This window comes from Mesorhizobium sp. M1169, from assembly GCF_040318345.1.
Lineage (GTDB): Bacteria > Pseudomonadota > Alphaproteobacteria > Rhizobiales > Rhizobiaceae > Mesorhizobium.
In genome coordinates this window covers 1-57,671 of the sequence record NZ_JAMYME010000003.1, presented here as the reverse complement: position 1 = coordinate 57,671, position 57,671 = coordinate 1, and the positions used below count along the sequence as shown (strand labels likewise).

Here is a 57,671-nt window from a genome sequence, read left to right as displayed (position 1 = left end):
GCCGGGAGAGGGAAGGGCGAGGGCTGTGAAAGCGGCCGTGGCTGATTTCTACTGTTCAGCAAATGTGCGGAAAACCCGCCAAGAATACAGCCGGTTGTCTTCGCCATGCGTCGCTCCTGTAACAGGTCGACCATAGGCGCGGCCGGCTATTTGTCAAACCTTTGACCGCAAGCGCTTACCTGCGGGCGGCCCAGTATTCTGGACCGAGGCAAACGCTCACTCACGCGTCCCAGGCGCCTCAGCCTCGGCGCAAATGAGCTTGATGTCGGCTCCCGCCGCCCAGGCGCCGATATCCTCCCGCCGCAGTGCCGCCGCCATCATGTCCGGAAACAGATCCGGGGTGCAGGCGAAGACCGGAATGCCAAGTGCCGCGAGCCGCGCTTCTCCCCGCCCCGACGCAGTATAGATAGCGGTTTGTGAAGAATTATTATAGCTCTGGCATGGTGAAGATTGGCATGCCTTGGCCCTGTTTTGATGGACCAGGACGTGCCTCAGACGCAAATAGTATCGACTGTTATTCGGCGGACAGAACGGGCTTTGGTAGCCGGCGGCCTTGGCGGAAGCGTTCAGGCTCTGCCCTTCAGGAACTCGATCACCATTGCCGCGGTCCAGGTGAAGCGATTGCCGCCGAGCGGCTCGCCGTTGAGGGGATCGTAATATTCGGCAAAACCGCTCTCGGCGATCAGCTCGAGACTGGATTGCGTGATGCGTTGTGCGATTTGGCTGTGGCCGGCGACGGCAAGGCCGTCGGCGATCATGTAGTTGACCACCAGCCAGACCGGGCCGCGCCAGTAGCGCTTTGGGTCGAAGCGCCCATCCTCAGGATCATGCGACGGGACGATGTAACGCGCTTTGCCGGCGATGCGCTCGATCGCTGCAGCGATGGTCGCTGCCCGGCTTTCCGGGATGGCCGAAAATACCGACAGAATGCCGCCGACCGACGCGCTGTCAACATGCTTTCCGGCCACTCGGTCGAAACAAATGTACTGGCCATGCGCGTCGCTCCACAGCCGTTCCATTGCCGAAAGCCCCTTTTCGGCACGGGCGCGATTGGCTTCTGCGATTTCGGTTTCGCCAAGTGCCTCGGCGAGATCGGCAAGGTCGGCGGCGGAACGGATCAGGATGGCGTTGAAGCCGGGATCGACGACCTGGAATGGCGAGGCATCGTGCAGCCGGGCATTATCCCAGCCAAGCCCGCGGAAATGCTGCAACAGCCAGACATAGCGGTCATACTGTGCCTTGGTTGGACGATGCGCCGGATCGGCGTGCAGGATGTCGCGGCGGGTGTAGGGCTCGACGCCTTCGGTCGGCACGCGCTCGAACGCCTCGTCCCAGTCGATCGAGTTGTCGCGGCCGGACTCCCATGGGTGGATTATGGCGACCAGCCCTTCGCCGTCCGGGTCGCGATTTTCGTAGAACCAGCGGTGCCAGGCGTCGATTTTCGGCAACAGCGCGCGGGCGCGCTCGGCCGCCAGGGTCTTGTCCTTGGCCTGGTCGAACAAGCGGCGCACGGCAAAGCCGGCGACCGCCGGCTGGGTGATGCCGGAGGTGGCAGTCGGGCGATTGGTTCGCCAGACCTCCGGCCCGGGGAAATAGCCGTCGCTCCAGACATGGAAGACGATGTGCGGCACCATGCCGTCTGGCCATTGGTGGGCGAACAGCGTGTCGATCTCGGTCCAGGCGCGCGCCTCGTCATAGTGGGCAAGGCCGAGCGCGGTCAGGCAGGAATCCCAGTTCCACTGAAACGGGTAGAGGCCCTTGGTCGGTATGGTGTAGGTGCCTTGGTCATTTTCCCTGAGCACCTCGACGGCGCGGGCGATGGTTTCGTCGACAGCAAGAGATATCATCGGGGCGTTCGTACTTTCAGAATCGAAGGGGATCAAAGGGCGTTGGTGGTTTCGGGATCGAACCAGCGGATGCGATCGGGTTTGGGCGAAAGCCGCAAGTGATCGCCGACGGCGACCGTGGCATTCGATTCGAGGATGGCGCGGAACAGGCCGCCCTCGACGTCGCAGGTGACCAGCGTGTGCGGTCCGAGCGGCTCGACAACGCGCACGGTGGCGTTAATACCTTCGTTGCCGGCGTCCACATCCTCGGGGCGAATGGCGAATTCTATCGTCTGCTTGTCCGATTTGGGGCCGGGCAGCGTCAGCCCGGCGACGGTCCAACTGCCGTCGGCCGTCTTCGTCGCCGGGATGAAATTCATCGGCGGGTTGCCGATGAAGGAGCCGACGAAGCGGGCCGCCGGATTGCGGTAGACCTCTACCGGCGGGGCGGCCTGGACGATACGGCCCTGATGCATGACGGCGATGCGGTCGGCAAGGCTCATCGCCTCGACCTGGTCGTGGGTAACGTAGATGGTGGTGGTCTTGGACGCCGCGAGCACACCTTTGAGCTCGGCGCGCATTTCGAGCCGCAGCAGCGCGTCTAGGTTGGACAGCGGCTCGTCCATCAAGATCACGTCAGGCTCCATCGCCAGGGCCCGGGCCACAGCCACGCGTTGGCGCTGACCGCCGGAAAGCTGGCCCGAATAGCGCTTCAAAAGCTGTTCGATATGCATGAGCTCGGCGGTGCGGTTGACGCGCCCGTCGACCTCCTGCTGCGGCAGCTTCTTCATGCGCAGGCCGAAGGCGATATTCTCGAATACCGTCAGGTGCGGAAACACGGCGTAATTCTGGAACACCATAGCGATGCCGCGTTCGCGCGGCGGCAGATGGTCGACGCGGCGCCCCCCGATCCAGACTTCGCCCTGGCTTGGCGTTTCCAGGCCGGCGACGATCCTCAGCAGCGTGGTCTTGCCGCAACCTGAGGCGCCGAGCAGCACCATGAATTCCTGGTCGGCGATGGTCAGGTCAATCGAATGCAGCGCGGTGAAGCCGCCGAAACGTTTTGCCACCTGCTTGATGACGATCTCAGCCATCGGCGTTCTCTTTTGTGCGCGTCATCGATTGGCGATCCCCCACATGGCGAACAAATATTTGCGGACGGCAAAAATGAAGATCAGTGCCGGGATAACCAAGGCAGCACCGCCGGTGAATTTGAGGTAGAGCGGCGATTCGCCAAGGCTCTGCAGCAGGAAGGCGGTCAGCGTCCGGTTCTCGATGGTGAGCACGGCGGCGGCAAACACCTCGTTCCAGGAGATGGTGAAGGCAAACACCGCGGACGCCGCGATGCCCGGCAGCGCCAGCGGCAGAATGACTTTTCGGAATGCCTGCAATCTCGTGCAGCCGAGCGTCCAGGCCGCCTCCTCCAGCTCGACGGGAATGCCGGAGAACAGCGAGAAGGTGATCAGCACCGCAAACGGCAGCGCCAGCGTGGTGTGGACCAGCGCCAGCCCGATCGCGGTGTCGTCGAGGCCGGTGCGGATGAACATCACCGCCAGGGGCAGAGCCAGCAGCGGCAGCGGGAAGGCGCGGGTCATCAGCACGAGGAAACGGAACGTTTCCTTGCCTGGGAAATCGAAGCGCGACAGTGCGTAGCCCGCGGGTGCGCCGAAGCCGATCGAGAGGAGCATCGTCAGCGTGGCGACGAGAACGGAGTTCCACAGCGCCTTGGCGACGCCGGCGAAATTGATGAAGAAAGAAAGGCTGCCGAAATCGAATGACGGGAAGAAGCGCTTGGGGAAGGCGGTCACCTCTTCCGGCGACGACAGCGCGTTGACGATCAGCAGATAGATCGGCAGCAGCACCCAGACGCAAAGCAGGATGACCGTTGCGACCAGCAGCCAGTTGCCGGCTTTGCGGGCCGCAGGCGCGGCGATCGACAGCTCCGCGACGGTGCTCATATCCGCGCCTCCTTCGGCACACGCAGCACACGCAGGAAGAACAGTGTGAAACCGATCGAGATGGCGAGGATGAACAGCGCCATGGCGGCGGCGACATTGTGGTCCTGCAGCGTGAACTGCCAATTGTAGGTCTCGCCCATCAGCACCGGCAGATTGGTGCCGCCGAGTGCTGCAACCACGGCAAAGACCTCAAAGGCAAGGATGACGCGCAGGATGATCGCCGTCTGCAGGCTTGGGCGCAGCAGAGGCAGCGTGATCTTGATGAAGCGCTTCCACGGGCTAGCGCCAAAAACCTCCGCCGCCTCGTAGTATTCCCGGGGGATCAGCCCCATGCCGGCGACCAGAATGACCATCATGATGGCGGTCGCGCGCCAGATCTCGGCCAGCGCCACGGCGATGAAGATCGTCAGCTTGCTCTGGTAGCCGAGGAACATGACCGGGCTGTCGATGACGCCGAGATTGGAGAGCAAGGTGTTCAGGAAGCCGGACTGGTCGAAGATGGCGAGCCAGATCAGCCCGGCGGCCAGATCGGAGATGCCGAGCGGAATGGCGAAGATATAAAGCGCGGCGCTGCGTCCCGTTTCGAGCCGCGACACCGCGGTTGCCATCAGCAGTGCCATGACCAACTGAATCGGCACGACGACGACGCTCAGCAGTAGCGTATTGCGGACAGTGACCGGAAACTTCCAGCTGCCCGCCATGGTGCGGAAATTGTCGAGCGTAAAGCCGCCGTCGCGGGTGAATGCCTCGAAGGCGACCAACACGAACGGGTAGAGGAAGAAGACGCAGAGGAACAGCGTCGCCGGTGTCAGCAGCAGATAGGGCAGGGCCTTGCTGTGCATGGAGCGCTCTCTATTCGAAGCTTCAAAAGGGGTGGGCGCCCGGCGCGCTGGAAATCCGGACGCCCGGGAGGATTCTTAATCGACCGGGCAGGCGCCTTGCGAGGGCTTGTCGGGCGCCCAGCACGGCGCCTTCGCCTGTTCGATGATCGCTTTCAGCGCCGTCGCCTGTTCGTCGAGCACGCCGTGCACATCCTCGCCGCCGAGCACGATGCGCTCGAAGCTGTCGGTGTAGATCTGATTGAACTTGCCGCCGAGGCCGCCAAGTCCCATCGGCAGCAGCGCCGGCAACGCATCGGGAGCTCCGGTCATGGTGGCGATCACTGGGCTGAAGGCCTTCACCGAGGCCGGCATGTCGTCGGGCAGCTTGACGTCGACGATGGGGAAGAAGTTTGTCGCCTTCAGCGTCGCGATCTGGGTTTCCGGTTTCAGCATATAGGCGACCAGCGCCTTGGCCTTGTCCATGTCGGGCGAGGTCTTCGGGATAGCGACGCCGGCCACCACCGGCATGTAGCCGCGGCCTGCCGGGCCAGCCGGCGCCGGGAAGGCGACGAAGTCATCGGGTTTCTGGTTGAAGGCGTCGGCGAGGCGCGCCACGTGATCGAATGCCACCCAGACTTCGCCGGTCAGCAGCGGCTCCTGCATGAAGGCATAGTTGGTCGAATTCGGGTTGGTGTATTGCCACAATTCCTTGAACTTGTTCCACGCCGTTTCGGCCTCCGCCGAGCGGAACTTCGTCACCATCGAGCCGGTATACGATGGAAGGAGAAAACCCTCGAAGAAACGGTGCTTCAGCCCTTTCGGGCCGGCCGGAAAACCGAATTTGGGCGAACCGGTCTTTTCAGCGATGTTTTTCGCCCACTCGATCAGTTGGTCATAAGTGATGGTGTTGAGATCGGTGCCGGCCGGCAGATATTGCAGCGCCTGTTTGTTGGCCGCCATCAGAAAGGTGGCCTGCATCCATGGCAGGTACTTCTGCTCGCCGGTGCCGAGCATGCCGAGCTTCTTGTAGGTCTCGTTGACCTTGACGCCACCGAGATCGACGCCAGAGAGATCGACGAGGTTCGCGCCGACGGTGGAGAAGTCTCCGTGCAGGCCGCCGAGCACGCCTATGGTGCCGGCGCCGGCCTGCAGTTCGGCCTGAAGGCGGGTGAGCCAGGGCCCGTCCTCGGCGACCTGATAGTCGACCTGGCCGTCAAACCCCTTCAGCACTTCGCTGCGCATCTTCTGTGTCTCTTCCACTGGTCGCGCCTGTGTCGACCAGAACAACACCTGCTGGGCTTGTGCTGCGCCGGCAGCAAGCGACAACGCCAGCACCGCACCTGCCAATGTCCTCAACGCATTCATCGTCGTCTTCCTCCCTGGTTGTGCGCCGCTAAGGCGTCAGTTCCGTCCTGTGGGTGCCGGGCCATGGCTTGCCCGCAAGACAAGTGTCGGCCGGACCAGCCGCGTCAGTGGCGCGTCCGGCCTGTCGCCGATGACGGTCAGCAGCATCTCGCCGATCTCGCGCGCGCACTGGCGGATCGAGGCGTCGAAAGTGGTCAGCCCCGGCGGCGCATAGGCGGAGGCGGCTATGTTGTCGAAGCCGATCACCGAAAGGTCGCGAGGAATGGCAAGTCCGGCGCGCCCCGCCTCTTCCATCACAGTCAGCGCCAGCTCGTCGAACAGTGCGACAATCGCCGTCGGCCGCTCGGTGGCGTGCAGAAGCCGGTTGATTGCCTGGATGCGGGCACCGCGATCGAAACGCGGCGCCGTCGCCACATCGAGACTGACGGACGGATCGCCCCGGCGGGCGATCGCGGCGGCGAGCCCGTCCTGCCTGAGATGGCGAAATGTCATCGGCTCCGAAATCGTCACCAGGCCGAAATGGCGGTGTCCGAGATCGTAGAGCATGTCGAAGGCCTCGCCGAAAGCATGCGCGCCATCGGTATCGAGCCAATGGTAGGCAAAGTCGCCGTCGAGCAGCCGGCCGTGCGCGACGAACGGGAAATTGCGCTGGCGCAGATAGGCAAGGCGCTCGTCGACCTCGGCGATGCGGGTGACGACGACCCCGTCGGCGCGGCCCGATTCGACGACATGGCGAAGCACGGAAAGTTCCGACTGGCCCTGCGCCGCTGCGGCCAGGATCAGGTCGGAGCCGTGCGAAACCAGCCCTTCGCCGAGCCCTGTGACGAATTCACCGAGGAAGGAGTCGACCAGATTGGGGCCGCGGATCGGAAGCACCATGCCGACAAAGCCGCTGCGGCCGGAGACCAGCGTGCGGGCTGCGGTGTTCGGCACATAGCCGGCCTGATGCGCAGCCTCGGCGACACGTTGGCGCGTTTTCAAGGCGATCTGCTCGTGGCCGGCAAGGGCGCGCGAAACGGTCGTGATCGACAGGCCGAGCTGCGCAGCAAGTTCCTTGAGGGTGGTAACGCGGGCCGGCATCGTTTCTCCCGAACGAAGTTTGAAACGTTTGTAATGCGTCCAATCCAAATTGCAAACGTTTTAAATGCGCATGGTCGGTGTTGTTTCTTGCCCGTTGGTTAGCGCGGCCCAATTCGGCCCCGGCCGGCAAGCTCCTGGCCGGAGATTTAAACGCAGCGGTTGCTTGACTCGGGCGACGCCTTGTGAAAAATTTTGCAGCAACTGATAAAAATATCAAAGGGCGGAAATGGTTGGTTTTGGCAACGGCCTGCTGCGCGACGATGAGACCGGCATGGCCGCCCGTGCCGCTTGGCTTCACTATGCCGGCGGCCTGACCCAGTCGGAGGTCGCCAAGCGGCTCGGCCTGACCAGTCTCAAGGCGCATCGCCTGATCACCAAGGCCAATCAGGAAGGCCTGGTCAAAGTCTACATCGACGGCGAAGTCTCAGAATGCGTGGAGCTTGAGGATGAGTTGTCCGGCCGGTACGGCCTCGACTACTGCGAGGTGGTTCCGGACTTCGATGCCGAAGACCTGCCGCTCAAGGCGCTCGGCATTGCTGGCGCGCAGTTTCTCAAGCGCGAGATCGAACGCGGCGAGGAGGCGCTGATCGGCGTCGGCCACGGCCGCACGCTTGCCGCCTGCGTCGAATATCTGCCGCGCATATCGGCGGGCAGGATCCGTTTCGTCTCGCTGCTTGGCGGCCTGACGCGCAAGTTCTCGGCCAATCCGCATGACGTCATCCACCGCGTCGCCGAGCGGACTGGTGCGGAGGCCTATGTGATGCCCGTACCGATGTTCGCCAACACGGTCGAGGATCGAACCGTGTTGCTCGGGCAGAAAGGCGTCAGCGATGTCTTCGACCTCGCCAAGTCCGCCGACTTGCTCATCGCCGGCATCGGCACCGCCGAACGTGAGGCCTCGCTTGTCGCCACCGGTATGATCGAGAAGGGCGAGATGGAGGAGATCCGCCGCAACGGCGGTGTCGGCGAATTGCTCGGCCATTTCTTCGACGATGCCGGAAAGGCCGTTGCGACGACGCTTTCCGACCGGGCGCTGGCACTGGCGCGCGAAGACATCAGCAACCGCAGGATTGTCGCCGTCGCCGGCGGCAAGGTGAAGGTTCGCGCCATCAAGTCAGTGCTGGAGGGCCGTTATCTCAAAGGCTTGATAACCGACGAGCGGACGGCGCGATCGCTCGTGGAACAGACGCCGGTCGGGTAGCCGGCAACCATTTCGTTGAAACTACCCTGTGGAGGAGAAGAGAAATGCATGAGAAAGAGAAAGACCTCATCGACGCATTCCTGCGTGGACAAGTCGACCGCCGTGGGCTGATCAAGGGCCTCGGTGCAATGGGCCTTGCCGCCAGCACCGCCGGCACACTGCTCAATTTCGGGCAGACCCGCGCCCTGGCGGCTGATTTCGACTGGCAGGCGCATAAGGGCAAGACCATCAAGCTGCTGCTCAACAAGCATCCTTACGCCGATGCGATGATTGCCAACCTCGACAATTTCAAGAAGCTGACCGGCATGGAAGTCGTCTATGACGTGTTCCCCGAAGACGTCTATTTCGACAAGGTTACCGCCGCGCTGTCGGCCAGCTCGCCCGAATACGATGCCTTCATGACCGGCGCCTACATGACCTGGACCTACGGTCCGGCCGGCTGGATCACCGACCTCAACGAATGGATCAAGGATCCGGCCAAGACCAACCCGAAATATGCCTGGGACGACTTTCTGCCGGGCGTCAAGAACTCCTGCGCCTGGAACGGCCAGCCGGGCGGCGCCCTCGGTTCGGCGGACGCCAAGCAATGGTGCATTCCGTGGGGCTTCGAGCAGAACAACATCACCTACAACAAGGGCATGTTCGACAAGGTCGGCGTCAGCGTTCCCGGCAATATGGATGAGATGGTCGCTACGGCGGCGAAGCTCACCAAGGACGTCGGTGGCGGCGTCTACGGCATCGGCGTGCGCGGCTCGCGCTCTTGGGCGACGATCCACCCGGGATTCCTGTCGGCTTACGCCAATTTCGACCAGAAGGACCTGAACGTCTCGGCTGACGGCAAGCTGTCGGCCGCGATGAGCACCGCCGAATCCAAGGCTTTCCACAAGCAGTGGGTCCAGATGATCCAGGAGAGCGGCCCGAAGGACTGGTCGACCTACACCTGGTACCAGGTCGGCACCGATCTCGGTGCAGGTGCTTCGGCGATGATTTACGACGCCGACATCCTTGGCTACTTCATGAATGGCGGCGACAACAAGATGGCCGGCAAGCTCGCCTTTTCGGCATTCAAGGCCAATCCTGCCGCCAAGGCGCCGACGCCCAATATCTGGATCTGGTCGCTGTCGATGTCCAACTTCTCCAAGGACAAGGACGCCACCTGGTACTTCATGCAATGGGCATCCGGACCCGAGCATGCATTGTTCGGTGCGACCAAGATGGACTTCGTCAATCCGGTTCGTCAGTCGGTCTGGAACGACGAGATGTTCCGCGAGAAGCTGAACAAGAGCTATCCGGGTTATGTCGAGATGTTCGACGTCTCGGCGCCGGGCGCCAGCATCAAGTTCACCCCGCAGCCGCTGTTCTTTGATCTCACCACCGAATGGGCGGCGACGCTGCAGAAGATGGTGGCCAAGGAAGTGCCGGTCGACGAGGGCCTCGACAAGCTGGCCGAGAGCATCAACAGCCAGCTCAAGGAAGCCGGGCTCGGCTAAGCCGCGGCCAAGGCTGGCCCGTCCGCGGGCCAGCCTTTGAGATGTGATACGTTTGCGACGCGGTCCCGAAAGGTGCCGCCTGCTCGCCCGACCGGCCGCCTTGCTCCCTTGGGCGGCCGGGACGGCGAAGCAACAGGATGACGGAGCAGCCGATGACTGCGGCGACAATACAAAGAAACAGGCCGTCGGGCTTCAGGATCAGCAAGCGGGTGCTGCCCTATCTCCTCAGCCTGCCGGCTCTGCTGGTCTGCATCGGCATCCTGATCCCGTTCCTGACGTCGGTGGTCTATTCGTTCCAGCGCTACCGGTTGAGCCAACCCTGGGCGCGGCAGTTCAACTGGGGCGACAACTATATCTCCTTCTTCACCGACCCGAAGTTCTGGAACACGCTGGAGATCTCGCTGCTCTACGCCGGCATCACCGTTGTGCTTGAACTGCTTCTCGGTCTCGGCATCGCCATGCTGCTGCAAAAGCGCTCGACGCTGAACAACTTCATCTCGATCATGCTGCTGATGCCGCTGATGACGGCGCCGGCGCTCGCCGCGCTGATGTGGAAGCTGATGACCAATCCCGGTTTCGGCGTGCTCAGCTATCTCGCCAGCCTGATCGGGTTGCAGGATTTCCGCTGGGCCTCGTCTCCGTCGACGGCGCTGCTCACCGTCGTGCTCGTCGACATTTGGGTCTACACCCCCTTCATCATGATCCTGCTGCTTGCAGGCCTGCGCAGCCTGCCGACGCAGCCCTTCGAGGCGGCAGCACTCGACGGCGTGCCACGCAGCTTCGTCTTCTTCCGCATCACACTGCCGATGCTGACCCCCTACATCCTGACGGCGACCCTGTTCCGCCTGCTTGATTCCATCCAGCAGTTCGACATCATCTACGCCATGACGCAGGGCGGTCCGGGCGACACGCTGACCGTCTTCCAGGTCGAGGCCTACCTCAACTTCTTCCAGTCGACCAATGTCGGCCGCTCGGCGGCACTGATGATCATCCTGTGGGCGATCACCTATTTCCTCTCGAACATTTTCATCAAGAACTGGCTGCGGCTGCGCGAACGCGCCCGCGGCCAGGCATAGGAGGCTGGCGTGGAACACACCTCGCTTCTCGAACGCATCCTGCGCGGCATTGCCCTGGCGCTGGTCGTGATCTTCTTCATGTTCCCGATCGTCTGGATCCTGATGATGTCGTTCCAGACCAACGAGACAATCCTGCGGATTCCGCCGCAGCTTGTCTTCGAGCCGACGCTCGCCAACTACACTGCCTTGATCACCGGCAAGCTGATGACGGCGGCCGGCACGCTCGACATCGCCTTCATGCGCAACCTCTGGAATTCCGTCTTCCTGTCGGTCACGTCGGTTGCCGTCGCGTTGCTGCTCGGCGTTCCGGCGGCCTACGCCTTTGCGCGGCACAAATTCCGCGGCTCGGAGGACATTGCCTTCACGCTGCTGTCGTTCCGGTTCGCGCCGGCGCTGCTGGTGCTCCTGCCGCTCACCCTCTATTTCCAGAAGCTCGGGCTGGCCAACACCTATATCGGGCTGATCTGGGTCTATCAGCTGATCTGCCTGCCGTTGATCCTGTGGATCGTGCGCGGCTATTTCGAGGACATTCCCGCCGACATCGAATACGCCTACCGCATTGCCGGACATTCCTGGTTTGCCACCTTCCGCAAGATCGCGCTGCCGCTCGCCGGCCCAGGCATCGCCGCTGCCGGTCTGCTCGCCTTCATCTTTGCCTGGAACAATTTCGTTTTTGCGCTGGTGCTCGCCTCGGCCGACAAGCAGCCGGTGACGGTCGGCGCGCTCGCCTTCATCACCTCCTCGGGCATCCAGTATGGCCAGATATCGGCGGCGATCGTGCTGTCGATCACGCCAACGCTGGCGCTCGCGCTCTATGCGCAACGCTATCTCGTCGAAGGCCTGTCGCTTGGCGCGGTGAAAGGATAGTCCGATGGCAAGCCTCGAACTGCGAAACATCGTCAAGCGCTATAAAAGCCAGACTGTTCTCGACAATCTGTCGCTGACCGTCGCCGACGGCGAAACGCTGGTCCTGTTCGGGCCGTCCGGCGCCGGCAAGACCGTGCTGCTGCGGCTGGTGGCCGGCGTCATCGACCCCGACGAGGGAAAGATACTCATCGGCGGCGAGGACATGACCGATCTCGACGCCGAGTTCCGCGGCGTCGGCATGGCATTTCAGAACTTCGCGCTGTTCCCGCATATGACGGCGTTCGATAACATTGCGACGCCGCTGCAGGCGAAGCACTCATCGCAAGGCACGATAAAGACCGGCGTCGAGAGCGTCGCCAAGCTGTTGAAAATCGGCCATGTGCTCAGCCACAAGCCGCGGGCGCTGTCCAATGGCCAGAAGCAACGCACCGCGCTTGCCCGCGCCCTGGTCGGCTCGCCGCCGCTGCTGCTGCTCGATGATCCCTTGCGCAACGTCGATGCCAAATTGCGCTTCGAAATGCGGCTGGAACTGCCAAGACTGCTGGCGGATCGTGGCGCGACCGTCATCTACGTCACCCAGGACTACAAGGAAGCGATGGCGCTCGGCGACCGCATCGCGGTCATGTCGCAGGGCGTCGTCAAACAGCTCGGCACGCCCGAGCAGATCTATCGCGAGCCGGCCAATGTCGAGATTGCCCGGCTGTTCGGCGACCCGACCATCAACCTTCTGGACGTCAAGCCGGCGCGGGACGCCAAGGGCATCTATGTTGGCTTGTCCAACGTCCAGGTCCATCTTGCCGGCGCTCATGAGGCGGCGGTCGGCCGCGACTGCGTGATCGGTTTGCGGCCGGAGGCGCTGGCGTTTGTCGATGAACGCACGCTCGGCGCCATCCCGGTGACGGTCGAGGCTGAGACGCCGCTCAACGAGAAGATCGTCACGCTGGTGCGCACCGTGCGCGGCCGTGAAATTCTGGTTTCGCGTCCTTCCGGGACACCGGGCCAATCCGAGGGTAAGGTCTACATTGCCGTCGACAGTAAAAGCGCCCTTTTGTTCGATCGCACAAGCGGCGAGCGCATCGGCTCGAAAAACGTCGTCAATTTGCGCAGCGGAGAAGCGGCATGAGCCCGACCGCAATCACCATTTCGGGCGTCGACAAGTTCTACGGTCCGATCGACCGTGGCGTACACGCCGTCAAGAACCTGACGATGGAAATCGTCAAGGGCGAGATCGTGGCGCTGCTCGGCTCGTCCGGCTGCGGCAAGACCTCGACATTGCGCATGATCGCAGGCTTCGAAGAGGTCTCGCGGGGTAGCATCTCGGTTGCCGGCCGCAAGGTGCACACGTTGCCGCCGGTCAGGCGCAACGTCGCAATGGCCTTCGAGGGCTATTCGCTCTACCCGCCGCTGACCGTGCGCGAGAACATGGCCTTCGCCCTCAAGGCCGCCAGGCTGGCGAAGAGTGCGGTCGATGCAAAGGTTGCCAACATCGCCAAGCTGCTCGAGATCGAGGACATTCTCGAGCGCTATCCGAGCTCGATCTCCGGCGGCCAGCAGCAGCGCGCCAGCCTCGGCCGGGCGCTGATCCGCGAGGCCGACCTGCATCTGCTGGACGAGCCGATGGGCCAGCTCGAGCCGCAGCTTCGCGCCGTGCTGCGCGGCCGCATCAAGCATTTCATCAAGGAGCGTGGCCTGACCGCGATCCTTGTCACCCACGACCAGACCGAGGCCAATGCTCTGGCCGATCGCATCGCTGTCATGGAGGGCGGCGTGCTGCAGCAGTTCGATACGCCTGACAGGCTCAAGGAGCGGCCGGCAAACCTGTTCACCGGCACCTTCGTTGGCGAGCCGCCGATGAATGTCTTCGAGGCCTATGTCGGCACAGCTGCCGGCAAGATCAGTCTCAAGCTGCCCGACGGGCTTTCGCTCGAATACGACAAGGATGCGTTCAGCGGCCCGGTTCGCGACGAATTGCTCAACCGGCAGCGCGTCGTCATCGGCGTCAGGCCCTATGCGGTCCGCCGCTCGAAAGATGGTGTGCCGGCGACGGTTTCGGCCAATCAATGGCTCGGCGACCAGACCCATATCGCCGCCGATTTCGCCGGCGGTTCGCTGGTCCTGGTCGAACATGACCGAACCCGCTTGGAGCTTGGCGCGCCGATCAAAATCAGCATCGATCCGAAAAACCTTCACGTCTTCGATCAGGCGAGCGGCAATGCCATTTCGCACGGCACGGAGCTGGCTTGATGCAGGATGTGCTGATCGGCATCGACGCCGGCACGTCTGTCATAAAATCCGTCGCCTTTGACACGGCGGGCAGGCAGATCGCGTCCGCCGCGCTGCCCAATAAATACGAGACACTGCCGGGCGGCGGCGCCGAGCAGGACCTGACACGCACCTGGGCCGATACCGCGACGACCTTGCGCGAGCTTGCAGGCAAGGTTCCGGATCTCGCCAGCCGGACCATTGCCATCGCCGTGACCGGGCAGGGCGACGGTACCTGGCTGATTGACAAGGATGGCGAGCCGGTTGCCAAGGGCTGGCTGTGGCTCGACGCGCGCGCTGCCGCGGTCGTCGAGGAGATCCGCGCGCGGCCGGAGGACCGGCTGCGCTTCGAAAAGACCGGCAGCGGGCTCGCTGCCTGCCAGCAGGGATCGCAGTTCGTGTTCATGAAGCGCCACATGCCCGCGATGCTTGCCAATGCAGCGACGGCGTTCCACTGCAAGGACTGGCTCTATTTCAAGTTGACCGGCCACCGCGCCACCGACCCGTCCGAGGGCACCTTCACCTTCGGCGACTTCCGCACGCGCGGCTATTGCGATGATGTGCTCGAGGTACTCGGCGTCACCGATCTCCGGCATCTGTTGCCGCCCATCGTCGATGGCACCAGGCAAAGCACCTCGCTGTCGGTGGCAGCAGCCGATGCGACTGGCCTGCTCGCCGGCACACCGGTCGTTCTGGCCTATGTCGATGTCGCCTGCACGGCGCTCGGCGCCGGCCTGTTCGATCGCGAACGCAAGCCGGGATGCTCGATCATCGGCTCCACCGGAATGCATATGCGGCTTGCCGAAACGCCGGACGAGGTTCTGCTCAACGAGGCTGCAACCGGCTACACGATGACGATGCCGGCACCCGGCGTCTTTGCGCAGATGCAGTCGAACATGGCGGCAACGCTCAATATCGACTGGGTCCTTGGCCTCGCCTCCGGCATTCTCGCCTCGCAAGGTATTACGCGGACCAATGGCGAGATGATCGCGCTGGTCGACCAGTGGATATCGTCGTCCGAGCCAGGCTCGCTGCTCTACCAGCCCTATGTCTCGGAGGCCGGCGAGCGCGGCCCGTTCGTCGATGCCAATGCCAGGGCCGGCTTCATCGGCATTTCGTCCAGGCACGGCTATGCCGACATGGTCCGCGCGGTGTTCGAGGGGCTGGCTTTCGCGGCGCGCGATTGCTACGCCGCCATGGGGCCCCTGCCCAAGGAAATCCGCCTGACCGGCGGAGCGGCCAGGAGCCCGGCTCTGCGCAAGATCCTGGGTGCTGCGGTCGGCGCCGACATTCGCACCAGCGAGCGCGAGGAGGCCGGTGCTGCGGGCGCCGCAATGATTGCTGCGGTCTGCGTCGGCCAATACGCATCGATGGACGATTGCGTCAGCGAATGGGTCACGCCTTTGCTCCGTACGGCCGAACCCAGCGATCGGAAACTTGCCGCTGCCTATGAGGCGATGGCTCCGTCCTACACATTGGCGCATGAGGCGCTGCGGCCGGTCTGGCGCTCGATGGCCGCGTCCAGGCAAACCGACGTGAATTGAGAAGAGCATGCCCAAGAAAATTGCGATCATCGGCGACCGCTTCATGCTTCCGGAAGTGTTTCGCGAGAAAATCGAGGCGGCCTGCGGCGACAATCTCGACATCCGCAGCATTGAGACCGCTTGGCCCGACGAGCCGATGCAATTCGGCAATGCCGCGCTTGGTCTGGACAAGGTCAAGGAGTATTTCGGCGATCCCGACGAGGTGGTGGATTTCATCGGCGACGCCGAAATCTTCGTCACCCAGCTTGCGCCGCTCTCCGAAAGCATGATGCAGCGCCTGCCCACGCTCAAGCTGGTTGCGGTCTCGCGCGGCGGACCGATCAACATCGACATGGCCGCCGCCAAGGCCCACGGCATCACCGTGGTCAATGTGCCCGGCCGCAACGCCAGCGCCGTGGCCGAGTTCACCATCGGCGCCATTCTCGCTGAAACGCGGCTGATCCGCGTCGGTCACGAAGCCTTGCGCAAGGGCGAATGGCGCGGCGATCTCTACCGCGCCGACCGTACCGGCCGCGAGCTCAACGAAATGACCGTCGGCGTCATCGGCTACGGCAATATCGGCACCAGGCTGGTTCGCCTGCTGCGCGCCTTCGGCTGCCGCATCTTGGTTTGCGATCCCTATGTGCAATTGAGCGCCGAGGACCGCAATGCCGGCGTCGAACTGGTTGCGCTGGACGATCTGCTGTCGCGCTCCGATGTGGTCACGCTGCATTCCCGGGTCACCGAGGAGACGCGCGGCCTGATCGGCAAGAACGCCATCGCCCGGATGAAACCCGGCGTAATCTTCGTCAATACCGCGCGCGGACCGCTGGTCGACTACGATGCGCTCTACGATGCGCTCGTCTCGGGGCAGATCGGCAGCGCTATGCTGGAGACGTTCGCCATCGAGCCGGTGCCTGCCGACTGGCCGCTGTTGCAACTGCCGAACGTGACGCTGACGCCGCATATCGCCGGCGCGTCGGTACGCACCGTGACCTACGCGGCCGAGCAGGCGGCCGAGGAAGTGCGCCGCTACATCGCCGGGCTGCCTCCGGTCAATCCATGCTGACGACAGGGCATAGAGCGAGATGAACGGTGAAACCGAAATCGTCGACCTCTTCGTCATCGGCGGCGGTGTCAATGGCGCCGGAATCGCGCGCGATGCGGCGGGCCGGGGTCTGTCGGTCATTCTTTGCGAAAAGGACGATCTTGCCGAGGGCACCAGTTCGCGATCGGGAAAGCTCGTTCATGGCGGTTTGCGCTATCTCGAATATTACGAGTTCCGCCTGGTGCGGGAGGCGCTGATCGAGCGCGAGGTGCTGCTCGAATCCGCGCCGCACATCATCTGGCCGATGCGCTTCGTGCTGCCACACAGCCCCGATGATCGGCCGGCCTGGCTGGTGCGGCTCGGCCTGTTCCTCTACGACCATCTTGGCGGCCGCAAGCGACTGCCGGCCACCCGCACGCTCGACCTGCGCACCGCGCCCGAAGGCGCGCCGATCAAGGACGCCTTCAAGCGCGGCTTCGAATATTCTGACTGTTGGGTCGATGACGCTCGCCTGGTCGTCATCGACGCGCTCGACGCCGCCGAGCGCGGAGCCAGGATATTCACCCGCACCGCCTGCATAGCCGCCCGTCGCGAAAACGGCCTGTGGTCGATAGAGATGCGCGACGGTCGAACCGGCGTCAGGACCACAGTCCGGGCACGGGCGCTGATCAACGCCGCCGGACCCTGGGTCAACGACGTCATCAACCGCGTCGCCGGCCAGAATTCCAGGCGCAACGTGCGCCTGGTCAAGGGCAGCCACATAGTCGTGCCAAAATTCTGGGAAGGGCGACAGGCCTATCTCGTCCAAAACAGCGACAAGCGCGTGATCTTCATCAATCCCTACCAGAACGATCTGGCGCTGATCGGTACCACCGACATTCCCTATGACGGGCGGCCGGAGGACGTGACCGCCGATGCCAGCGAGATCGATTACCTGATCAAGGCAGTCAATCGCTACTTCAAGCGCCAGCTTGCGCGCAGCGACGTCGTCTACTCGTTTTCCGGCGTCAGGCCGCTCTATGACGACAATGCCGACAATCCGAGCGCGGTGACCCGCGATTACATATTCGAACTCGACGCACCGGCTGGGCAAGCGCCGCTGCTTTCGGTCTTCGGCGGCAAGATCACCACCTTCCGCAAATTGGCCGAGCACGCGCTCGACCGTATCGCCCCGTTCTTTCCGAAAATGGGCAAGCCGTGGACCTCGAAAGGGCACCTGCCGGGCGGCGATATCGCCAATGCGGATTTCGAGCAGTTTCTGGGCGACCTCGGCCATGAATTTCCCTGGATGCCGGCATCGCTGGTCAAGCATTACGGCAGGCTCTACGGCACAAGGACGCGCGATCTGGTCGGCGCGGCCACCTCGCTCGCCGAACTGGGCCGGCGCTTCGGCAAGGATTTTTTCGAGCGCGAAGCCAATTACCTGTTCGAGCATGAATGGGCCGAGACCGCCGCCGATATTCTCGAAAGGCGCACCAAGCACGGCCTGCATCTGTCCGCCGCGGAAAGAACCGCCTTCGAGGACTGGTGCTCGAGCCGGCTGGCAAAGGCCGGCTGATGGCCTTTACGCTTTCGCTCAACACCAATCCGCTGGTCAACCGCTTTGCGGAGCCGGACGACCTGATCGACGCGATCGCCTATCAGATCGGTATCAGGGACGTCCAACTCACCCATGAATTCGTCAATCCCGGCTGGCCGGCGGCGACGATCGCCAAATTCGTCCGCCTGTTCCGCTCCGCGCTCAACCGCACCGGTGTGCGCGTGACCTCCGCGATGACCGGCCCTTACGGCCGGCTCAGTCATTTCGGCCATCCCGATGCCGACGTGCGGCGCTACTACGTCGACTGGTTCAAGACCTTTTCAGAAGTTTCGGCCGAGCTCGGCGCCGCGGGCATGGGCACGCAATTCGCGATCTTCACCCACCGGGATTACGACAATCCTGAACGTCGCGCGCGGCTTTTCGACATCGCGCTGGAATGCTGGCGCGAGGTCGCCGAGCATGCCAAAGCAGCCGGCTTGACCTACCTGTTCTGGGAGCCGATGTCGGTCGGCCGCGAATTCGGCCATACGATCGAAAGCTGCCGGGCACTGCAGCGCGAGATCGAAGCGGCCGGTATGGCCGTCCCGTTCAAGATGATGGTCGACATCGACCATGGCGACGTGACCTCGAGCAATCCGGCGGACACCGACCCTTATGCCTGGGCCGAAGCCTTTCCCAGGCAATCGCCGATCATCCACGTCAAGCAGTCGTCGATGAACAAGGGTGGTCACTGGCCGTTCATTGCCGCTCACAACAAGGACGGCCGCATCACGCCGGAAAAGCTGCTGGAGACGGTTCGCCGTGGCGGCGGCGTCGACAACGAGATCTGCCTCGAATTGTCGTTCCGCGAGCGCGAGCCCGTCGACCACCAGGTCATCGCCATGATCCGCGAGTCGGTCGACTACTGGGCACCCTTTATCGAGACCGGCAGGGCCGATCTCTTGCCGCGAGCATGATCGGATGAGCAGGAGCTGAGGCAGCTCCTGCTCAGAACCGGAATACGTCAGCCAAATTTCGGATCGAGGCTTCCGGACTTGTAGCGCTTGGCCATTTCCGACAGCGGCAGCGGCTTGATCTTCGGTGCGTTGCCGGCGGTGCCGAATTGCTCGAAGCGCTCCTTGCACAGCTTCCGCATCGCGGCCATTGCCGGCGTCAGATATTTGCGCGGATCGAATTCGCTCGGGTTCTCGGTCAGCACCTTGCGGATTGCGCCGGTCAGCGCCATGCGGTTGTCGGTATCGATATTGATCTTGCGCACCCCGTGCTTGATGCCGCGCTGGATCTCTTCGACCGGCACGCCCCATGTCGGCTTCATCTGGCCGCCATATTTGTTGATGATCTCCTGCAACTCCTCCGGCACCGAGGACGAGCCGTGCATGACGAGATGCATGCTCGGCAGACGGCGGTGGATTTCCTCGATGACGTTCATGGCGAGCACAGCGCCGTCCGGCTTGCGGCTGAACTTGTAGGCGCCGTGGCTGGTGCCCATGGCGACGGCCAGCGCATCGACACGAGTGTCGCGCACGAATTGTTCGGCCTGTACCGGGTCGGTCAGCAGCTGGTCGTGGCTGATGACGCCCTCGACGCCATGGCCGTCTTCCTGCTCGCCGCCGCCCATCTCAAGCGATCCAAGGACGCCGATCTCGCCTTCCACCGAGACGCCGCCCCAATGCGCCATGTCGACGACGCGGCGGGTGATGCCGGAATTATAGGCGTAGTCGGCCGGCGTCTTGCCGTCTTCCTTCAGCGATCCGTCCATCATCACCGAAGTGAAGCCGTGCTGGATCGCGGTGACGCAGGTGGCTTCGTTGTTGCCATGGTCGAGATGCATGCAGACCGGGATATCGGGATGGATTTCGACCAGCGCGTCGATCAGCTTGGCTAGCACCACGTCGTTGGCGTAGGCTCGGGCGCCGCGGCTCGCCTGCAGGATAACCGGCGATTTGGTCTCCTCGGCTGCCTCCATGATGGCGAGGCCCTGTTCCATATTGTTCATGTTGAAGGCAGGCACGCCATAGCCGAATTCGGCGGCATGATCGAGCAATTGTCTCAGTGTGATGCGAGCCACTCAGTAGTCTCCCGTATCCGGTTTCGAGCCAGTGTTTGCGGGCCGTTCGGTTGTCGTCGAGCCCCTGATGCTTCTGGCCGGATTTCCGCGGCACCGCAACCGCTGGGCGCTCGGCCGGCAGCAATTCTTGTTACAGGACGCGACCAGAAGCGTCATGATATCCCATAGAGATATAACATTATCACAAAAATTTGGTGGTTTGTGCGACGTTTGGTGTTATATCTCGGAACCGGATTGCACGAGGAAGCCGCGGAAATGAAGAGCGACGGCCGTCGGCAAGGCATCATGGATTTTCTGATGGACATCGGCACCGCCAGTGTCGACGATCTTGCCTCACGCTTCGGCGTGTCAAAGATGACTGTCCACCGCGACCTCGACGAGCTCGAGGAAAGCGGCTTCCTGCGCAAGGTGCGCGGCGGTGCCTCGATCCAGCCGAGCAGCCTTTTCGAGAGCGATTTCCGCTACCGCCAGCGGCTGGCCGGCGACGAGAAGAAGCGCATCGCCGCCGCTGCCGTGACGATGATCGAACCGGGTCAGACGGTGATCATCGACGATGGCTCAACCGCGGGCGGCGTTGCTCGGCATCTTGCCGATCTGCGTCCGCTGACGGTGATCTCGAACAATCTGGCCGTCATCCAGGATTTGGCGGGCGTTGCCGGCATCAACCTGATTGCGCTCGGCGGCCAATACAACAAGAAGTTTCACGGCTTCTTCGGCCTGCTCGCCGAGGACACGCTGAAATCATTGCGCGCCGATGTCGCGTTCCTGTCGTCATCGGCCATCCATGGTGCCTCTGCCTTTCACCAGGATCAGGAAGTGGTCCAGACCAAACGGCTGATGATGGCCGCAGCAGCGCGCAAATATCTGCTGGTCGATCATGGGAAATTCGGCCGCACTGCCTTGCACTTCCTGACAGATCTCAAGGCCTTTGACACGGTCTTCACCGGCCGCGAGCCGCAGCCGCAGATGCGCGCCGCGCTGGATGGTGCCGGCGTTTCGCTGACAGTGATCGCAGAATAGGAGGGCACGTATGGTTTATTGGGTCGGCACCAGCTGGAAAATGAACAAGACGCTCGCAGAGGCGATGGCTTTCGCCGAGGCGCTGGCGGAGTTCGTCCCCGGTTTCGACGAGCGCATCCAGCCTTTCGTCATCCCGCCCTTCACGGCGATCCGCGAGGTCAAGAAAGCGCTGTCGCCGACGCGCATCAAGGTCGGCGCGCAGAACATGCATTGGGCCGACGCCGGCGCCTGGACCGGCGAGATCTCGCCGGTCATGCTGAAAGACTGCGGCCTCGACATGGTCGAGCTCGGCCACAGCGAACGGCGCGAGCATTTCGGCGAGACCGACAACGCCGTCGGTCTGAAGACTGCGGCGGCGGTGAAGCATGGTCTCGTGCCACTCATCTGCGTCGGCGAGACCCTGGCTCAACGCGACAGCGGGCAGGCCGCTGCGGTGCTGGCCTTGCAGGTGCACGGCGCGCTGCAGTTTCTCGAAGGCGCGGCGAAGGCGGCGACGATCCTGTTTGCCTATGAGCCCGTCTGGGCGATCGGCGACAAGGGCGTGCCGGCCAGTTCGGACTATGCCGACAGGCAGCAGGCGCTAATCAAGAAAATCGCACGCGACCTGCTGCCGGTGGTGCCGCCGGTGCTTTATGGCGGCAGCGTCAATCCGCAAAATGCCGCCGAACTGGTCGGCCAGCCCAACCTCGACGGCTTGTTCATCGGCCGCTCGGCCTGGCAGGCGGACGGCTATATCGACATCCTCAAGCGCGCCTCGGCGGCGATCTGAATCACCAAACAGGAAGGAAACGGAACATGAAAATTGCCATTGGAGCTGATAGCGCCGGTAAGCCGCTGCTCGACGTCATTGCCGCTCACCTCGCTACCAAGCCCGGCCTCACGGTTAGCGACCTCAGCCAGTCGGGCTACTATGCCGACCTGTCACAGAAGCTCGCCCAGACCATCCTGGACGGCGAAAACGATCGCGGCATCCTGTTTTGCGGCACCGGCATCGGCGTATCCATATCCGCCAACAAGGTGCCCGGCATTCGCGCCGCACTCACCCACGACACCTATTCGGCCGAGCGCGCGGCAAAATCCAACAACGCCCAGATCATCACCATGGGTGCCCGCGTCATCGGCCCGGAACTGGCCAAGTCGATCGTCGATGCATGGCTTGCATCGGAATTCGATGAGAAGGGACCGTCGGCCGGCAATGTCCAGGCGATCGACAGGCTCGACGCGGCGAAGCGGGGTTAAGCCAGACTGTTCCACATCGCTCTGATAATCGTCACGGCCGATGCGGCGCCGGGGTCCATATGCCCGAGCGAGCGCTCGCCGAGCCGCGATGAGCGGCCCTTGGCGGCGATCATGTCCTTGGTCGCCTCGGCACCTCGTTCGGCCGCTGCAAGTGCAGCCTCCAGGCTCTCGGACAGGCTCTTGCCGGCTTGCTGCGCGGCACCCGCTGCTTGCGCAGCCGGCAGCCAGGCGTCGACCATGGTCTTTTCGCCGAGCTCGGCCTTGCCGCGATCCTGGATGCCTTGCGCCATCGCCCGGAGCATGGCGATAATGTCAGCGTCCTCCAGAATTGCCTTGCCTTTGACGGCGGCGGCACCGCGCATGAAGGCGGTCGCATAGAGCGGGCCTGACGAGGCGCCGACCGCGTTGAGGAAGGATTTCGCCGCAGTGTTGAGCAGCGCCGTCGGCTCGGTCGCCGCGAGGTCGAGTTGCGCTAGTGCATCGCGCGCAGCTGTGAAGCCTAGTGCCATGGCGATGCCATGGTCGGCGTCGCCGATGACGCCGTCGAGTTGGCAGAGCCTGTCCTTGTCGGCGTCGATCGCCGCCGCGATCTCATCGAACATTCTTTTCAAGCCGACTGAATCGATCGAGGTCATGATGCTTTCTCAGCCGGCGCGGAACATGGCGCAGTCGCAAGGATGGTCGAGCATCGCCTGCAACTCGCCGTCGAGATGCATCAGCGTCACCGAGGCGCCGGCCATTTCGAGCGAGGTGCAGTAATTGCCGACCCAGGTCGCGTGGACGGAAATACCGACGTCATCCAGCCTCTGCTTGACGCGTCGGTTCATGATGTAGAGCTCCATCAACGGCGTCGAGCCGAGCGAATTGACCAGAACGGCGACCTTATCGCCGCGCGCCGGCGCCATCTCGTCGAGGACCTTGTCCAGCATTTCGTCGGTGATCTCGTCGGCCGTTTTCAACTTTCCGCGCGCGATGCCTGGCTCGCCATGGATGCCCATGCCAATCTCCATCTCGTCCGGTCCGATCTCGAAATTGGGCCGGCGGGTCTGCGGCAGCGAGCAGGGCGACAGCGCCACGCCCATGGTGAAGGTGTGATCGTTGGCCTTCCTGGCGATACGCTCGCATTCATCGAATGACAGCATCTGGTCGCATGCGGCACCGGCGGCCTTGAAGATGAAGAAATTGCCGGCGACGCCGCGCCGCTTCTGCCTCTGGTCGCGCGGCGCCGAGGCGACATCGTCGGTGGTCAGCACGGTGCGCACCTCGATGTCGTCCATTGCCGCCATTTCGGCGGCCATGTCGAAGTTCATCACGTCGCCGGCATAGTTGCCGTACATGAACAGCACGCCGGCGCCACCGCTGGCCGCCTTGGCGCATTCGAGGATCGGGTCCGGCGGCGGCGAGGCGAAGACATTGCCGATCGCGGCGGCGTCGGCCAGCCCCTTGCCGACGAAGCCAAGGAAGGTCGGCTCGTGGCCCGAGCCGCCACCGATGACGAGACCGACCTTGCCTGGGCGCGGTCCGTCGCGGGCGATAATGGCGCGCGGACTGCCGTCCGCGCTTCTGAGATGGCGCGGATGCGCGGCCAGGATGCCCTCCAGCATCTCGTCGACGGAGCGGTTACCGTCATTGATGATCTTCTTGGTCTGCACCGGCATCCTCCCTGGTTTTCGTGAGATACTACAGCGCCTTACCGGGATTTCCACCCGGCGGTGGAGGTTTCACGCCGCGATGTGTTCGCGTGCCGCCAGCAGTTGCACGCAGGCACTGGCCGCCTCTTTGCCTTTGACCCTGAAATGCTCGAAGAAGAAGCGGTGATGGTCCGCGCTGTCATGGTAGTTGTGTGGCGTCAGCACCGCCGAAAGCACCGGCACGCCAGTCGACAATTGCACATTCATCATGCCGTCGATGACCACGCTTGCAACAAACTCGTGCCGGTAGATGCCGCCATTGACGACGAACGCGGCGCCGAGGATAGCGGCATAGCGGCCGGTCACGGCAAGCGTCTTTGCGTGCAGGGGAATCTCATAAGCGCCAGGCACATCGAAGACATCGACGGCAAAGCGTTTCTCTCCGAGAACCGCCAGTTCCGCCTCGAATGCTTCAACGCATTGGTCGACGATATCGGCATGCCAACGCGCGCGAATGACGGCAACGCGGATCGTTTCATAGTCGTTGTGGGAATGCTGATTCATGGGTCCATCCTTCCGTTTCGAACCAGAATCAGGACGCACGATACGGAGTCCGAACCGCGAAAGCGGACCGTCTTCCATTTCGTTCTCTTCCATCCGGACTGTGACCGTCGGCTCCGGAATCACACCGGATCTGCTGACCCCTCCGGCTAACCGGAAAGCGCTCGCGGGCTTGGGCCGAGACCCTTACCGCCGGTGGGGACTTTCGCCCCGCCCTGAGAACATTGACGGCGTTTGTATGGAAGGACCGGAAAGCGCTGTCAACCACCGGCATCGTCGTCGATGGCGCAGAAATAGCGATCCGTTTCGACCTGGTCACCGTTGAGGGCGAGGGAGGAGAGCGTCAAATGGCGATCACAGGTAAGGCAGGCAGCACCTTGTCCAAGGTGATGGGAAATTCACGCACTCGCACGCCGGCCGCGTTGTAAACGGCGTTGGCGACAGCAGCCCCCGCACCGCACACGCCGAGCTCGCCGAGACCCTTTGCGCCAAGCGGGTTGGCCTTGTCGTCGTCTTCCTCGAGGAAGGCGACCTCCATATCGGGGACATCGCCATTGACCGGCACATGATACTCGGCAAGATCGTGATTGACGAAGTGGCCGTAGCGCGGGTCGAGCACCGTCTGCTCCATCAGCGCTGCACCGATCCCCCAGGTCATGCCGCCGATGATTTGCGAGCGCGCGGTCTTGGCGTTGAGGATACGGCCCGCGCCGATCACAGCCAGCATCCGGCGCATGCGGATTTCACCGGTATCGCAATCGACAGCGACCTCTGCGAAATGCGCGCCATAGGAATGCTGCGAATAGGTCTTGTATGACTGGGTGGTGGCGCCCGCGGCTACGGAGCCTTCGGCTTCGAGCCCGTCGGGAGAGATCCCTCGGATAAGATCGGCCAGGCTCGCCGATCGCTGGCCGACCCTGACCTCGCCGTCGGCAAAGCTTGCCTCGGTGGCGTTCGCGCCGCGCAACGGCGAGGCTTCGTTCGACTGCGCCGCCTCCAGGATCTGTTTCTTGAGGATGTTGCACGCATCATGCAAGGCCGAACCCGCGCTTGCTGCGCCCCAGGATCCGCCGGAGCCGGCGGTACGCGGGAAGCGGCTGTCGCCGAGCTCCACCTTGACGGACGAGATCGGCAGGCCGAGGCTCTCGGCGGCAATCTGAGTCAGGATCGTATAGGTGCCGGTCCCAATATCGGTCATGTCGAGCCGCGCCGTCACCCGACCGTCCCGGTCGATCGCAACCCGCGCCGTCGCCGCGCCGATATAGTTCGGACGGATCGCCGCCGCCATGCCGTGGCCGATAAGCTTGCGGCCCTCCCGAGTTCGGCCCGGTGCCGGGTTTCTCCGCTCCCAGCCGAAACGGCGGGCGCCTTCCTCCATGCAGGCGACGAGATTGCGGGTGGAGAACGGCACGCCGCGCTCGGGATCCTGTGCCGGTTCGTTGCGGATCCTGAGTTCGATCGGGTCCAGACCGGCGCGCTCGGCGAGCTCATCCATGGCGCATTCGAAAGCCAGCATGCCGGGCGCTTCGCCGGGCGAGCGCATCCATTCGCCGCGGTTGATGTCCAGCGGAACCAGGCGATGGCGGGTGAGACGGTTCGGCGCCGCGTAGAGCGAGCGCGCAAAAACTGCCGTTTGTTCGCAGTACTCCTCGAAGCTGGACGTTGCGGACCAGACATCGTGCGCGATCCCGGTGAGCCGCCCGTCAGTGTCCGCGCCGAGACGTACCTGTTGGACCATCTCTGCGCGATGACCGGCATTGGCGAACATCTGTTGTCGCGTCAGCGCGATCTTCACGGGGCGCTGCAGCACCTGCGCTGCAAGTGCGGCCAGGATCGTGTCGGCATGGGCAATCAGCTTGGAGCCGAAGCCTCCGCCGATGAAGGGGCTGACGATGCGCACTCGCTCGAGCGGGATGCGAAGCGTGCTGGCGACCCCGGCCCGGAAGTTCGCGAGGGTCTGCGCCGATGTACGGATCGTCAGCTCGTTGCCTGACCAGGCAGCAAGCGTCGCATGCGGCTCCATCGGATTGTGATGTTCGAAGGGGGTCCCGTAAGTGGAATCGATCTTGATCGGCGCCGTCGCAAAGGCGCGCTCGAAGTCGCCGACCACGCTGTCGGTCTCGAAGCCGGCATTGGTCCGCTTTGGCGCGTAGGCGTCGGCGATATGTCTCGGAAGATCGTAGAGGCCCGGCTCCTCGTCGTAGCGTACTCTGATGAGGCCCGCAGCAGCGCGCGCCGCCTCGAACGTCTCCGCAACGACCAGCGCGACCGGCTCGTCGTAATACCGTACCCGATCGCTGTTGAGCGCGGGCCGGGGGCGCGTGAAGACCTCCGGCACCGTTGGCGTGACCGTTGGGCCGAAATCCGGCTGGGCCGGCGCATTGCGGTGCGTCATGACGAGCAGCACTGCCGGCGCCCGTTCGGCATCGGCCGTGTCGATCTCGGCGATGCGGCCCTTGGCGACGGAGGCGCCGAGAATGTAGCCATAGGCTGTACCATCCAGCTCATTCTCGTAAGCGTATGTGGCGCCGCCCGTCACTTTGAGCGGACCGTCGATGCGGTCGATCGGCCGCCCGATGATGCCAGCATCGGGACGAGGTTTCACCCTTGAATGGGTGGCGGAGCCGGGCAGTCCGGGTATGGTCTCGTTCATAAGTCACCTAAAGATTTTTCATCTGGAGTTCGGAAGCATCGAGGCCGCGACGACGCCGCTCCTCGCACCTTTATGTTCGTCGCGCGGCGGCCGGAGCTCACGCGGCGATCTCGCCGAAATACTCGCGAAATTCGACCAGCCTCCCTGTTGGGCCGGCTCGCATGAAGATCGCATGCAGGCCAGTGTAGGGCGCGCCACCGATTGTCCCGCTCCCGCGATCGCAGACGATGACCCAGTCGGCGGCGAAGAGCTTGAGATCGACGGTCGATTTCGTGATCCTGTTCCCCTGCGCTTGATGCGCGGCGGTCCAGGCTGCGAGTGCCCGTTTGCCCTCCGGCGGTCCGTGTCGGCCTCGTTGCTCGCCGACAGGGAATTGGAAGGTCATCGTCTCATCGCAACAGTCAAGGAATGCCGTCCAGTCGCCAGAGGCCCAGCCGGCAAAGAAGGCGTCTACGGCGGCCTCGAGCCCGTGACGAGCTCCCGGGTCGGATGTGGCGCCCCAGGCTGTGGCGGCAGAGACGAGAAGGCCGCCACCCGCGGCCGCAACGGCGCGTCGCGTGAGTTTCATATCGATCTCCTGCTCGGCGCCGGCATCTGGGAACAGCGGTTCGGGGTCGTCGTCTCTGTCATCGCATCGCCTCATGCACTCTCGGCGGCAGCAGCCAGCGTGTGCCGTATCGTCCGTTTCGCCAGCGGGATCTTGAAACCATTGGCGCCATGACCGACGGCTCCGGCGAGCGCGGCTTCGGCCGCGTCGCTAAAGGCACCGTCGGATGCCGCCGCGCCTGCCAGCGCGCGCTCCGCCTCCGTCGCGCGCCAGGGTTTCGCTGCCACGCCGCCCATGGCGATCCGAGTGCTTCGGATACGGTCGCCGCTTTTCTCGACGATTGCTGCCACCGACACCAGCGCGAAGGCGTAGGAAGCACGGTCGCGCACCTTGCGGTAAACCTGTCGGCCGGGTGGCGGCGGCGGCAGGGCAACCGCAACGACTATTTCGCCGTGGCCGAGCACGGTCTCCACCTGGGGCGTCGCCTCGGGCAACCGATGGAAATCGCCGATCGGGATCGTGCGGGTCTCGCCGCCGGGCGAGACGGTCTCAATCCTGGCGTCGAGCCCGGACATGGCGACCGCCATGTCGGAGGGATGGACCGCAATGCAGGCTTCGCTCGCGCCGAGTACGGCGTGCATGCGATTGAAGCCCTGAAGTGCCGCGCAGCCCGAACCCGGCTGGCGCTTGTTGCAGGGCATGTTGCGGTCGTAGAAATAGGGACAGCGCGTGCGCTGCAGGAGATTGCCGCTTGTCGAGGCCTTGTTGCGTATCTGTCCGGACGCTCCCGCCAGCAGCGCTTGCGTGAGCATCGGGTAGCGCGACCTTACCCGCGGGTCGGCGGCGAGATTGCTATTGCGGACCTGGGCGCCGATCCGAAGTCCGCCTTCCGCCGTCTCCTCGATCCGATCAAGCGGCAGCCGGCTGATGTCGACGAGATGCGCTGGGCGCTCGATCTCGAGCTTCATCAGGTCGAGCAGGTTGGTGCCGCCGCTGATGAACTTGGCGTCCGGCCGGGCCGCAACCGCGGCCGCCGCCTGCTCAGCACTCGCCGCACGTTCATAAGTGAAGGACTGCATTGCTCATGCCTCCTCTGCCGCGTCGCGGATTGCAGCGACAATGTTCGGATAGGCGGCGCAACGGCAGATGTTGCCGCTCATCCGCTCGCGGATCTCGGCATCGGTGAGAGCGACGGAAGCCCCTGCCACGTCGGCGCTCGCATGGCTTGGCCAGCCGGCCCGCGCCTCGCCCAGCATGCCAACCGCCGAGCAGATCTGGCCTGGCGTACAGTAGCCGCACTGGAAACCGTCGCGGGCGACGAAGGCGGCCTGGACCGGATGCAGCCGGTCACCCTCGGCAAGGCCCTCGATAGTGGTGATCTCGTCGCCTTCATGCATTGCGGCAAGCGTCAGGCAGGAATTGATCCGGCGCCCATCGACGAGCACCGTGCATGCGCCGCACTGGCCGTGGTCGCAGCCCTTCTTCGAGCCGGTGAGGCCGACATGGTTGCGCAGGGCGTCGAGCAGCGTCGTCCGCGGGTCGAGCTCGACGGCAAGATCCTTCGCGTTGATCCGTAACGACATCGTCATCGTCGGTAGCGGCGAGGACGATGCAGCCGCCATGACGGTCTCGGCCGGCTCGGCGTCAACCGGTAGTCCGGTAGCCAGCAGCACCCCGGTCGCAACACCGCCTTCCAATACCATCCGACGCGTCGGCCCGCTCCTGTTGTCCGTTTTGGCCATGCATGATCTCCCAGCCGCAATGAGGCGCAGACGGCAACTTGACCCGAGCGAACCCTCGGGTTCTGTCACCCAACGACACTGGAGGTGGGAGTGCGGGCGGCGGCTTTCTTTCAAGAAACCGGCGGCACTATCAGGATTCTGGAGAAGAATTCACCCGATAGGCACGAGGCGTCATGCCCCTCAGACGTCGGAAGGTCGTGGTGAAGTGGCTCTGGCTTGAGAAGCCGAGCCGAAAGGCAATGACACCGATCGACAAACCCGTTTCGCGCAGCAGCGCCTCCGCTCGCCGCACCCGTTCCTCGATCACATAGGCGTAGGGTGCAAGGCCGGTCGTCGCCTTGAAGCGACGCGCAAAACTGTCGACGGCCATGCCCGCGGCGGCTGCCAGCTCGCTTAGCGAAATGTCGGAATTCATATGCGCATCGATGTAATCCCGAACGCGACCAAGTGCCCGGCGGCTGAGACAGCCGTGACGTACAAACCGCGGTTGCTCCCGGCTCAGGTTGGCCACGCGGAGACTGACGAGGGCGACCAGATGCTCGACATAGGCAGTGTCTGGCTTGTGGCCGAGTGCCATCTCGTCACGAAGCGAACTCAAGAGCGTGGCGACGACCGCGTCTTTCTTGTTTACCAGTATAGGCAGGTTCCTCAGGCGTTCGCATCCGGGAAGCCCGATATCGGGATCGATCCACAGGGCTGAATAGGAGAGGTTTACATCGCGATAGAAGCCCTGTCGTTCCGCGCCTGCCGGGACGAAGGTGAGGGCTCCGGGACGGTCCATTCCGTCGTAAAGGGATCGTGCCTCGTGCCGGATGGATGTATGGGACGTGCCGCCTTCTTCGGTCAGCACGATCAGATGATGAGGGGCTGTCCAGCGGAGCTCCGCCTCCCGGCACGCCCACCGCCGGTTGTCGAAGACGATCGAGGAACTGATCCATGACGCGGTTTGCAGGGGCTCCGACTTCTCGTCCTTGCTCCGAACCCGTCCGTCACCAAGCAACGGTCTGAATGACATCGCGGTATCCCGCTGGTTCACTCGCCGAGCCGTGGGCAGCCCCGGCTTCGAGCGTTGGGCGCCGCCCCGCCGCTACGCATCCGGCCGTCCATGTGGGACAGGCAACGGGCGTTTTTAACCGTGCCGTGTTCAAGAAATCGTGAGATCAGGCAAATCCGGAGCACCCTCCCGGAAAAGCCGATCATCCGCGCTCGGGAAACATCGCCCTCAGGCCTTCGCGCGAGGCCGTAGCGACACCGCGTTCGGTGATCAAGCCGGTGACCAGCCGCGCCGGCGTCACGTCGAAGGCCGGATTGGCCGCCGGCGTGCCTTCCGGCGATACGCGGACCTGGGCGATCTCGCCGGAAGCGGTCTTGCCCCAGACCAGTGAGACCTCGTCGGGCGAGCGCTGTTCGATCGGGATGTCGGCCAGCCCGTCGCCCACGGTCCAGTCGATCGTCGGCGACGGCAGCGCGACATAGAACGGCACGTCGTTGTCGGCGGCGGCCAGTGCCTTGAGATAGGTGCCGATCTTGTTGCAGACATCGCCGTCGGCGGTGGTCCTGTCGGTGCCGACGACGACCATGTCGATCTGGCCGCGCTGCATCAGATGGCCGCCGGCGTTGTCGACGATCAGCGTATGCGGCACGCCGTGGCCGGCCATCTCCCAGGCGGTCAATTGGGCACCCTGGTTGCGGGGTCGCGTTTCGTCGACATAGACATGGACTGGAATACCGGCTTCCGTCGCCAGATAGATCGGCGCGGTGGCGGTGCCGTAGTCGACGGTGGCCAGCCAGCCGGCATTGCAGTGGGTCAGGATATTGACTGGTTCGCCGGGCTGCTTGCGCGCCGCGATCGCCTTGATGATTTCGAGCCCATGGGCGCCGATGGCGCGGTTGAGGCGGACATCCTCGTCGGCGATCTCGCCGGCACGCCGATAGGCAGCCGCGGCACGTTCTGCCAGGGGAAGCGTCAGCAGGAAGCGCTGCATTTCGTTCAGCGCCCAGCGCAAATTAATCGCCGTCGGGCGCGTTTCGTGCAAGGTTGCCCAGACGGCGTCGAGTGCTGCGTCCGACGGATCGTCGGCCATCTGCATGGCAACGCCATAGGCGGCGGTGACGCCGATCAGCGGCGCCCCGCGCACCCACATGTCGCGGATTGCCGTGGCGATGCCGGCGACGGTATCGATCTTTTCGATACGGAAATCATGCGGCAGCCAGCGCTGGTCGATGATCTCCACCGAACGCCCGTCGTCACTCGGCCAGATGGTGCGGTAGTGGCGGTCGCCGACGTTCAAATCCTGCTCTCCCGTTCGATCAGCGCGGCCAACCGGTTGACCTCGTCGATGCTGTGGATCTGGCGCCGGCTGACGGCGAGGTGACGGCCGAATTTCAGCGCCTTTGCCTCACATCTGGCGCGCAGATCCGGATCGGCAATGGTCTCGAAATCGGCATTGTGGGCAAGGCCGAGAATTCGCCGGTGAACCTCGACGCCGGCAAAGCCGAGCAGATCGGTCCAGATCGAATTCAGCATGTGGTCGAGCGCCTGCTCGGCGCCAAGCCTGTCGCCCTGATCTTCGAACAGGCTCTTCTGGTAGAGCATGCCGGTACGCTCGGTTCGCCACAGATGCGAGAACTCGGCGCGAAACACCGACCATGTCTCGACCGTAACGCCGATCAGATAGTCACGCATGGCGTCGCGGCTTCCGTCCTGTTCATGGCCGCGCTGCGAGAAGAACGCCATCCAGAAATTGGCGAGCAGCATGCCGACGTCGAAGGCGATCGGCCCGTAGAAGGCGAATTCGGGGTCGATCATCCGCGTTTCGGTGTCGGTAACCATGATCGAGCCGGAATGCAGGTCGCCATGCAGCAGCGTCTCGGCATTGGCAGCGAACATGTGCTTCATGCGCTGCGCCTCGACCTTGAGGTCGCGGTCGGCGCGCAGCTCGGCGACAATGCCGTCGAGCTGCGGGCTGGTGTGCCGGTTCATCTTGGCGTCGAAATACGGATCCGAGAAAACCAGGTTCTCGGTGATGTCGCAGAGTTCGACATTGTCGGCGAACAGCGCCAGATCGGCCTTGCGGTCCTTGGTCGCCATATGCAGGTCGGAGCCGCGAAACAGCGTGCGGGCCATGAACAAGCCGATGTCTGTCGCGATGTTGGGCAATTGCCGGCCTTCGATCAGCGCCCGCCGCAGGATAATGTGCGGCGACAGATACTCCATGATGATCAGCGCCTGGCCTTCGTCGAAGTGATAGATATAGGGCACCGAACCCGGCGCCCGCGCCTGTTGCCGCTTCAGCGCATGGTATTCGAAGAAGGAGCGTTTTAGCGGCAGCGGCCAGCTGTCGCCGACCAGCCGGACGTAGGGCAGGGCCTGCTTGACGACGGCCGCACCCTCAGCACCCTCGACGATGAACACCAGGTTCAGATTGCCGTCGCCGACTTCACGAACCTTCCACTGGCTCGTATCCTTGCCGATCTGCGAACACAGGGCCTCGTTGGCACCGAGACGGCCCGCCAGTGTCTCGACCGACAGTGCTTCGAACGGCGATTTCCCAGTCATCCTCACCTCCCGCTCATGTGCTCCGATGATAGCGGAGCCAACGCGGTCGGGCCAAGCTAGGAAGCCTGCTGGCAATTGTCAATCGTGTTGACAATTGCCGATATAGCCCATAGCGTCATGTTCAGGGAGGAACGAATGGGCAATGATGCCGTGTTCCGCGTCGACGGCCTGAGGAAATCCTTTGGCCATATCGAGGTGCTTGGCGGCGTCTCGCTCGAATTGCGTGCCGGCGAAGTGACCGTGCTGATGGGCGCCAACGGCGCCGGCAAATCCACCCTCGTCAAGATCATCAGTGGTGTCTACGACCATGGCGGCGGCACGATGTCGCTTGCCGGTCACGTGTTCGACCCGAAAACGCCGGCGGAGGCGATCCGCGCCGGCGTCGTTACCGTCCACCAGAACATCAATGACGGTGTCGTCGCCGACCTCGACGTCGCCACCAACCTTACCCTCGACAGGTTGAGCGGCAGCGGCGTGCCGACCCTGTTCAATCCAGGCCGGGTGCGTCGCGAGGCAAAGGCGGTGGCCCACCGCATGGGACTGGCCATCGACCTCAAGGCCCGGATCAGCGATCTCTCTCTGGCCGACCGCCAGATGGTGGCGATCGCCCGCGCCATGGCGCACCGGCCGAAAGTGCTGATCCTCGACGAGCCGACCTCCTCGCTGTCCAGCGCCGAAGCCGACCGGCTGTTCGCGCTGCTCGACCGGCTTCGCCAGCAAGGCGTGGCCATCCTCTACATCTCGCACCGTATGTCGGATATCAGACGGCTTGCCGATCGCATCATTTCGATGCGCGATGGGGTTATCTCAGGTATCTTCGACAAGAAGCCGCTGGATTACGAAGGTGCGGTCAACGCCATGCTCGGCCGCAAGATCCAGCTCGAGCGGATCGTCGCCAGGAATTCGGCCAAAGCAATTTTCACTGCCGACGCGCTGCGGATTGCTGAAGGCGCCAGGCCGATCTCGCTGACCCTCGGCGATGGCGAGGTCGTTGCCATCACCGGCCTTGTCGGTGTCGGCAAGACCGTGCTCGCCGAGACGCTGTTCGGCCTGCGCCAGCCGCTGGCCGGGACCATGGTGCTGAACGGGAAACCTTATGCTCCGGCATCGACCGGCGAAGCGATTGCCGCCGGTGTGTTTCTCGTCGCCAAGGACCGAGGCGAAAACGGCATCGTCGGCGACTTCAACATCCAGGAGAATATCAGCCTGCCGTTCCACAGCCGCATGTCGCGTCTCGGTGTTCTCAAACGCCGTATCGAACGCGCCATTGCCCGCCAGCAGATCCAGGAGCTCGGCATCGTCTGCCGCTCGGAGAGGGACGAGATGGCGTCGCTTTCCGGCGGCAATCAGCAAAAGGTGATGGTCGCCCGCTGGATGTCGCAGGCGGCAAGGCTTTTCATCCTCGACGAGCCCTTTCAGGGCGTCGACATTTCGGCTAGGCGCGACATCGCCGCCAAGCTGCGGGCCAGCGCCCACGGCCGCGCGACGCTGCTGTTCGTCACCGAACTCGACGAAGCCCTGGAGACGGCCGATCGCATCCTGGTGATGTCGGAGCAGACGATCGTCGGCGAGCACCGCAATACCGATGTCGATCTCGAGCGTCTGCTGGCCGAAGTGGCGGGCGGGCCGCTGCACAGCGCAGCCTGACGGCGGGATGACGATGAGAATTGGAATGGAGAGGGCATGAATTCGGGTTGGATAAAGACGGTGCCGGCGTGCGGGAGCGCTGAATGATCCTGCGCGACAATGCTATTCGCTACGGCTTCATCGTTCTGTTGTTCGGGCTGATCGCCTATTTCGCCGTCGCTGCCGATGGTTTCGTCTCGCCGCAAAGTGCTGTCTTCATCTTCCAGTCGGTCGCCATCACCGGCGTTCTGGCGCTCGGTGTCACCGCCACGCTGCTCGTCGGCGGCTTCGACCTGTCGATCGGCTCTGTCGCCACCAGCGCCATGATGGCGGCTGCCTATGTCATGGTGGTGCTGGGGCAGAACGCCGTCGTGGCGGTCGTCGTCTGTCTTGTGATCGGCGCCGTCGTCGGCCTGATCAATGGCTGGCTGATCGTCTATATGCGGGTTCCGGACCTTTTGGCGACGCTCGGCATGATGTTCCTGCTTGTCGGCCTGCAGCGCATCCCGACCGAAGGCCGTTCGATCGCCACCGGCATGACCATGCCCGACGGCTCGGTCGCCAACGGCAGCTTCGGCGCCGCGTTCCTGGCGCTTGGCCGCCATCGCTTCGATTTCTTCATCCCGAACCTCATTCCGGTGTCGGTCGTCGTTCTGCTCGTGCTGGCGGTGCTGATCTGGTTCTTTCTCGAATACACGCGTTTCGGGCGCATGATGTATGCGGTCGGCAGCAACGAACGCGCCGCAGAACTCGCCGGCGCGCCTGTCAAGGCATACAAAATCTGGGCCTACGTTATTTCGGGAGTTTTTGCCTCGATCGGCGGCATTTTGCTCGCTGCCCGGCTTGGACGCGGCGACATCGCCTCGGGTAATAATCTGTTGCTCGACGCGGTGGCTGCGGCACTCATCGGTTACGCGGTTCTCGGCGCCGCCAAGCCGAACGCCTTCGGCACGGCTGTCGGCGCGGTGTTTGTCGGCGTGCTGCTGCAGGGCCTGACGATGATGAACGCGCCTTACTACACGCAGGATTTCGTCAAGGGCGTGGTTCTCGTGGTCGCCCTTGTCTTTACCTTCGCCCTTTCCGGCAGGGGCAGGAGATAGGGTTCGACCGGGTCACATTTTGGGTTCAACAAGTGGAGGAAACGACGTGAACATCACAAGAAGGCTTTTGGGGAAGGCAGCGCTCGGGCTTGCCGGCGCAACATTGCTGATGCAGTTGCCGGCGATGGCGCAGGACAGGCCGGCGCCGTTCGACAAGCCGGGTGCCGTCAAGATAGCGCTGGTCCGCTATCTCTCGACCGGCGACTTCTTCCAGGCCTATCTTTCCGGCGTCGAGGCGCAGGCCAAGGCGCTCGGTGTCGACCTGCGCGTGCTCGATAGCCGCCAGGACGCGGCGCTTCAGGCGGACATGGTCGACCAGGCTATCGCGCTCGGCGTCCAGGGCATCATCATCCAGCACGGACTGACGGAATCGATGAAGGACGCCGCCCAGCGTGCGGTCGACGCCGGCATCAAGGTCGTCGCCTTCGACGTCAATGTCGAAAACCCCAAGATCCCGCAGATCGAACAGTCCGACCGCGACCTCGCGCGCCTGGCGCTCGAACAGGCGGTCAAGGACAATGGCGAGAGCTGGAAGGCCGGCTATGTCTATGTCGCCGGCATCGCGCCGCTCGACCGCCGCAACGAGACCTGGGTCGAATTCAAGAAGAAATATTCGGGCATCAACGAAGCCGCCATGTTCGGCACGCTCGACAATCCGATCGCCAATTCGGTCGCCAACCAGGCCCGTTCGGTGCTATCGGCCCATCCCGACATCAAGGTGATGTTCGCGCCCTACGACGAATTCGCCAAGGGCGTGAAGATCGCGGTCGACGAGGCCGGGCTGAACAAGGACATCAAGATCTATTCGGCCGACATCTCGACCTCGGATATCGCCGCGATGCGCGAGCCGGACAGCGCCTGGGCGGCAACCGCCGCCACCAACCCGGCCGTCGTCGGCCAGGTCTCGGTGCGTGCGCTGGCGCAGCTCTTGGCCGGCGAGGATCCCGGCCACAACGTCATCGTGCCGCCGACGCTGATCACCCAGAAGGATCTGCTCGACAAGGACATCAAGAACATGGAGGACCTCTCGGCCAAGCTGCCGCAATTCGCCCATGCCGATGTCGCGATGCCGACCTGGATGCCGAACCCGAACGCGAAGTGACTTTCACTATCGGCAAAGGAAAAGAGCGGCTCGCGAGCCGCTCTTTTTTGTTGGTCCGGTGTTTAGATCTATCTCAACGCCGCCGCGATGTTGCCGCCGTCGACCGTCGTCACATCGGCGGTGGTCCGCTCGGCCAGCGCTTGATGCAGAAAGGCCTGGGCGACGTCTTCTGCCGTCACTTCCTGCCCGAGCAGGTTGCCCGACATGTACTCCTTCTCCGACACGCCGCGCGCGCCCGAGCGGCTGGCGATCATGGCGTCGGTCAACAGCCCCGAACGGATGCGGTCGGCGTTGACGGCATTGGAGCGGATGCCATGGGCACCGTAGTCGAGGGCATATTGCCTGGACAAAAACAGCGTTGCCGCCTTGGGAATGCCATAGGCGCCGAACTTCGGCCCCGGATTGACCGCCTGCTTGGAGGTATTGAACAACAGCACGCCGCCGGTGCCCTGTTCCAGCATGATGCGCACGGCATTCTGCGCCGCCGACTGGTGGGCGAAGAAATTGAGTTCGAAACTCTTGCGCAAGGTGGCGTCGTCGAGCTCGCCGATCCGGCCCTCCCAGGCAGCACCGGCATTGGAGACAAGAATGTCGAGGCCGCCGTAGACCTCGACCGCTTTGTCGAAGGCGGCGCGCATCTGCACCGGTTCGGTGATGTCGGCGCCAATGCCGATCGAACCGTTGCCGGCTTTTTTTGCCACCTCGGCAGCCCTTGACGCATCGAGATCGACGACGACGGCATGGGCACCGTTGTCGGCGAACAGCTTTGCGGTGGCAGCACCGATCGCGCCGGCGCCGCCGGTGACCAGCATCACCTGGCCGGTCAGCGGCTTCGGCTTGTTGGCGGCGAGCTTGGCCTGTTCCAGCGACCAGTATTCGAGCGGGAACAGGTCGGCTTTGGAGAGCGGGCGGAAATCGCCGACGGCTTCGGCGCCGCGTACCGCCTCGATCCACATTTCGCCGACGTCGGAGGCGATCTTCGCATCCTTGAGCGTGCGACCGTGGCCGAACATGCCGAGGCCGGGCACCAGCGTCAGCCGCGGCATCGGGTCGAGCATGGTGCGCTTCACGTCGTCGAGCGCATCATTGGTTTCGAAATAGGCGCGATAGTCCTTGGCGAATTTCTCGACATGCTGGCGGATGACGGATTTGTAGTCGCCGACCTTGTCCGCGTCGGGCGCCGGCAATGCCATCGGTCCGGTCTTGATGCGGATCGACAGGTCGGGTGTCGACACACCGCGACCGGCATAGTCGGCAATTTTTGCCGAATTGATGAAATCGACGATCGCATCCGAGGTGCGGAAATCGCTGATCATCCGGTCGAAGCGGCCTTCGCCGCGTGCCACCGCCACTGCGCCGCGCAGCATCGGCGCAATCTCCGCGGGCTTCGCCAGCCTGGCCGGCAGTGCCACTTTTTCGGTGCGCGGCTTGCCGTTCCCGGCGATGAAATCCTCGGCGACGGTCACATAGTGGATCATCCGGTCGTAGGCCTGCCTGGCATCGTCGCCGAAGGTGAAGATGCCGTGCTTGTCTAGGATCAGGCCTTCGACCGTCGGATCGGCGTCGAATACATCGGCGGCCGCCTTGGCCAGATCGAAGCCCGGCATGATGTAAGGCACGAAGCCCATCTTTTCGCCGAACACCTTGCGGCTCAGCGCTTCGATGTCCTCCTGGTCGACGATGGCCAGGATTGCCGTCGAATGCGTGTGGTCGACGAATTTGTGCGGCAGGAAGGCGTGCAGCAGCGTCTCGACCGAAGGGTTGGGCGAGGACGGATCGATGAGGTTCGCCCGCTGCAGCGCGACCATGTCCTCGTCGGAGAGCTTCTTGAGCGACCGCGCCTTCAACAGCGCGCCGAGCTTGACCGCCGGCAGGCCCTGCGGCTCGATGACGCCCATGTCCCAGCCGCTGCCCTTGACGCAGAGCACGTCCCATTCGTCGCCGACAAGGTCGGTGGCCTTGGTCTTGCACGATGTGTTGCCGCCGCCATGCAGGACGAGCCGCGGCTCGCCGCCCAGCAGCCTGGTCGTATAGACGCGCAGCGCCAGGTCGCGGGCCACACCCTTCTTTGCATAGTCGGCGACCAGCTTCTCCGCCTCGCCGTCATTCCACAGGTTCTTCATGTCAGCTTCGTCCGATTTCTCTTTTGTTGTGAACAGGAATACCGCGACGCCTTGATGACAATGCGTCGGCGGCTCTAGGTATCAGGCGACCTCTTTTGCTGCTGCTCCGGCATGGTCGAGCAGCCGTCGCGCCATGCGCGCGCCTACGACCAGATGGGTGCAGAGCCCGCCGGCGATCGCCGCGACGAGCGGTTCGAACTTGCTGTCCTCCTGCACCACCACAAGGCGCTTTTCGATGCTGTGCAGCGATGACAGCTCTGCCGAAATCAGCCGGCGGTTGTAGCTGCAGTCGAGCGCCTGGCCTCGGGCGTCGATGATCTGCCCGGCAATGACGCCGGCCGCACCCGCCTTGCGCAATGCAGCCATTTCGCTCTCGGTCAGCGCGCCGCATTTGACCAGATGGCTGTCGGTGTCCACCGAGCCGACCGAATACAGCGCCAGGTCGCACTCACCGATGCCCGACAATTGCTCGCGGATCACCGGCTCGGCGCGCAGGCCGCGTGCCAGTTCTTCCGTCGTCAGAACCAGCGGCGCGTAGAAGTTCAGTCCCTTGGCGTTGAGCCGGCGCGCGATTTCCATGGTGCACTGGTCCGGCCGGTACGAATAGGGGGCGCCCAGATTGCCGCAGAGCTGCACCACGGTGACGTCCTGCAGATCGGCATAGGACATGATGTCGGCGATGGTGTAGATGGTCCGCCCCCAGGCGACGCCGATACGGTCGCCCTTCCTGACCAGCTCGAGAAAGACGCTTGCCGCCAGCACCGCGATGTCGGTCGAGGGGTCGGCGACATAGCCGTTTTCCGGCGCGATCCAGACCGCGTCGAGCTTCAGCGCGTCTTCCAGCTTGCGCGCCAGCACGTCGTCGGTGAAAAGCTGGGTCGAGGTCGAGATGTTGACGATGCCGGTCTCGCGCGCCTTGCGCAGATACATCGCCACCGAGGCACGGGAAATCTTGAGCTGGCTGGCCACCTGGTCCTGGCGCAGGCCGTGTGCATAGTAAAGCCAGGCGGCCTTGTGGATAAGCTGTTCTGCCGGTCGGATCGCCATGCCATCTCCTCGCTGACATTATTCACGGCTCTCGACAAAAGTCAAACCTTAGGCTGCGCACCTGATCCGACACCTGGCATTCCGGATGTCAGTAATTGCGCATTTATTGTTATCTCGGTACAATAAACCGATCAGGAGGTCCGACAATGAACGTATCATTGGGAGAGCGTTGGGAAACCTTTGTTTCCAACATCGTCAAGTGCGGCCGCTACGGTTCTGCCAGCGAAGTCGTGCGCGAGGGCCTGCGCCTTGTCGAAGAGCGCGAGGAAAAGCTGAAGGCGCTCCGTGCCATGGTGGACAAGTCGTTTGCTGAAGGCGGCGAAGCCACCGAGCAGGATATTGACGCCGCCTTGGAAGCCAAGGCCAAGCAACTCGCAAGGGAAGGCTTTTAGGAGTGCCACGGCTGCGCATGCTGCCGTCGGCACAAGCAGATTTGGTCAATATCCTTGAATACCTCACTCGTGAAAGCGGCAGCCTGTTTATTGGCGGGCGTTTTGTGGATGCTCTGCGCCAGAAATGCCGTGATCTGGCGAGCTTGCCGGCGACGATTGGTCGTGCTCGTCCCGAACTCCGGCCGGACGTCCGAAGTTTCGCTTTCAGGGGATACGTGATTTTCTTCCGCTATAATGGCGACTTTTTCGAAGTGGCGAATATCGTGGAAGGGCATCGGGACATCGACGCTTTGTGGCCGGAGGGTGAGGGCGGGGAGGGGCGTCCCAAGTAATGGGCGAAGTGTCTGATGGCGGTGCACGAATCCAGTACGCGCTCAGGATCTGGTGGTAAGAAGGCTCGACCAGACATTGCGGAGGACGGGATGGGCAATCCCTACGAACAGGATCTCGACAGGAATCCGGCCAACCACCAGCCGCTGACGCCGCTCACCTATTTTGAGCGGGCGGCAAAAACCTTTCCCGACCAGACCGCCATCATCCATGGCCGCCAACGCACGACCTATCGCGATTTCTGGAAGCGCTCGCTGAGGCTTGCCTCGGCGCTGGCGAAGCGCGGTATCGGCAAGGGCGACACCGTCACCGTCATGCTGTCGAACACACCGCCGATGCTGGAAGCGCATTTCGGCGTGCCGATGACCAGGGCGGTGCTGCATTCGCTCAACACCCGCCTCGACGCCGCCGTCATTGCCTTCCAGCTCGATCACGCCGAAAGCAAGGTGCTGATCGTCGACCGCGAATTCGCCGGCGTGGTTCGGCAAGCGCTGACGCTGGCCAAGGTCAGGCCGCTGCTGATCGATTACGACGATCCCGACTATGCCGCCGATGCGCCCTATGCCAAGGGCGAGCGGATCGGCACGCTGGACTACGAGGCGTTTGTCGCCGACGGCGACGAGGATTTCGCCTGGTCGATGCCGGACGATGAATGGGATGCCATTTCGCTCAACTACACCTCCGGCACGACAGGCAATCCGAAGGGCGTCGTCTGTCACCACCGCGGCGCGGCACTGATGGCCTATGCCAACACCATCCATGCCGGGATGGGCAAGCACCCGGTCTATCTGTGGACGCTGCCGATGTTCCACTGCAACGGCTGGTGCTTTCCCTGGACGCTTGCCGTGCAGGCCGGCACGCATGTCTGCCTGCGCTGGGTGCGGCCGAAGCCGATCTACGACGCCATCGCCGATCACGGCGTCACCCATCTGTGCGGTGCACCCATCGTCATGTCGGTGCTGATCAACGCCTTGGACGAGGACAAGCGGCAATTCCCGCAGACCGTCACCTTCAACACCGCCGCGGCGCCGCCGCCTGAGGCGGTGCTGTCGGGCATGGCCGATGCGGGCTTTGCCGTCACCCATCTCTACGGCCTGACCGAAACCTATGGCCCGGCCGTCGTCAACGAATGGCATGGCGAGTGGGACCTGCTGGAGAAAGGGGCGAGGGCGGCGAAGAAGGCCAGGCAAGGCGTACGCTATGCCGCGCTCGAAGGCCTGACGGTGATGGACCCGCAGACGATGCAAGAGACGCCGGCCAACGGCGAGACGATCGGCGAGGTGATGTTCCGCGGCAACATCGTCATGAAAGGCTATCTCAAGAACCGCAAGGCGAGCGACGAGGCCTTTGCCGGCGGCTGGTTCCATTCGGGCGACCTCGGCGTCATGCACCCGGACGGGTACATCCAGCTCAAGGACCGTTCCAAGGACATCATCATCTCCGGCGGCGAAAACATCTCCTCGATCGAGGTCGAGGAGGCGCTGTACAAGCATCCCGCCGTCGCTTCTTGCGGCGTTGTCGCCCGATCCGACGACAAATGGGGCGAGGTGCCGGTCGCCTATGTCGAGCTGAAGCCGGGCAAGGCGGCGACCGAGGCGGAGGTAATCGAGCACTGCCGCGCGCTGCTCGCCCGCTTCAAGGTGCCGAAAGCGGTGATCTTCGCGGAAATCCCGAAGACTTCGACGGGCAAGATCCAGAAGTTCCGGCTACGGGAGATGGCAAAGCAGCCTTAGGGCCTGATCCGAAAACGGAACCGATTTCGGAAAGCATCTTTTCAAGATCCTTCGCAAAAACACGGGGCGGCGTTGCAGGCGCGCCCGGCGGAAACCACATGCGTTTCATGGGCCAACTCCGTCCAGGGATGTCACCATTTGTCATCAGCAGCCAAAATCGTGCCTTGACAGGTGATGGTTTTCAATTTACGAGTGACGAAATTCTAAATTCGTCAGTCGTAAATTTGGCCAACGAGATGCTTGAAACCCTAGACACAGCCGCCGATTCCGCCCGCCAGGAAAATGTCACGCGCATCCTGGATTGCGCGGAGCGATTGTTTCGCCACTACGGCTACGGCAAGACCAACGTCGCCGACATAGCGCGCGAACTCGGCATGTCGACCGCCAACATCTACCGCTTCTTCGCCTCCAAGGTGGAAATCCATCAGGCGGTTTGCGGCCGTATGCTCGAGACCTGCTACCGGTTGAGCTACGAAGCCTGCCATGGTTCCGGCACCGCCAGCGAGAAGCTCCGCCGCTATGTGCATACGCACTATCAGTGGACGCTGGAAACCATGATCGACCAGGAGAAGGTGCACGAGATGGTCATCGTCGCCATCGAGCGCGACTGGCACGTCATCGAAAAGCACATCGACAGCATCCATGAACTGGTCGCGGAAGTGATCCGCGAGGGAATCGCTACCGGCGAGTTCATCGATCAGGATCCGGTGATCGCTTCCCGGTGTTTCGGCGCTGCCATTATCAGCCTCTCTCATCCGCAGATAATGGCCCAGTGCCTCGCCAAGAAGAACCGGGCGACGCCGGACGAGCTTACCGAGTTTGCCATCAGAGCCTTGAAGAAATGACCATTGCCGCCCGTCGGGCGGTGATGTCGGCAATTCATCTCCACAGTTCGGGAGTACGAAAAGTGTCTTTGTCCAAGTCCATCACCTACAGGCGACCGGCCGCCGGCCTGGCACTGATTGTCGTTGCCGCTCTCGGCCTCGCCGGCTGCTCGCAAGAGAAAGCCGAGGTCAAGGAGATCATCCGCCCGGTCAAGGTGGTCGAGATCGCCAAGGCGAGCGATACCCGTCAGCTTTCCTATTCCGGATCGGTGCGCGCCCGCACCGAGATGAATCTCGGCTTTCGCATCAACGGCAAGATCACCGAGCGCCTTGTCGACATCGGTGACCGCGTCAAGCCGGGTGACGTTCTCGCCCGCGTCGATCCCACCGACTACGAGCTCTCGGTGAGAAGCTCTCAGGCCAGCCTCGATGCTGCGGACCGTCAGGTCGAGACAGTCGAGCTTACGCGCAAGCGGGCCGAACAGCTCTACGCCAAGAATTTCGCGCCGAAGTCGCAGCTCGAGCAGGCGACGCTCGCCTATAATCAGGCGGTCGCCACGCGAGACTCCGCCCGCTCGCAGCTTGCCCAGGCACAGAACCAGGTCCGCTATACCGATCTCAAGGCGGACAAGAACGGCATCGTCACTGCCGTTGCCGCCGATGTCGGCCAGGTTGTCGGCTCCGGCACGCCGGTGGTGACCGTTGCCATCGACGGCGAGAAGGAAGTCCTGATCGCTGTTCCGGAAACTGATATTGCCGAATTCAAGCCGGGCAAGACCGTCAAGGCTGGCTTCTGGTCCGATGAGGCGCTGACGCTCGACGGCAAGGTCCGCGAAGTCGCCGGCAGCGCCGATCCGCAGTCGCGCACCTTTGCCGTTCGCGTCAGCCTGCCCAACGATCCTCGCGTGCTGCTAGGCATGACCGCCTCCATCGAAGCCGCGGTGGACAACCGGCAGCAGCTGGTGTCGATCCCGCTGGCCGCGTTGGCGCAGAAGGACAGCCAATCGATCGTCTGGACAGTCGACCGCAACGGCGGGACCGTCCATGCGCATCCGGTCAAGGTCGCCGCCTTCACCCCCGACGGCGTCAGCGTCGCCGATGGGCTGAAGCCGGGCGACGTCGTCGTCGCCGCCGGCACGCAGTTCATGACCGAGAATCTGAAAGTCAAGCTGACCGGTGATGCAGCGCAACAGTCGGCGTCGGCCGATGACGCTGCAAGGCGCTTGCGCTGACGGCCAGGCAATTCACGGTTTCCGGGCGGCAGGCGCCCCCGATTTTCGAGATCTCAGGTCGATGTAACCCCCACGTCGATCCTCGCGTCCCACCGCGATGTAGATCTCTCAACTCGGAAAGCCACGCCGCCCGGAAGCCCACATCGGAAGTTCCTTGGGCATGCGAAAGCGCGTGCTCTGTTGATCAAATTGAAACGGACTGACGCCGATGACCATCGACACCAATGAAAAGCGGTCTTTCAATCTTTCGCGCTGGGCAATCGGCCATCCGAGCATTGCCCGCTTCCTGTTCGGGCTGATCATCGTCGCCGGTGCACTCGGCCTGATGCGCATGGGCCAGAAGGAAGACCCCGATTTCACCTTCCGCGTCATGGTCGTCCAGGCGATCTGGCCAGGCTCCTCGATCAAGGAGATGGAGGACCAGGTGGTCAACAAGATCGAGCGCAAGCTGCAGGAAACGCCGCACCTCGATTTCGTCCGCTCCTACACCCGCGCCGGCAGCGCCATCATCACCTTGCAGGTCAAGGGCGACACCAATCCGGCGCAGGTCGCCGATGCTTTCTATCAGGTGCGCAAGAAGGTCGGCGATATCGCCAATGAGCTGCCGCAAGGGCTGCTCGGGCCCTACTTCAATGACGAATTCGGCGACACGTTCATCACCCTGCATTCGATCAGCGGCGACGGCTACAGCTATCCCGAGCTGAAGAAATTCGCCATCCAGGCGCGTGACATGCTGCTGACGACGCCCGGTGTCGAGAAGGCCGTGATCATCGGCGACCAGCCGGAAAAGCTCTACATCGACGTTTCTTCCAAGGTGCTTGCCGAACGCGGCCTGACGTTGACCGACCTGCAGAATGCGATCCAAGGCCAGAACAATGTCGACCCGGCAGGTTCGGTCGACACCGGCCAGCGTTCGGTGCGCATTTCGGTCGAGGGCGATGTCACCAGGGCGGCCGACATCCGCGAGCTTCGCCTGCGCGCCGGCAACCAGGTGACGCGCCTCGGCGACATCGCCACCGTGACCTCCGGCCTCGAGGATCCGTACCAGCGCAAATACCGTTTCAACGGTCACGACAGCGTCCAGCTCGGCGTCGTAATGGCCAAGGGCTTCAACGTCACCGACGTCGGCAAGGACGTCGAAGCGACCTATAAGCGCTTCGAAGAGGCGCTGCCCTATGGCGTTTCGGTCGATCAGATTTCCGACCAGCCGCATGTCGTGAAGGAGGCTGTGAGCGAGTTCATGGAAGCGCTCGGCGAAGCGCTGCTGATCGTGCTTTTCGTATCGTTCCTGTCGATCGGCTGGCGCTCGGGCCTGGTGATCGCGATCGTCATTCCGCTGGTCCTGGCCGCCACGTTCGCCATCATGTACGAGCTCGGCATCGACCTGCAGCGCATTTCGCTCGGCGCGCTGATCATCGCCCTTGGCCTCCTGGTCGACGACGCGATGATCGTCGTCGAAATGATGGAGCGAAAGCTCGAGGAAGGCTTGGTCAAGGTCGAGGCGGCGAGCTTCGCCTATTCCTCGACCGCCTTCCCGATGCTGACCGGCACGCTGATCACCACGGCCGGCTTCATCCCCGTCGGTTTCGCGGCCTCGACCGCCGGCGAATATGTGCGCACCCTGTTTTACGTCGTCGGCATCGCGCTGGTCGTGTCCTGGTTCGCGGCGGTCTATTTCACGCCGTGGCTCGGCCACATGATCCTGAAGCAGCGCAAGCACGCCGGCAACCATCACGATGTCTTCGACACGCGCTTCTACCGCCGTCTTCGCTCGACCGTTGCATGGGCGGTGCGCCACCGCATCATCGTCCTGGTGATGACGCTGATGACGTTTGCCACCAGCCTGTGGGCGTTCCAGTTCATCCCGCAGAATTTCTTCCCGCAATCGTCGCGCCCGGAAATCCTTGTCGACCTCTGGCTGCCGGAAGGCACCAGCATCAAGGAAGTCGAGACCCAGGCCAAGGCGCTCGAAGCCAGGATGATGGACGACAAGGACAAGCGCTTCATCGCCACCTATGTCGGCGAAGGCGCGCCGCGCTTCTTCCTGCCGCTCGACCAGCAGCTTCGCAACCCGAATTTCGCCCAGCTTCTGGTGATGGCCAATGACGAACCGGCCCGCGAGCGGCTGATTGTCAAGCTGCGCACCATCCTGGCCAATGATTTCCCATCGATCCGCGCCAAGGTCGACCGCCTGTTCCTTGGTCCGCCGACCGGCTGGCCGGTGCAGATGCGCGTCATGGGTCCGGATCGCCAGGAGGTGCGCCGCATCGCCGACGAGGTGAAGGCGAAGTTCCAGGCAAATCCGCTGCTCGGCGCCATCCACGACGACTGGCTGGAGCCGGTGCCGACGATGAAGCTGGTGATCGACCAGGATCGCGCCCGTGCGCTCGGCGTCACCTCGCAGCGCATCCGCCAGACGCTGCAGGCGGCCATGTCGGGAGCGCCGCTCGATGACTTCCGCGACGGCGAGGAGACGGTTTCGATCGTCGCCCGTGAGCCGGAGGCAAGCCGTCACCTGCTGTCGGCGGTCGACTCCGTCTACATCCCGACCGATTTCGGCGGCTCCGTGCCGCTGTCGCAGGTCGCCAAGGTGGTCCCGGTGCTGGAGCAAGGCGTCGAATGGCGGCGCGACCGCTTGCCGACCATCAGCGTACGCGCCACGCTTCCGGACGGCGTGCAGCCGAACGATGTCGCCATGAAGATGTACAGCGAGATGCAGGGCCTGCGCGCCAGCCTCGCCCCCGGCTACAAGATCGAGATCCAGGGCGGCGCCGAGGATGCGGCCGAAAGCCAGGCCTCGATTGCGGCGAAAGCGCCGATCATGCTGGCCGTCATCGTCGTGCTGCTGATGATCCAGCTGCAGCATTTCGGCAAGGCCATGCTGGTGCTGGCCACCGGCCCGCTCGGCATCATCGGCGCGGCGGCGGCACTTTTGATCAGCGGCGCGCCGTTCGGCTTCGTCGCCATCCTCGGTGTCATCGCCCTGCTCGGCATCATCATGCGCAACTCGATCATCCTGGTCGATCAGATCGACCAGGACATCGCCGCCGGCGTGGAGCGTTCCGAGGCCATCATCGGCTCGGCGGTGCGCCGGTTCCGGCCGATCGTGCTGACGGCGCTGACGGCGGTGCTGGCGCTGATCCCGATCTCGCGTGGCGTCTTCTGGGGGCCGCTCGCCTACGCCATGATGGGCGGCATTCTCGTCGCCACGGTGCTGACCATCCTTGTCCTGCCGGCAGCCTATGCGCTGTTCTTCGGCAGGGAGCCCAAGAAGGTGGTGGAGCAGCCGGCCGAGACGGAAGAAAAGAACGAAAGGCCGCAACTGGCCCTGGCGGCCGAATAGCGGTCGAGCGAACGTCTTCCATAGATAACCCCGCCGAGGCGGGGTTATCAGGGTCGGGTCAGGCCGCAATCAGTTCGTACGGCCGAGCATCGTTATTCATTTTCTGTATTTTGATCGGTTGCTCGTCCGCGGTAGGAACGCTCCGACGCGACAACTCATCGATTCCCGCGTCAACAGGCAGCCCCAGCTTTTCGATTGCCAAACGACGCACCAGGGCCTCAGCCGAGCTGTCAATGTCGATTTCGTTGCGCTCCCATCGGCCAATCGACTGCTTGTCACGGTGGACCATGGCGGCCAATTCAGCTTGGGTCAGACCCATTTCGGAGCGCAGGAAACGAAGCTCGTCCCCGCTCATGCCCTTGGCATGGCTTACGATCCCAAGCGCGATTACTTGATGCAGTTCATTCACAGCAGGAATCGTGATGATGTCGTCGCCATCGTCATCCACCTCAACGGCGATGCCTTCGATGTAAACGTTGAGCAGACCGCTTTCTGTGTAGTGGTGTGCGTTATTCATCAGCTTCAACTCCAATTATCGAGCCCGCTTTTCGCTCGAACTCATCGATCCACATGACCGAAATAACTTTGACGAGACATCCGTTCTTGGAAGGGATGATAACGACCCCGATGGATCGACTCCCGCTGTTCGGTGTCTTGCACTCCACGCGATAACGGAAATGACCCGGCCGGGTTGCGGGCACAGGTGGTTGGTACACATTTCCAAACTTGAGCGCATGCAGCACATCAGACATGATCAAGCCGCGTTCGGAAAGCCGATCCTGCGCATGCAGCTTGTACGAGATGTTTAGTTTCAGATTTCTCGCGATAGATCTTATTTCAATCGTCGCACGGCCGGCATCCCAAGGTTGCGTGATCGTCACAAATCCCCCTTCTATGGCATTCCTTCCGGTGCTTCATCTATCATGGTGATACCTACATAAGTGCTGAACGTCAATAAACAAGCGGCATGCCATTGACGCCCGTTGGGTGGTGACAAATTCGCTACCGAACACAGGACGACACCGCTATTAAGACTAGCGCGTGGTTGGAGGACAGTCATGACCATAGCTCAGACAAAGGCACCGCTGCGGCTGCCGATCGACGGGCGCCATCGCCGGATGTTCATCGGCGGCGGCTGGGTCGATGCCCGCTCCGGTCGGACCACGGAGAGCCGCAATCCCGCCACCGGCGCGGTCATCGCCACGGTGCCGCGCGCCGACCGCCAGGACATCGACTTAGCGGTGACTGCTGCGCGCAAGGCGTTCGAGGGCCCGTGGAGCCGGTTCAAGCCTTATGAGCGCCAGGTGCTGCTGCTGAGGATCGCCGACCTCTTCGAAAAGCACTGGGAAGAGATCAGCCGCTCCGACACCACCGACATGGGCATGCCGATCATACGCACCCGCGCCAATCGCAACCGGGTCATCGGCATGCTGCGCTACTATGCCGGCATGGCGACGGCGCTGCACGGCGAGACGATCGACAACTCGCTGCCCGGCGAAATCGTCTCTTTCACCCGCAAGGAGCCGGTCGGCGTCGTCGGCGCCATCATTCCCTGGAACGCGCCAACGGCGGCGTCGATCTGGAAGATCGGCCCGGCGCTGGCGACCGGCTGCACCATCGTGCTGAAACCATCGGAAGAGGCGCCGCTGACGCCGCTTTTGATCGCCGACATCATGAACGAGGCCGGCGTTCCGGAAGGCGTCGTCAACATCGTCACCGGCACCGGCACCGAGGCAGGTGCCGCACTCGCCGAGCATATGGGCGTCGACAAGATCGTCTTCACCGGCTCGACGGCGACCGGCCAGTCGATCGTGCGGGCCTCGGCCGGCAATCTCAAGCGCGTCTCGCTGGAGCTCGGCGGCAAGTCGCCGGTCATCGTCTGCGCCGATGCCGATCTCGACAAGGCGGTGCCGGTGGCGGCGATGTCGGTGTTCGCCAATTCCGGCCAGATCTGCATCGCCGGTTCGCGCCTTTTCGTCGAACGGCCCGTCCATGACGAGTTCGTCGAGCGGCTCGCGGCATACGCCAAGGGTCTCAGGGTCGGCGACGGCATCGACCCGGCGACCGAGATCGGTCCGCTCGTCTCCGAAAAGCAGCTGCAACGGGTCACCGGTTACCTCGAGGCCGGCACCGCGGAAGGGGCGAAACTCGTCACCGGAGGCACCCGGCTTGTGGAAGGCGCGCTTGGCGCGGGCAATTTCGTCGCGCCGACCGTCTTTGCCGGCGTCTCGGACGACATGAAGATCGCCCGTGAGGAGATCTTCGGGCCGGTGATTTCAGCCTTGCCGTTCGATACGCTGGACGAGGCAGTCGAGCGGGCCAACAACACGCCTTACGGCCTGGCTGCAGGGGTCTTCACCCAAAATCTCGCCACCGCCCACCAGCTGTCGCGCAAGATCCGCGCCGGCTCGGTCTGGGTCAATACCTATCACGCCATCGATCCGGCCGTGCCCTTCGGCGGCTACAAGATGAGCGGCTACGGCCGCGAGGGCGGCGCCGAGCACCTCGCCGAATATCTTAACACCAAGGGCGTGTTCATCAAGATCGATTGATCGGTCCGCCGCCCGCACAAAAAATGCTCCCCGACGCCGGTTTTGCAAAACAGAATTCCTTCCCATGGCCGCAAAGCCATCCCATGCTCGAGCAATTGGAGCGTTACGCTCGTCGTCATCGGTGCGTTTTTCCATGGCAGAAAATCGACAATTGCGGCTTGGCGCTTTCATGCGGCCCGTCAGCCTTCATACCGGCGCCTGGCGCTACCCGGGCGCCTATCCCGACGCCAACTTCAATTTCGCGCATCTCAAGCACTTCGCGCAAAGGCTGGAAGCGGCAAAGTTCGACGCCTTCTTCATGGCCGACCACCTGGCCGTGCTCAACATGCCGATCGAGGCGCTGCGGCGCAGCCACACGGTCACGTCCTTCGAGCCGTTCACGCTGTTGTCGGCGCTTGCCGCCGTCACCGATCGTATCGGGCTGATCGCAACCGCCTCGACGACGTTCGACGCGCCGTACCACATCGCCCGTCGTTTCGCCTCTCTCGACCATATCAGCGGCGGGCGCGCCGGCTGGAATATCGTCACCACATCCAATCCCGACGCCGCGCTGAATTTCGGCCTCGACGAGCATGTCGAGCACGACGAGCGCTATCGCCGGGCGCGGGAGTTTTACGATGTCGTCACCGGCCTGTGGGACAGTTTTGCCGACGATGCCTTCATCCGCGACGCCGAAAGCGGGCTCTATTTCGATCCGGCGAAGCTGCATGTGCTCGACCATAAGGGCGAATATCTTTCGGTGCGGGGACCGCTCAATATCGCGCGGCCGGTGCAGGGCTGGCCGGTCATCGTGCAGGCCGGCGCGTCGGAGGCCGGACGGCAGCTCGCGGCGGAAACGGCCGAGGTGATCTTCGCCGCCCATGCCGATCTCGCCTCGGGGCAGCGCTTCTTTGCCGACGTCAAGGGACGTGCGCAAAAACTTGGCCGGTCGCGCGACGACATCAAGATCCTGCCCGGCGCCTTCGTCATTGTCGGCGAGACCGTCGAGGAGGCGCAGACGAAGCGGGCCAAGCTCGACAGCCTCGTCTACTACGAGAGCGGCGTCGCCTCGCTGTCGATCGCGCTCGGCCACGACGCGTCGCGGTTCGATCCGGATTCAGTCTTGCCCGAAATCCCGGAAAGCAACGCCAGCAAGAGCGGCCGCGAGCGCGTCATCGAACTGGCGCGCAAGGAAAACCTGACCGTCAGGCAGCTTGCGCAGCGGCTGGGCGGCTATTCCGGTCTTGCCTTCGTCGGCACTTCGAAAACCATCGCCGACGAGATGGAGGAATGGCTGGTCACCGAAGGCTCGGACGGGTTCAACGTCATGTTCCCCTATCTTCCCGCCGGATTGGATGATTTCGTCGAGAAAATCGTGCCCGAATTGCAGCGGCGCGGCATTTTCAGGAGCGAATACGAAGGATCGACCCTGCGCGAAAATCTTGGCCTGAAGCGGCCGCCAAACCGGTTCTTCCAACCTGAGACGGCAGCGATCCGCAAAGCTGGTTAGAACCGGTAATGATTTTAGACCGCGGCAAGCATCCGTTCTTTTCGTTCGGTCCGAATGTCCATAGGGTCATGAGCAGCGGGCTGGCAGCCCGAAATCATCGCGAGGGCTTTGCATCATGACCAATCCGGCCGTTGTCGGTTTCTCAGGCAATTTTACCCGGCCGTCCAAGACGCGCGGCTTCGTCGATCGTATCGTGCACGAGGTAGCCGGCAGATATGGCCTGGCCGCCAGCACGCATGACGTCGTCGACCTCGGCCCCAGCCTCGGTGGCGCCAAATGGGCGCGTGAACTGGATGCGCAAGCGGGCGATATCCTCAAGCGCGTCGTCACGGCGGACGTGCTCGTCGTTGGCTCGCCCACCTACAAGGGCAGCTATACCGGCCTGTTCAAACACTTCTTCGATCTTGTCGACCCGACGGCGCTCAGGGGCAAGCCGGTGGTGCTGCTGGCGACCGGCGGCGGCGACCGGCATGCGCTGATCATCGAGCACCAGCTGAGGCCGCTGTTCGGCTTCTTCGAGGCCTTTACGCTGCCGACCGCGATCTACGCTTCGGACAGGGATTTCATCGACGGCGTGCTTGCGTCCGAGACGATCCTGGCGCGCGTCGGACAGGTGCTCGAGGATATCGGTGCAGCGCTTGGCGGTCGCTCCCGCGCCGGCACCGCTGCCGAATAGCCCCTAAAAAGAAAAACCCGCCTCAGCGGCGGGTCTCAGGGCGAATCAGCACCATACGAAGATTAGTAGCATAGCTGCCGGCACAAAGCAAGAACAAAATGCAGGGACCGAGCGCGCCTTGCGCGCCCGATCCCTCAAGGCAAGCCGTCAGATGACGAACAGCCAGTTGGCGAGCAGCATCACCACGACGCCGGCGACGAGCGTCAGATAGGGCAGCATCCCCGCCTTTTTCACCGCAAGGTCGGACGAGCTCATGCCGAGATCGGCCAGCATGTGGTCGGGGAATTTGCCCTTGTCCTGGATGTAATGCCGGAAGCAGAACACCGGGATGATCAAGGCTGCCGTGATCAGCCCGGCCCACAATGCCATCGGGTTCCAGACCTTGGCTCCGGCGCCCATGAAGACCGCGTTGACGTAGGCAAAGATCGCGCCGAGGCCGAGCAGCCAGCTCGGCGCCTTCCATGGCCGCGCGATGTGGCCATTGTCGATGCGGTGGATCCAGCCGGCATTGAGATTGAGGAAGTTGAAGATGATGTAGCCGCAATTCGACACCGCGAGGATGAAGAAGAAGCTCGTTGCGTCGGCCGAAGCGATGGCCAGCACGATCAGGTTGAAGATCAGGTCGGTCCACATCGCCCGCGTCGGGGCGCCGTGCTCGTTGACATGGCTGAGATAGCGCGGCAGCCAGCCGTCGACCGAACCTTGATAGAGCGTGCGCGAGGAGCCGGCCATTGCCGTCATGATGCAGAGCACCAGCGCCAGGATCATCAGCATCACCAGCAGGCTGTGGATCAGCTGTCCGCCGCCGACCATACCGGCCAGCGCATCGGCAACGCCGGAGCCGTCGACGATCGGCGTCGCCAGCATGCCGTTCAAGCCGAGCACGCCCTGGAAGGTGAACGGCACCAGGATGAACAGCAGCATGCACAACAGGCCGGAATAGAAGATCGCCTTGAAGGTATCGGTGCCCGGGTTTTTGAACTCGGAGGTGTAGCAGACCGCGGTCTCGAAGCCGTAGGTCGACCACGCCGCGATGAACATGCCGCCGAGCACCAGCGTCCAGCCGGCGATGTTCCACGCGCCGGGCTCCGGCGCATAGGCTGCCGCGAGCGGCACCAGCGGCGAGAAGTTTGCCCAGTTGATCTGGCCGGTGACGATCGGTACCACGCCGACGATCAGCATCGGGATGATGACCAGCAGGCCGATATATTTCTGCACGTTGGCCGTGCCCAGGATGCCGCGATGCTGGATCGAGAAGATGATCAGCATCAGCACCGCGCCGATGAAGAAGGTGGCGTTGAAGGTGAAGGAAACCGGGCCAAGCGTGTGACCGTAGAGCGTCCAGTTACGGATCGCCGGCGTCGCCGCCGCGGTGACCGCGGTGATGGCGTCGGCGGCGCTGGTTCCGGCATGGGCCGCGATATAGGCGGCGACCTCCGGCGACGTGTCGGTGAACAGCGGCACCGGCGCCAGTGCGTTGAGGATATAGGCGGCGGCGATCGAGCAGCCGAGCGACAGGACCGGCGACCAGGCGAACCAGTTGCACCACACCGAAAGCGGCGCAATGAATTTCGAATAGCGCAGCCACGCGGTGGCGCCGTAGACCGAGGCGCCGCCGGATTTGTTCGGGAACAGCCCGGCGATTTCCGCATAGGTGAAGGACTGCAGGAAGCCCATGACCATGGATACGGCCCAGATCAGGAAGGCCAGTGTTCCGGTGGTGCCGGCGATGCCGCCGATCGAAAACAGGACAAGGGCCGGAACGCCGCTTGCCACCCAGAAGGCGCCGCGCCAGTCGATGTTCCGGTGCAGCTGCCCTTCGGCAGGCGGCACCAAGGTGGTGACTATCGTGCTCATTTACGTGGATTCCCCATTTTTGATGTTCCCCATCGGCAACAGCCGCAATCTCGCGAGGCGTCATCGACGCTCACGTTGAACGACCCCAGGCGTTTTCCGCTCAGTAGTATTTTTTTCTTAGCAGTGAAGATTGACCCAACGGGCTTTCACGTCAAGCGCTTTGTGACGCTGTGCACATTGCGCTTGTGGGAGAAGGGAAGAACCAGGAAGCATCGGTCAGGAGCGCGGCCTGGTCTTTTGCGGGTCGTAATGGGCGAAGGCGACGACGCGCGCCGGCAGCCGCTTGCTGTGACCATCGAGCTTGCCTATCTCGACCTCGGTGCCGATCGCCGAATGCGTGACGTCGAGCCTGGCCAACGCGATGGTCTTGTTCAGCACCGGCGAACGCATGCCGGAGGTGACGACGCCGATCTGCGCCCGGCCGATATGCACGCAATCGCCGTGGCCGACGGCGACATTGGCGTCGATGTCGAGGCCGACCAGCTTCTTCTGCGGGTTTTCCTTGCGCCGGATCAGTGCCTCGCGGCCGATGAAATCGTCGCTCTTGGTCTTCAGCGGTACGGTGAAGCCGATGCCGGCCTCGAACGGATCCGTCTGGTCGGAAAACTCGTGAGCAGCAAAGATCAGCCCGGCCTCGATGCGCACCATATCGAGCGCCTGCAGCCCCATCGGCTTCAGGCCGTGCGGTTGGCCGGCCTGCCAGATCGCGTCGAACACCTTTTCGGCGTCGCGCGGATGGCACCAGATCTCGTAGCCGAGCTCGCCGGTGTAGCCGGTGCGCGAGACAACGACCGGAATGCCGTTGCCGCCGCCGATGCGGGCGACGGCGAAACGGAACCATTCGAGCTCGTCGATCGACGGCTGCAGCGGCGAGGTCCAGATGATCTGCCGCAGGATGTCGCGGCTTTTCGGCCCCTGCACGGCAACATTGTGCATCTGGTCGGTCGAGGAGCGCACCAGCACGGTGAGGCCGAGTTTTTGCGCCGTTTCCCGCAGCCATTCGCCGGATAGATCGTCGCCGCCGACCCAGCGGAAATTATCCTTGCCGAGCCTGAGCAGCGTGCCGTCGTCGATCATGCCGCCATGCTCGTAGCACATGGCGGAATAGACGACCTGGCCGACGCCGAGCTTCTTGATGTCGCGGGTCAGCGTGTATTGCAGCAGCGCCTCGGAGTCCGGCCCGGTGACCTCGAACTTGCGCAGCGGCGACAGGTCCATGATCACGGCGTCCTGCCGGCAGGCCCAGTATTCATCGATCGGGCCTTGCTTGGCGAAGGAATTGGCGAGCCAATAGCCCTTGTACTCGACGAAGTTGCGGGTGTGCTTGGCAAAGCTCGAATGAAAGGCGGTCTCGCGGGTCATTTTCGGTTCCGAATCGGGCGTCATGCGTCTGGCGATCGCTCGCGAGAATTTGTGCTGGCCGGGATAGGTTCGCACATGGATGTCGGTCAGGTTCCAGCCATTGGCCGGCGTCGTATCGTCGGGGCAGGCGGACGAGACGCAGACGATGTCCGTGAGCGCCTTGAGTAGCACATAGTCGCCCGGCCGCGACCACGGCTCGTCCGACACCACGACGCCATGCGCGTCGATGGCCGTGTTGAAGAAGAAGTTGATCGCCATCCAGCCGGCGCGAGGCGTGACACCCTTGTCGGCCAGCGCGCGGTTGAAATTCTCCGAGCAGTTGGGATGGCCGGGATAACCGATGTCGTCGTAATATTTGGCCGCGCAGGCGAGCGCGAATGCATCGTGGCGGCCGCAAGTGTCCTGCACAACCTCGACCAGCGGCTCCATGTCCTGGTCGTAGTATTTTGAGTGCAGACCGGGCATCGGATAGCTCGAACCCATCAGCGTGCGCGTCGTCGTCACGTCGAGCGGATGATCGCGGCCCCTGTCCAGCTTGCGCGCCGAAAAGCACTGAAAGTCGGTGCATTGGCGCCCGTCGACATCGATGATCTGCAGATAGTCGCCCGCCTTGACGAAGTAGGCCTCCGCCGTCGCCGAATGGACGCGCAGGTCGAGCACGGGATCGGCCAGCGGGTCGGCAAGCCTGGATTTCGCTGCTGGGCGGATGGTGGCGCGGCGGACGATGACGCTAAGCGGCGTCGCCGTATCGTGGCCGTCGACCAGCATCGGCCCGCCGGGCGCGGCAATCAGCATCGACCCATCGCGGGCGACGGTAAAAGCCTGTTCGGTACCGGCAGGGGTGGCGCCGCCGAAAACGCGAACCGCCTTCGCCTGGTCGAGCTGCACCTGGCGCCGCTCGAGCCCCCGGCGCAAGGATGCGAGGCTGTCGTCGCCTTCGGCCAGCAGCGCCTTGATGCCGGCGGCATTGCTGTTCGATTTCTCGCTGAGAATGCCGGGATCGGTCGCGTTGCTGCTGTCCCATGCCAGCAGCTCGCAGGCCTGCCCGCCCTCGACATCGCGCACGGTGACAATGTCGCCGGCCTCGACCTCGATCAGCACCGCGCCATTGCCCTGAACCGAGTAGCGCTCCATCCCGGCCGGCAGCGTAATCTGGCCTGGCCGCAGGATCAGGCTCGGCCGGGGCGGTCCGGCGACGACGGCGGGGTAGGGCGACTGGCTCATCTCAACCTTGGTTTCGAGAAACAAGTTTGCCTGTGTGTGAAATTATTTTAGCGGGAAGAATAGGATAGAAGAGCCGGAGTTGGCAAGTGAAGGCGAGGCGCGCGCCTCTTCCTTCTCCCCTTGTGGGAGAAGGTGGATCGGCGCGCAGCGCCGAGACGGTTGAGGGGTGTTGGACGGAGTGCCGTCATAGCAGTTGTGTGCGTCAAGTTCTGCAAAATGGCGTGGCATTGCGTTGACGTCGGCGTGTCCGCCGCGCAGCCCCCGTGTTTAGCGGAGCGGCGGACACATGACGGTGCTCAGGCGGCCAAGGCCCTCAGGCTCTCCTTCTTGTGCTCGCGCAGATGATCCATGTTGAGGTAGCGGGTCGCCTCGAGCCAGTTCTCGTGGATCTCCACCGCCAATGCCCGAACCAGCCGCAGACAGCTCCGCGGGTTGGGGAAGATGCGAACGACCAGGGTGCGCCGCTTGATCTCCTGGTTCAGCCGCTCCAGCATGTTCGTCGACTTCATGTGCTTGTGGTGAGCTAGCGGCAGCCGATAGAAGCTCAGCGTCTCCTCGATGTTATCTTCCACCCAGTTGACC

The 57,671-nt window shown here is 63.2% G+C and carries 49 protein-coding genes and 1 riboswitch; of the genes, 25 read left to right on the top strand and 24 right to left on the bottom strand.

Features of this window, described 5'->3' with window-relative positions:
* Positions 1-566: 566 nt before the first annotated feature.
* From NKH41_RS03770 to NKH41_RS03745, 6 genes are all read right to left on the bottom strand, one after another.
* Entirely contained in the window at positions 567-1,847 is a 1,281-nt protein-coding gene (locus tag NKH41_RS03770) for an amylo-alpha-1,6-glucosidase (protein ID WP_352768437.1), read from the bottom strand.
* Between the two features lie 32 nt (positions 1,848-1,879).
* Positions 1,880-2,920 carry an ABC transporter ATP-binding protein gene (locus NKH41_RS03765; RefSeq protein WP_352768439.1) on the bottom strand — a complete coding sequence of 347 codons (1,041 nt, stop codon included), beginning with the start codon at positions 2,918-2,920 and terminating at the stop codon, positions 1,880-1,882.
* A gap of 21 nt (positions 2,921-2,941) precedes the next feature.
* On the bottom strand, positions 2,942-3,784 hold the full coding sequence (locus NKH41_RS03760; RefSeq protein ID WP_352502993.1) for a carbohydrate ABC transporter permease: 843 nt from the start codon (positions 3,782-3,784) through the stop codon (positions 2,942-2,944).
* Positions 3,781-4,626, bottom strand: coding sequence for a carbohydrate ABC transporter permease (locus NKH41_RS03755; RefSeq protein WP_352472253.1), 846 nt, complete (start codon positions 4,624-4,626; stop codon positions 3,781-3,783). The genes NKH41_RS03760 and NKH41_RS03755 overlap by 4 nt, the downstream gene beginning before the upstream one ends.
* Positions 4,627-4,701: 75 nt before the next feature.
* Positions 4,702-5,970 (bottom strand): ABC transporter substrate-binding protein, encoded by a 1,269-nt coding sequence (locus tag NKH41_RS03750; RefSeq protein WP_352768442.1) that lies wholly within the window; start codon positions 5,968-5,970, stop codon positions 4,702-4,704.
* 36 nt (positions 5,971-6,006) lie between these two features.
* Complete coding sequence (locus tag NKH41_RS03745; protein ID WP_352768445.1) at positions 6,007-7,050, bottom strand: LacI family DNA-binding transcriptional regulator; 1,044 nt, start codon at positions 7,048-7,050, stop codon at positions 6,007-6,009.
* Between the two features lie 226 nt (positions 7,051-7,276).
* Between NKH41_RS03745 and NKH41_RS03740 the strand changes: the two genes are divergently transcribed.
* The 10 genes from NKH41_RS03740 to NKH41_RS03695 all read left to right on the top strand — a co-directional run bounded on the left by NKH41_RS03740 (position 7,277) and on the right by NKH41_RS03695 (position 19,013).
* Positions 7,277-8,251: a sugar-binding transcriptional regulator gene (locus NKH41_RS03740; protein WP_023676028.1), complete on the top strand. Its 975-nt coding sequence runs from the start codon at positions 7,277-7,279 to the stop codon at positions 8,249-8,251.
* Positions 8,252-8,295: 44 nt separating this feature from the next.
* The gene (locus NKH41_RS03735; RefSeq protein ID WP_352455241.1) at positions 8,296-9,741 is read left to right on the top strand and encodes an ABC transporter substrate-binding protein; all 1,446 of its coding nucleotides are present in this window, start codon (positions 8,296-8,298) and stop codon (positions 9,739-9,741) included.
* A 152-nt stretch (positions 9,742-9,893) separates the two neighbouring features.
* Positions 9,894-10,817 carry a carbohydrate ABC transporter permease gene (locus tag NKH41_RS03730; RefSeq protein WP_352452414.1) on the top strand — a complete coding sequence of 308 codons (924 nt, stop codon included), beginning with the start codon at positions 9,894-9,896 and terminating at the stop codon, positions 10,815-10,817.
* A gap of 9 nt (positions 10,818-10,826) precedes the next feature.
* Positions 10,827-11,684 (top strand): carbohydrate ABC transporter permease, encoded by an 858-nt coding sequence (locus NKH41_RS03725; protein WP_023676025.1) that lies wholly within the window; start codon positions 10,827-10,829, stop codon positions 11,682-11,684.
* Between the two features lie 4 nt (positions 11,685-11,688).
* A complete protein-coding gene (locus NKH41_RS03720) occupies positions 11,689-12,807 on the top strand; it encodes an ABC transporter ATP-binding protein (protein ID WP_352502996.1) in 1,119 nt (372 codons plus the stop codon).
* On the top strand, positions 12,804-13,928 hold the full coding sequence (locus tag NKH41_RS03715) for an ABC transporter ATP-binding protein (RefSeq protein WP_352502997.1): 1,125 nt from the start codon (positions 12,804-12,806) through the stop codon (positions 13,926-13,928). Before NKH41_RS03720 ends, NKH41_RS03715 begins: the two co-directional genes overlap by 4 nt.
* Entirely contained in the window at positions 13,928-15,490 is a 1,563-nt protein-coding gene (locus NKH41_RS03710; protein ID WP_352768447.1) for an FGGY-family carbohydrate kinase, read from the top strand. Before NKH41_RS03715 ends, NKH41_RS03710 begins: the two co-directional genes overlap by 1 nt.
* 7 nt (positions 15,491-15,497) lie before the next feature.
* Positions 15,498-16,538: a 2-hydroxyacid dehydrogenase gene (locus NKH41_RS03705; protein WP_352612246.1), complete on the top strand. Its 1,041-nt coding sequence runs from the start codon at positions 15,498-15,500 to the stop codon at positions 16,536-16,538.
* A gap of 19 nt (positions 16,539-16,557) precedes the next feature.
* Positions 16,558-18,075 carry a glycerol-3-phosphate dehydrogenase gene (locus NKH41_RS03700; RefSeq protein ID WP_352768449.1) on the top strand — a complete coding sequence of 506 codons (1,518 nt, stop codon included), beginning with the start codon at positions 16,558-16,560 and terminating at the stop codon, positions 18,073-18,075.
* On the top strand, positions 18,075-19,013 hold the full coding sequence (locus NKH41_RS03695) for a sugar phosphate isomerase/epimerase family protein (protein ID WP_352768507.1): 939 nt from the start codon (positions 18,075-18,077) through the stop codon (positions 19,011-19,013). The genes NKH41_RS03700 and NKH41_RS03695 overlap by 1 nt, the downstream gene beginning before the upstream one ends.
* Positions 19,014-19,060: 47 nt before the next feature.
* Here NKH41_RS03695 and fba read toward each other — a convergent pair whose 3' ends face one another.
* A complete protein-coding gene (gene fba, locus NKH41_RS03690) occupies positions 19,061-20,125 on the bottom strand; it encodes a class II fructose-bisphosphate aldolase (protein WP_352612250.1) in 1,065 nt (354 codons plus the stop codon).
* Positions 20,126-20,380: 255 nt separating this feature from the next.
* Here fba and NKH41_RS03685 point away from each other — a divergent pair, with 255 nt between their 5' ends.
* From NKH41_RS03685 to derI, 3 genes are read left to right on the top strand one after another with little or no spacing between them, the layout of a single operon-like run.
* On the top strand, positions 20,381-21,145 hold the full coding sequence (locus NKH41_RS03685; protein ID WP_023676017.1) for a DeoR/GlpR family DNA-binding transcription regulator: 765 nt from the start codon (positions 20,381-20,383) through the stop codon (positions 21,143-21,145).
* 10 nt (positions 21,146-21,155) lie between these two features.
* Positions 21,156-21,914: a triose-phosphate isomerase gene (locus NKH41_RS03680; RefSeq protein WP_352768451.1), complete on the top strand. Its 759-nt coding sequence runs from the start codon at positions 21,156-21,158 to the stop codon at positions 21,912-21,914.
* Between the two features lie 26 nt (positions 21,915-21,940).
* Positions 21,941-22,384 (top strand): D-erythrulose-4-phosphate isomerase, encoded by a 444-nt coding sequence (derI, locus tag NKH41_RS03675; protein ID WP_023676015.1) that lies wholly within the window; start codon positions 21,941-21,943, stop codon positions 22,382-22,384.
* Here the strand turns inward: derI and dhaL are convergent.
* The 10 genes from dhaL to mtnK form a co-directional block, all read right to left on the bottom strand.
* Entirely contained in the window at positions 22,381-23,019 is a 639-nt protein-coding gene (gene dhaL, locus NKH41_RS03670; RefSeq protein ID WP_352768453.1) for a dihydroxyacetone kinase subunit DhaL, read from the bottom strand. The two genes, derI and dhaL, sit on opposite strands and share 4 nt — an antisense overlap.
* A gap of 9 nt (positions 23,020-23,028) precedes the next feature.
* Positions 23,029-24,036, bottom strand: a complete 1,008-nt coding sequence (locus tag NKH41_RS03665; RefSeq protein WP_352768455.1) for a dihydroxyacetone kinase subunit DhaK — start codon at positions 24,034-24,036, stop codon at positions 23,029-23,031.
* Positions 24,037-24,105: 69 nt separating this feature from the next.
* Positions 24,106-24,579: a 6,7-dimethyl-8-ribityllumazine synthase gene (locus tag NKH41_RS03660; RefSeq protein WP_352768458.1), complete on the bottom strand. Its 474-nt coding sequence runs from the start codon at positions 24,577-24,579 to the stop codon at positions 24,106-24,108.
* A gap of 77 nt (positions 24,580-24,656) precedes the next feature.
* A riboswitch (FMN riboswitch) is annotated at positions 24,657-24,803 on the bottom strand.
* A 116-nt stretch (positions 24,804-24,919) separates the two neighbouring features.
* Complete coding sequence (locus NKH41_RS03655; RefSeq protein ID WP_352768460.1) at positions 24,920-27,229, bottom strand: xanthine dehydrogenase family protein molybdopterin-binding subunit; 2,310 nt, start codon at positions 27,227-27,229, stop codon at positions 24,920-24,922.
* A gap of 97 nt (positions 27,230-27,326) precedes the next feature.
* Positions 27,327-27,797, bottom strand: a complete 471-nt coding sequence (locus NKH41_RS03650) for a nuclear transport factor 2 family protein (protein ID WP_352503006.1) — start codon at positions 27,795-27,797, stop codon at positions 27,327-27,329.
* 71 nt (positions 27,798-27,868) lie between these two features.
* A complete protein-coding gene (locus NKH41_RS03645; protein ID WP_352768462.1) occupies positions 27,869-28,855 on the bottom strand; it encodes an FAD binding domain-containing protein in 987 nt (328 codons plus the stop codon).
* A gap of 3 nt (positions 28,856-28,858) precedes the next feature.
* Complete coding sequence (locus NKH41_RS03640) at positions 28,859-29,518, bottom strand: 2Fe-2S iron-sulfur cluster-binding protein (protein ID WP_352768465.1); 660 nt, start codon at positions 29,516-29,518, stop codon at positions 28,859-28,861.
* A gap of 130 nt (positions 29,519-29,648) precedes the next feature.
* The gene (locus NKH41_RS03635) at positions 29,649-30,533 is read right to left on the bottom strand and encodes a helix-turn-helix domain-containing protein (protein ID WP_352768467.1); all 885 of its coding nucleotides are present in this window, start codon (positions 30,531-30,533) and stop codon (positions 29,649-29,651) included.
* A 181-nt stretch (positions 30,534-30,714) separates the two neighbouring features.
* Positions 30,715-31,809 carry an S-methyl-5-thioribose-1-phosphate isomerase gene (gene mtnA, locus NKH41_RS03630; protein WP_352768470.1) on the bottom strand — a complete coding sequence of 365 codons (1,095 nt, stop codon included), beginning with the start codon at positions 31,807-31,809 and terminating at the stop codon, positions 30,715-30,717.
* On the bottom strand, positions 31,806-33,077 hold the full coding sequence (gene mtnK, locus NKH41_RS03625; RefSeq protein ID WP_352768472.1) for an S-methyl-5-thioribose kinase: 1,272 nt from the start codon (positions 33,075-33,077) through the stop codon (positions 31,806-31,808). The genes mtnA and mtnK overlap by 4 nt, the downstream gene beginning before the upstream one ends.
* A 135-nt stretch (positions 33,078-33,212) precedes the next feature.
* Between mtnK and NKH41_RS03620 the strand changes: the two genes are divergently transcribed.
* From NKH41_RS03620 to NKH41_RS03610, 3 genes are all read left to right on the top strand, one after another.
* Positions 33,213-34,724, top strand: a complete 1,512-nt coding sequence (locus tag NKH41_RS03620; protein ID WP_352472280.1) for a sugar ABC transporter ATP-binding protein — start codon at positions 33,213-33,215, stop codon at positions 34,722-34,724.
* Between the two features lie 83 nt (positions 34,725-34,807).
* Positions 34,808-35,803, top strand: a complete 996-nt coding sequence (locus tag NKH41_RS03615; protein ID WP_352932102.1) for an ABC transporter permease — start codon at positions 34,808-34,810, stop codon at positions 35,801-35,803.
* 46 nt (positions 35,804-35,849) lie between these two features.
* Positions 35,850-36,905 carry a substrate-binding domain-containing protein gene (locus NKH41_RS03610; protein ID WP_352455225.1) on the top strand — a complete coding sequence of 352 codons (1,056 nt, stop codon included), beginning with the start codon at positions 35,850-35,852 and terminating at the stop codon, positions 36,903-36,905.
* Between the two features lie 68 nt (positions 36,906-36,973).
* Here the strand turns inward: NKH41_RS03610 and NKH41_RS03605 are convergent, their stop codons facing one another.
* A complete protein-coding gene (locus NKH41_RS03605) occupies positions 36,974-39,028 on the bottom strand; it encodes a bifunctional aldolase/short-chain dehydrogenase (protein ID WP_352768474.1) in 2,055 nt (684 codons plus the stop codon).
* Positions 39,029-39,109: 81 nt separating this feature from the next.
* Positions 39,110-40,075: a sugar-binding transcriptional regulator gene (locus NKH41_RS03600; protein WP_352612273.1), complete on the bottom strand. Its 966-nt coding sequence runs from the start codon at positions 40,073-40,075 to the stop codon at positions 39,110-39,112.
* A gap of 146 nt (positions 40,076-40,221) precedes the next feature.
* Between NKH41_RS03600 and NKH41_RS03595 the strand changes: the two genes are divergently transcribed.
* From NKH41_RS03595 to NKH41_RS03570, 6 genes are all read left to right on the top strand, one after another.
* Positions 40,222-40,467 carry a type II toxin-antitoxin system ParD family antitoxin gene (locus NKH41_RS03595; protein WP_352612275.1) on the top strand — a complete coding sequence of 82 codons (246 nt, stop codon included), beginning with the start codon at positions 40,222-40,224 and terminating at the stop codon, positions 40,465-40,467.
* Between the two features lie 17 nt (positions 40,468-40,484).
* The gene (locus NKH41_RS03590) at positions 40,485-40,799 is read left to right on the top strand and encodes a type II toxin-antitoxin system RelE/ParE family toxin (protein ID WP_352472289.1); all 315 of its coding nucleotides are present in this window, start codon (positions 40,485-40,487) and stop codon (positions 40,797-40,799) included.
* A gap of 90 nt (positions 40,800-40,889) precedes the next feature.
* Complete coding sequence (locus tag NKH41_RS03585) at positions 40,890-42,530, top strand: acyl-CoA synthetase (RefSeq protein WP_352612278.1); 1,641 nt, start codon at positions 40,890-40,892, stop codon at positions 42,528-42,530.
* A gap of 236 nt (positions 42,531-42,766) precedes the next feature.
* Positions 42,767-43,375: a TetR/AcrR family transcriptional regulator gene (locus NKH41_RS03580; RefSeq protein WP_352681212.1), complete on the top strand. Its 609-nt coding sequence runs from the start codon at positions 42,767-42,769 to the stop codon at positions 43,373-43,375.
* Positions 43,376-43,437: 62 nt separating this feature from the next.
* Positions 43,438-44,586, top strand: coding sequence for an efflux RND transporter periplasmic adaptor subunit (locus NKH41_RS03575; RefSeq protein WP_352768476.1), 1,149 nt, complete (start codon positions 43,438-43,440; stop codon positions 44,584-44,586).
* A 208-nt stretch (positions 44,587-44,794) separates the two neighbouring features.
* The gene (locus NKH41_RS03570) at positions 44,795-47,929 is read left to right on the top strand and encodes an efflux RND transporter permease subunit (RefSeq protein ID WP_352768479.1); all 3,135 of its coding nucleotides are present in this window, start codon (positions 44,795-44,797) and stop codon (positions 47,927-47,929) included.
* Between the two features lie 58 nt (positions 47,930-47,987).
* Here the strand turns inward: NKH41_RS03570 and NKH41_RS03565 are convergent, their stop codons facing one another.
* Both NKH41_RS03565 and NKH41_RS03560 read right to left on the bottom strand, forming a co-directional pair.
* Positions 47,988-48,446, bottom strand: a complete 459-nt coding sequence (locus NKH41_RS03565) for a helix-turn-helix domain-containing protein (protein ID WP_352455217.1) — start codon at positions 48,444-48,446, stop codon at positions 47,988-47,990.
* Entirely contained in the window at positions 48,439-48,810 is a 372-nt protein-coding gene (locus NKH41_RS03560) for a DUF4258 domain-containing protein (RefSeq protein WP_352472295.1), read from the bottom strand. Before NKH41_RS03560 ends, NKH41_RS03565 begins: the two co-directional genes overlap by 8 nt.
* A gap of 177 nt (positions 48,811-48,987) precedes the next feature.
* On the opposite strand from NKH41_RS03560, the gene NKH41_RS03555 reads away from it, so the two are divergent.
* The 3 genes from NKH41_RS03555 (at position 48,988) to msuE (ending at position 52,646) form a co-directional block, all read left to right on the top strand.
* Entirely contained in the window at positions 48,988-50,481 is a 1,494-nt protein-coding gene (locus NKH41_RS03555; RefSeq protein ID WP_352472296.1) for an aldehyde dehydrogenase family protein, read from the top strand.
* A 133-nt stretch (positions 50,482-50,614) separates the two neighbouring features.
* Complete coding sequence (locus tag NKH41_RS03550; protein WP_352502051.1) at positions 50,615-51,970, top strand: LLM class flavin-dependent oxidoreductase; 1,356 nt, start codon at positions 50,615-50,617, stop codon at positions 51,968-51,970.
* 115 nt (positions 51,971-52,085) lie between these two features.
* Positions 52,086-52,646, top strand: coding sequence for an FMN reductase (gene msuE, locus NKH41_RS03545; RefSeq protein ID WP_352932097.1), 561 nt, complete (start codon positions 52,086-52,088; stop codon positions 52,644-52,646).
* A 147-nt stretch (positions 52,647-52,793) separates the two neighbouring features.
* Here the strand turns inward: msuE and NKH41_RS03540 are convergent, their stop codons facing one another.
* The 3 genes from NKH41_RS03540 to NKH41_RS03530 all read right to left on the bottom strand — a co-directional run.
* Entirely contained in the window at positions 52,794-54,503 is a 1,710-nt protein-coding gene (locus tag NKH41_RS03540) for a trimethylamine N-oxide permease (RefSeq protein ID WP_352768481.1), read from the bottom strand.
* Positions 54,504-54,719: 216 nt separating this feature from the next.
* Positions 54,720-57,089: a trimethylamine N-oxide demethylase gene (locus tag NKH41_RS03535; RefSeq protein ID WP_352932094.1), complete on the bottom strand. Its 2,370-nt coding sequence runs from the start codon at positions 57,087-57,089 to the stop codon at positions 54,720-54,722.
* Between the two features lie 296 nt (positions 57,090-57,385).
* The coding region (locus NKH41_RS03530) for a transposase (protein ID WP_352516115.1) at positions 57,386-57,671 on the bottom strand (286 nt) is incomplete at its 5' end.

Excerpts from the sequence above, each read along its gene's own strand:
- NKH41_RS03770 (WP_352768437.1), bottom strand. The coding sequence starts at position 1,847 with ATGATATCTCTTGCTGTCGACGAAACCATCGCCCGCGCCGTCGAGGTG.
- NKH41_RS03765 (WP_352768439.1), bottom strand. The coding sequence starts at position 2,920 with ATGGCTGAGATCGTCATCAAGCAGGTGGCAAAACGTTTCGGCGGCTTC.
- NKH41_RS03760 (WP_352502993.1), bottom strand. The coding sequence starts at position 3,784 with ATGAGCACCGTCGCGGAGCTGTCGATCGCCGCGCCTGCGGCCCGCAAA.
- NKH41_RS03755 (WP_352472253.1), bottom strand. The coding sequence starts at position 4,626 with ATGCACAGCAAGGCCCTGCCCTATCTGCTGCTGACACCGGCGACGCTG.
- NKH41_RS03750 (WP_352768442.1), bottom strand. The coding sequence starts at position 5,970 with ATGAATGCGTTGAGGACATTGGCAGGTGCGGTGCTGGCGTTGTCGCTT.
- NKH41_RS03745 (WP_352768445.1), bottom strand. The coding sequence starts at position 7,050 with ATGCCGGCCCGCGTTACCACCCTCAAGGAACTTGCTGCGCAGCTCGGC.
- NKH41_RS03740 (WP_023676028.1), top strand. The coding sequence starts at position 7,277 with ATGGTTGGTTTTGGCAACGGCCTGCTGCGCGACGATGAGACCGGCATG.
- NKH41_RS03735 (WP_352455241.1), top strand. The coding sequence starts at position 8,296 with ATGCATGAGAAAGAGAAAGACCTCATCGACGCATTCCTGCGTGGACAA.
- NKH41_RS03730 (WP_352452414.1), top strand. The coding sequence starts at position 9,894 with ATGACTGCGGCGACAATACAAAGAAACAGGCCGTCGGGCTTCAGGATC.
- NKH41_RS03720 (WP_352502996.1), top strand. The coding sequence starts at position 11,689 with ATGGCAAGCCTCGAACTGCGAAACATCGTCAAGCGCTATAAAAGCCAG.
- NKH41_RS03715 (WP_352502997.1), top strand. The coding sequence starts at position 12,804 with ATGAGCCCGACCGCAATCACCATTTCGGGCGTCGACAAGTTCTACGGT.
- NKH41_RS03710 (WP_352768447.1), top strand. The coding sequence starts at position 13,928 with ATGCAGGATGTGCTGATCGGCATCGACGCCGGCACGTCTGTCATAAAA.
- NKH41_RS03705 (WP_352612246.1), top strand. The coding sequence starts at position 15,498 with ATGCCCAAGAAAATTGCGATCATCGGCGACCGCTTCATGCTTCCGGAA.
- NKH41_RS03700 (WP_352768449.1), top strand. The coding sequence starts at position 16,558 with ATGAACGGTGAAACCGAAATCGTCGACCTCTTCGTCATCGGCGGCGGT.
- NKH41_RS03695 (WP_352768507.1), top strand. The coding sequence starts at position 18,075 with ATGGCCTTTACGCTTTCGCTCAACACCAATCCGCTGGTCAACCGCTTT.
- NKH41_RS03685 (WP_023676017.1), top strand. The coding sequence starts at position 20,381 with ATGAAGAGCGACGGCCGTCGGCAAGGCATCATGGATTTTCTGATGGAC.
- NKH41_RS03680 (WP_352768451.1), top strand. The coding sequence starts at position 21,156 with ATGGTTTATTGGGTCGGCACCAGCTGGAAAATGAACAAGACGCTCGCA.
- derI (WP_023676015.1), top strand. The coding sequence starts at position 21,941 with ATGAAAATTGCCATTGGAGCTGATAGCGCCGGTAAGCCGCTGCTCGAC.
- dhaL (WP_352768453.1), bottom strand. The coding sequence starts at position 23,019 with ATGACCTCGATCGATTCAGTCGGCTTGAAAAGAATGTTCGATGAGATC.
- NKH41_RS03660 (WP_352768458.1), bottom strand. The coding sequence starts at position 24,579 with ATGAATCAGCATTCCCACAACGACTATGAAACGATCCGCGTTGCCGTC.
- NKH41_RS03655 (WP_352768460.1), bottom strand. The coding sequence starts at position 27,229 with ATGAACGAGACCATACCCGGACTGCCCGGCTCCGCCACCCATTCAAGG.
- NKH41_RS03650 (WP_352503006.1), bottom strand. The coding sequence starts at position 27,797 with ATGAAACTCACGCGACGCGCCGTTGCGGCCGCGGGTGGCGGCCTTCTC.
- NKH41_RS03645 (WP_352768462.1), bottom strand. The coding sequence starts at position 28,855 with ATGCAGTCCTTCACTTATGAACGTGCGGCGAGTGCTGAGCAGGCGGCG.
- NKH41_RS03640 (WP_352768465.1), bottom strand. The coding sequence starts at position 29,518 with ATGGCCAAAACGGACAACAGGAGCGGGCCGACGCGTCGGATGGTATTG.
- NKH41_RS03635 (WP_352768467.1), bottom strand. The coding sequence starts at position 30,533 with ATGTCATTCAGACCGTTGCTTGGTGACGGACGGGTTCGGAGCAAGGAC.
- mtnK (WP_352768472.1), bottom strand. The coding sequence starts at position 33,077 with ATGACTGGGAAATCGCCGTTCGAAGCACTGTCGGTCGAGACACTGGCG.
- NKH41_RS03620 (WP_352472280.1), top strand. The coding sequence starts at position 33,213 with ATGGGCAATGATGCCGTGTTCCGCGTCGACGGCCTGAGGAAATCCTTT.
- NKH41_RS03615 (WP_352932102.1), top strand. The coding sequence starts at position 34,808 with ATGATCCTGCGCGACAATGCTATTCGCTACGGCTTCATCGTTCTGTTG.
- NKH41_RS03605 (WP_352768474.1), bottom strand. The coding sequence starts at position 39,028 with ATGAAGAACCTGTGGAATGACGGCGAGGCGGAGAAGCTGGTCGCCGAC.
- NKH41_RS03600 (WP_352612273.1), bottom strand. The coding sequence starts at position 40,075 with ATGGCGATCCGACCGGCAGAACAGCTTATCCACAAGGCCGCCTGGCTT.
- NKH41_RS03595 (WP_352612275.1), top strand. The coding sequence starts at position 40,222 with ATGAACGTATCATTGGGAGAGCGTTGGGAAACCTTTGTTTCCAACATC.
- NKH41_RS03590 (WP_352472289.1), top strand. The coding sequence starts at position 40,485 with ATGCTGCCGTCGGCACAAGCAGATTTGGTCAATATCCTTGAATACCTC.
- NKH41_RS03585 (WP_352612278.1), top strand. The coding sequence starts at position 40,890 with ATGGGCAATCCCTACGAACAGGATCTCGACAGGAATCCGGCCAACCAC.
- NKH41_RS03580 (WP_352681212.1), top strand. The coding sequence starts at position 42,767 with ATGCTTGAAACCCTAGACACAGCCGCCGATTCCGCCCGCCAGGAAAAT.
- NKH41_RS03570 (WP_352768479.1), top strand. The coding sequence starts at position 44,795 with ATGACCATCGACACCAATGAAAAGCGGTCTTTCAATCTTTCGCGCTGG.
- NKH41_RS03565 (WP_352455217.1), bottom strand. The coding sequence starts at position 48,446 with ATGAATAACGCACACCACTACACAGAAAGCGGTCTGCTCAACGTTTAC.
- NKH41_RS03555 (WP_352472296.1), top strand. The coding sequence starts at position 48,988 with ATGACCATAGCTCAGACAAAGGCACCGCTGCGGCTGCCGATCGACGGG.
- NKH41_RS03550 (WP_352502051.1), top strand. The coding sequence starts at position 50,615 with ATGGCAGAAAATCGACAATTGCGGCTTGGCGCTTTCATGCGGCCCGTC.
- msuE (WP_352932097.1), top strand. The coding sequence starts at position 52,086 with ATGACCAATCCGGCCGTTGTCGGTTTCTCAGGCAATTTTACCCGGCCG.
- NKH41_RS03540 (WP_352768481.1), bottom strand. The coding sequence starts at position 54,503 with ATGAGCACGATAGTCACCACCTTGGTGCCGCCTGCCGAAGGGCAGCTG.
- NKH41_RS03535 (WP_352932094.1), bottom strand. The coding sequence starts at position 57,089 with ATGAGCCAGTCGCCCTACCCCGCCGTCGTCGCCGGACCGCCCCGGCCG.